This window comes from Candidatus Polarisedimenticolaceae bacterium, assembly GCA_036275915.1.
Classification (GTDB): domain Bacteria; phylum Acidobacteriota; class Polarisedimenticolia; order Polarisedimenticolales; family DASRJG01; genus DASRJG01.
This window is the reverse complement of sequence record DASUCV010000001.1, coordinates 114,981-172,651: the sequence shown is the minus strand read 5'-3', so window position 1 is coordinate 172,651 and position 57,671 is coordinate 114,981. Positions and strand designations below refer to the sequence as shown.

The window sequence follows — 57,671 nt, the reverse complement described above, 5'->3', positions numbered from 1 at the left end:
GACCAGCATCGCCGCACCGGCGGTGTCCGGCGCCGCATCGCTCGAATACCGCTGGCTCCAGACGCACTACCTGTCGGCGATCCCGAGCCCGGCGCTCTCGAAGGCCTATTTGATGGCGCACACGACCTACCTGACCGGCGCCGGCGCCAACGACACGCTGCCCAGCAATTCCCAGGGGACGGGGATGCCCAACCTCGACATGGCTTTCGACACGACGTCGCGCTTCCTGCTCGATCAGTCGGTCATCCTCGACAACAGCGGACAGCAGTGGGTCTTCCACGGCACCGTCGCCGATCCCACGAAGCCGGTGCGCATCGTCATGGCCTACACCGACGCCCCCGGCTCGATCGGGACCAGCCCACAGGTCAACAACCTCGACTTGCAGGCGAACGTCAACGGCACGATCTACAACGGAAACGTCTTCTCCGGGCAGTACAGCGTGACGGGCGGCGCGCCCGATCCCGCCAACAACGTGGAGTCGGTCTTCCTTCCCGCGGGCACGTCCGGACCGGTGACGCTCACCGTGACCGGTTTCAACATCGCGGGTGACGGCGTCCCCGGCACCGGTGACGCGACCGACCAGGACTTCGCGCTCGTCTGCTACAACTGCGCGACCTGCGCGGCGACGATCACCCCCGATCGCAACGCCTACGGCTGCGCCTCGACGATGAACGTCGTGCTCGCCGACAGCGATCTCAAGAACGCCGGCACCCAGACGATCACGGTCAATTCGACGGTGGAGACGACCGCGGAGAACATCACGCTCACCGAGAGCCCGGCGGGGTCCGGAACCTTCGTCGGATCGTTCCCGACGTACGGCGGTGCCCCGGTGCACGGCGACGGGAAGATCTCGGTCGCGAACGGCGGGACGGTGACCTTCAGCTACCTCGACGCCTCGGCCTGCGGAACGCCCAACGTCACGGTGAACAAGGTCGTGCCGATCGATTGCGCCGCGCCGTCGATCTCGAACGTCCAGACCGTCAACATCACCGGCCAGACCGTGTCCGTGACCTGGACGACGAACGAGTCGACCGACGGCAGCGTGACCTATGGGGCGGCGCCGCCGCCTCCGGGAATCGTCACGCCCGTCAACCCCACGCTCACCACGAGCCACAGCATTCCGATCACCGGTCTCTCGCCGTGCTCGACGTACGACTACGCGGTGACCTCGGCGGACGCCGCAGCGAACGCGACCGTCGCCAACAACGCGGGCGGCTTTTATTTCTTCACGACCCTCGACAACGTGCAGCCGAACTACAACTACCCCGGACCGCCCGTCTCGATCCCCGACAACAGCACCACCGGGGCGAGCGCGACCGTCAACGTTCCCGACAACAAGTCGATCCTGGACGTGAACGTCACGATCGGCTCGCTGACGCACACGTACGACAACGACCTGGAAATCCATCTCATCGGGCCGGACAGCACCGACGTCATCCTGTCGAACCGGAACGGGGGAAGCGGCAACAACTACACGAACACCGTCTTCGACGATGCCGCGACGACGGCCATCGCGCTGGGGCTCCCGCCGTTCACCGGCAGCTACAAGCCCGACAACCCGCTCTCCGCTTTCAACGGAAAGAACGCGCTCGGGGCGTGGCGGCTGTTCGTCAGGGACCTCAATGCCGGCGACGTGGGGATGATCAACAACTGGACCCTGAATCTCACCTACCCGCAGACGGCGTGCGCGTCGCACGCGCGGTACAACACGAACACGACGACGATCGACTCGTGCAACACCGGCGGAGGCAACGGCAACGGGGTCTGGGAGCCGGGTGAGCAGGAGACGTTCAAGATCAACGTCGCCAGCGACGGAACGAGCGGAGTCACCGGCGTTTCCGCGGTCCTGACGGCGACGAGTCCCGGAGTGACGATCGTGAGCGGAACGGCGACCTACCCGAACATTCCGGCGGGGACGAACGCGGATTCGAACGCGCCGAATTTCACGGTCAAGCTGTCGTCGAGCCTGACGTGCGGTTCGAGCGTCTCGTTCCTCCTCACCGTCAAGACGAACGAGGGCTCCTGGGTCAGCACCTTCAGCCACACGATCGGGCAAGTGTCGGGAGGCTGCACCATGGTCGCCTGCCCCGCGGCCGAGAAGCCGGTGAACCGCCTCTTCGGCGCGCGCGGGAACACGAACGGCACGACGATCTTCCTCTCGTGGGATGACGCGGGGTGCGCGTCGACCGGCTATCACATGCTCTACGGGAATCTCGCGACCGTCTCGACCTATGCGCTCGGCGGCTCGCTGTGCGCCCTCAACACGGCGGGCTCCTCCACGTGGAGCAACGTCCCCGCCGGCAGTCTCTGGTACGTCGTCGTCTCGGACGACGCGGGTGTGACCGAGGGAAGCTGGGGGCCCGGCGTCGCGGGCGGTGAGCGCAACGGCGGCGCAGCTTCCGGTCAGTGCGGGTTCACCGCGAGGAGCAACACGGCCACCTGTCCCTAGGCCCGTTCACAGTCGACAGTTCACAGCGGCCGCTCCGGAAGGGGCGGCCGTTTTCTTATGCGCCGGGTCGCCGTCAACGTCTTCCGGAAATTCCGGATGCCGATTCTTAGAAAGTCATACGCCGCCGCACTTTTTTTCGAACGGCCTCAGCTCTTCATGAAATTTGGCAGTACTTCCTCTTTGAACTCGGGGTGTCAGCACGATCGAATCCAACGAAGCGTCGCCCGTCAGGGCACGGAAGAAGAGGGGGGTTACCCGTGAGAGCAGTGCGCATAGGTCTCAGCATGATCTTCATGGCCGCGGTGGCGGGGTCGGCGGCGCTCGCCTGTCCGTTCGACGGATATGTCCGCTGCGACGGCAATCACAACGGTCAGCTCGACGGACAGGATCTCGGCGTCGCGGGCATCGTCGTCACGGTGCAGAACGTCGCCGGAACGTGGAGCGATACGGATGTGACCGACGCTAACGGTTACTACTTGATGAGCCTCCAGGACCATCCCGATTGCTACCACGCCACGATCGACACGTCTTCGTTGCCGGCGGGAGGCGCGGTCCTCGTACCCGCCTCGAATACGCTCGACTTCTGCGTCTCCTCCACCGATCAGGAAACCCAAGCGGATTGGCTGATCCAGAGCGACGCATGCCAGGCCGGACAGTGCTGGATGACGGGCGGCGGGACGGTCTACGAGCCGCTGACGAACTCCTACCTCGCGACCAAGGGCACCAAGATCACCTTCGGCGGCAACGTCCATCCGGGTTGCAGTGCGACGGCCGGCGCCGGCGGCGACTGGAACCACGTCGATCGCAGCCGCAAGCTCCACTTCCACGGGACGACGATCCCGAACGTGAGCTGCGGAAACGTGCCCGGCATCCCGCCCGGCTCCACCTCGCCGAAGACGCCGTTCAATTACATCGAATATGACGGCACCGGCTGGGTCCACGGGCTCCAGGGCAACAAGTACAACAACGATCACGTCTTCTTCTACGCGCGCGTCGAAGACCGGAACGAGCCCGGCAGCAACGGCGCCAACGCCGGGGCGCTCATCGACCGCTACTTCCTGCGCGTCTACACGAACCAGTTCGATCCGCTCGGCTCGACGATCATCCTCCTCGACAGCGACAACGGTGGAGGGCTCGAGCGCGACGTGACGCCGATCAACAGCGGCAACCTGCAGATTCACGTGAGCAGCTGCGACAACCCGCCGCTGCAGTAAGAACAGGTCTTTTGCGTCGGAAACGGCCGCTCCGGAAGGGGCGGCCGTTTTCTTTTACGGCGTGAGCTTCGACTTCAGGCGTTCGGCGGCGTCTCTCATCCTGGGGTCGGTTCCCGGCAGCGACAGGAAAGCCTGGATCGCTTCACGCGCCTTTTCCGGATTCCCTTCCGCTGCACACACGTGCGCTTCGATGAATCGCGCAGGCGCGTAGTCCGGGTGCGCCCGCAGCAGCGCGTCGACGTCGCGACGGGCGTCGGGGGTGCGCTTTGCCATGAGCTCGAGCTTGGCGCGATTGAAGAGCGCGTCCGCGTGGTCGGGCTGGACGGCCAGCGCCTTCGAGAAGGCGCTCTCCGCCTCGTCGCGCCGGCCCGTGCGGTCGAGGAAGACGCCGAGCTGGTTCCATCCGTCGGCGAGCTTGGGGTCGGCTTCGAGCGCCGCACGCAGGTGCTTCTCGCCGCCCGCGGCATCGCCGTTCGCGATCTCCGCCGTCCCGAGCGCCGCGATGACGGGAGGGGTCCTGAGGCCGCGCTTGACCGCGACGTTGTACTCCGCGATCGCGCCGGCGAGGTCGCCGCCGGCGGCGAGCACGTTGCCGAGCGCGTAGTGGACGTCTCCCGATGCCGGACGGATCGCGCTCGCGGCGCGATAGGCGGTGGCCGCCGCCTCGTACTGCCGGTCGACGAAGAGGGCGTTGCCGAGGTTCCACTGGTATTCGAAGTTGTCCGGCGATGCCGCGGCGGCGGCGCGAAGCTGTGCGATCGCTCCCTTGGCGTCCTGGGCGAACCGCAGCGATCCCATGAGCGATGCGGCGGCCGGGTTGTCCGGGTCCTTCGCCAGCGCTCGCGTCAAGAGCTGCGACGCGTAGGCGCGATCGCCGCGTCCGACCGCCTGCTGGGCCTGCTGATAGAGGTTGCTCACCGTGATGAGCTTCTTCGGATCAGGCCGATCGCGCCGTGCCAGGCCCGGGGCACCTGCCGACACGTAGCCCAGGCTCGCGATGCGATCGCGCTGCTCCCCCGGCATCATCGCCACGGCGGACGGATCGGCCGGCCCCATCGCCTTCACGGCGTCGATCAGCCTCTCGCCCCATCCGCCGTCGCCCGACGAGGCGAGGTTGGTCGACTCCGCGGGATCGCGCGCGAGGTCGTAACGCTCCGCCTCCGGCGCGTCGATGTACTTCTCGCGCGCCGACCGCAGCGCATGGAGCGGCGCCCAGCCGTACGCACGCTCGCCGTAGAGCGACTCGGCGTAGACCGGAGCGCGCTCGTCCATGCGCCCGCCACCGAGCGCCGGCGCCACGCTCCGTCCCTCGGCGGCGGGGATCGGCGGGGCGCCGAGAAGATCGAGGAGCGTCGGCGTGAGATCGACCCCCGACACGAGGCCGGGATAGCGCGTGCCGGCCTTGATCCGGCCCGCCGCGCGGAGGATGAGCGGGACGTGGAGGGTGCTGTCGTACACGAAGAGGCCGTGCGTGTCCTCGCCGTGCTCGCCGAGGCTCTCGCCGTGGTCCGCGGTGATGGCGATGATCGTGCGGTCCATGAGCCCGCCGGAGCGCAGCATTTCAAAGACACGCCCCAGCTCGGCATCGGCCGAGGCGATCTCGCCGTCGTAAGGGGCGCTCGCGAACCGCTCGCGGAACGGCGGCGGCGGCGTGTACGGCTCGTGCGGATCGTAGAGGTGGATCCAGAGGAAGAACGGCCCGTCCTTCATCCGCTCGATCGAAGCGAGCGCGTCGTTCACCACCTCGGCCGCCGGCCGCTCGACGATCGGCTCGTACAGCACCGACGACTCGCCGCCCGCGATCCGCGGCCGGAGCTTCGGCTGGTCGTAGCTGTCGAACCCCTTGCCGAGGCCGGACACGGACGAGAGGATGTAGGTGCCGACCGACGCGGCGGTCTTGTACCCCTGCCCATGGAGCTGCTCGGCGAGCGTCGTCTCGCGGTCGGGAAGCCGGAAGTCCGCGTTGTCGCGGACGCCGTGGCGCGGCGGGTAGAGCCCGGTCATGAGCGAGGCGTGCGATGGGAGCGTGAGGGGCGCGACGGCGATCGCCTGCTCGAAGAGAGCGCCCTCGGCGGCGATCCGGTCGATGTTCGGCGTCGCGGCGCGCGCATCGCCGTAGCATCCGAGGTGGTCGGCGCGCGTCGTGTCGAGGGTGACGAGGACGAGGTTCGGTTTGCCCGCCGGCGCCTTCCCGGAACCGCCGCAGGCGCACGTGACGAGGGCAAGGACGGCGAGCGCGCGGCGCATGGCCGCCTAGATTAGCGCGCCTCGGACTTCTTGCCGAGCCAGCGATCGAGCCACCCGAGCACCTCCCCGTACCAGACCGAGGCGCTCTTCGCCTTCAGGATCCAGTGGTTCTCGTCCGGAAAAACCACGATCCGCGCCGGGACCCCCTTTGCCGTCAGGACGCCGTACAGCTCGAGACCCTGGGCGTAGGGGACGCGGTAGTCCTTCTCGCCGTGGAGCACGAGGGTCGGCGTCTTGAAGTTCGCCGCGAACCGGTTCGGCGACGACTCCTCGATCTTCGACGGATCGACCCAGGGCTCCGCCCCGTAGTTCTTCGACCGCCCCCACGTGGCGTCCGAGCCGAACTGGCCCAGGAGGTCGTAGGGTCCCGAGTGGACGACGAGCGCCTTGAACCGGTCGGTGTGGCCCAGGATCCAGGCCGTCAGGTAACCGCCGTACGATCCGCCGGCCGCCGCCATGCGGCTCTCGTCGACGCCGCCGTGCCCGAGCACCGCGTCGGTCGCCTTCATGATGTCGGTGAACGGCTTGTCGCCCGGCGCGCCGAGGATCGAGTCGGCGAACGCCTGGCCCGCGCCCGACGAGCCGTGGAAGTTGACGAGCGCGCACACGTAGCCGCGCGCGGCGAAGAGCAGCGGGTTCCAACGGAAGCTCCACCCGTCGTTGAACGCGCCGAACGGTCCTCCGTGAATGAGCTGGACGAGCGGACGGCCGGGCGTCTCCTTCGGGTCGAATCCCGGCGGATACACGACGAACATCTGGACGTCGTCGTTGCCCGCGCCCTTGATCGTGACGTCGCTGACGGTGCCGAGGTCGAACTCGGCGAGCTTCGCGTCGTTGAATTGCGTCACCGAGGCGAGACCGCCGCCATCCGGCTTCGCCCGCCAGATCTCGGGGGGAGCGAGGATCGAGTCCTTCGTGAAGACGAGGAGCCCGCCCTTCTTCGCGACGGCGACGCCTCCGGTCGTGCCGCGGACGACCACGCGCGGCATGCCGCCTGCGACCGGCACGGCGAAGAGCGGCACCTTGCCGTGCTGCTGCGCGTGGAAGTAGACGAGCCCGTCGCCCGCGACCGCCCAGCCTTCCGCCGACGCGTCGAACTTGGGGGCGATCTCGGCCGCTTTCCCCGACCGCCGGTCGAGCCTCATGAGATGCGTGAAATCGGAGTCGATCTCCGGGCGGGTCTGGCGCCCGTAGACGATCGACCGGCCGTCGGCGGTGTAACGGGGACGGAGGTCGTCTCCGGGGTTGTCCTTCGTGATGTCCTGCGGCGAGCCGCCGGGCCGTGTCATGAACAGGTCGTAGTTCAACGTCTGGTAGGGCGGCGCCGTGGCATTCGCCGAGAACACGATCTCCTGGCCGTCGGGAGCGATGTCGTACGCGCCGCCGATCTCCATGAGGCCGAAGTAGCGCGCCGAGCCGGGGGTGAGGTCGATGACCTCGCGCGATTTCAGCTCGACCCGGAAGAGGTGCGGGTACTCGCCGTCGGTCAGGTAGTGGTCCCAGTAACGCCAGAGCCGGCTCTCCGAGACCTTCGCCTTGACCTTGTCCTTCTCGGCCGCGTCGAGCCGCTTCTTCACCGCCGGGAAGTCCGCGTTCAGGTCGGGCCACGTCGAGGCAACGAAGGCGATCGCCTGCCCGTCGGGGAACCACTTCGGGTCGTCGACGCCGACCGGAAGGTCGGTGATGCGCTCGGCATCGCCGCCCCCGAGCGGGAGGATGTAGAGCTGCGGCGGCGCGTCGCCGCGCTTCGACACGAATGCGAGGCGCTTGCCGTCGGGGCTGAACACCGGGCTCCCGTCGGCGCCCTCGTTCCAGGTGAGACGACGGGGAGGCGCGCTCCCGTTCGATGGCACGAGCCACAGATCGGTGTTGATCGTGTTCTTCTCGACGTTGGGGACGCCGACTGAGACGGCGATCCAGGCACCGTCCGGAGAGAGCGCCGGAGCGCCGACGCGAGATAACGTCCACAGGTCGTCGACGGTGAACGACTTCAACGCCAGCAGCAGAGCCGGTCCGATCATGAGCCTCTTACCCCCGTGTCTCTTCCCGCGCCGCCGGTACTTTATACGGAACCCGAAGTTGTGAACCGGTAACCGTGTTCGCGACCAAGAGGGCGGCGTACGGCCCAGGCCGGCGGTAGGATCTGCATCGGTCCGAGGGCCGCACGGCCCGTCCCGCCTCCCGGAAGAGGATTCCATGCTCCGCAATCACCGTCACAGGGCTCGCCTTCGGCTCGTCTTGCCGCTCGCCTTGTTGGGGCTGGCCGGTGCCGCACAGGCCGCCGAGGCATTGCCGCCGCCGGGATCCCCACCCCGATGCGGCGGTCCGGCGGCCGAGGCCGCATCGGCTCCCGCGATGGTCGCGTGCGATTCGGGGGGTGTGGGCGCGACCTCGTGCGAGACGAAGGTGACGATCAGCGTCAGCGGGTTCGGCACCACCTCGAGCTGCGGGATCAGCTGCACCACCGGGTTCTACGCGTGCTGCCAGAACCCCGGAGGCGGCCACGATGCGAAGTGCGTGTGCCTCACCGAGCATCCGGAAGAGCCGTTCACCCCGGTGCGCGCATGGTGAGCGCCGTGGTCCTCGCCCTTGCGGCATTCGCCGCAGATGGGCCGGCGACATTGCTCGCTCCGCCGGAAACGGAGATGCAACAGATGGTCGCCTGCGAATCAGGTGGGATCTTCGCCGACTCGTGCCAGATCTCGTGTCACGTGATCTTCACCTTCTACACGAAGTCTTGCTCCGTGACCTGCCGATCGGGGTTTTTCGCGTGCTGCAACTGCGACGGCGGATGCCAATGCGTGCTCGACCATGAAGAGGTCGATCCGGTGCCGCCGGACCGGCCGTATCCTCTCTGGTGACGCGATGACGAACGGACGTGCCGCTCTCGCCCTGGCGCTCGGTGTCGTCACCTCCATCGCGACCGCGGGGGGGGCTTTGGTGACGACCCCTGACGGATCGCCGGACCCGTCGGTCGTGGTGACGTGCGCCGATCCGCCGTCATCGGCGGTGTCCGACGGATGCCGGCGCGTGCGCTGCGAGTCCCGCCTCTGGCTCGCCGGCGAGGCGCCGGCCGGTTCGCCGTGCGCCCTTCGCCCCGCGGTGCGCCTCACGACCGAGCTTCCCAAGGGCGTGGGCGGCACGCTCCGCGTCACGATCACTCCCGAAGGCGCCAAGGCGCCTGCGTGGCAATCGCCCGGTCCTGTTCCGCCGCTGCCGCCCGGGCGCTACGTCGTCGAGGCGGCTCGCGCCGACGGCTCCTGGCGCTGCCACGCGACGCTATCGTTCCCCAAACCGCGGCCCGAAACGGTGTTCATCCCGTGGCGTGAGCCGAACCGTGTCGAAGGCCGCGTCGTCGACGAAGCCGGAAAGCCGAGAAGAGCGGTTCCCATCCGCGTCGACGCAGCGGAGGGACTCGGGTGGCGCTGTGACGGCAATTCGAAGGACGTCGTGTCCCGCGACGACGGGTCCTTCCGGCTCGCCCTCGACCCGGAGGCCGACGCGATCGTCGTGGCCGGGGGATGGGACGATCCCAGAGGCATCGCCTTCGCGCCGGCCGCTCCGGACATGCGTCTCGTCCCAAAGGCGCCCCATCGGGCGACGGCCCGCGTCCTCGATCAGGAGGGCCGTCCCGTTGCCTGCCGAGCGCTTCTCGACCTCGCCGACGCCGCCGATCGGCGCATCGCGCCCGGGGCTGAAGGGCGCTGCGACGCGGAGGGACGCGTCGTTATGGGGCCGTTCGCTTCCGACTCGGCGGTGATCGACTTGCGTCCCGTCGATGCGCTCCCGACCCGGCTGAACGTCACCGCCTCGTCGGGTACCGCTCTCGTCGATCTCGGCGAAGTCCGCGTCACGCGCGGCGCGACGCTACGGGTCACGGTTCGCGACGATCAGCGTTCCCCGGTCGAGGGAGCGACGGTCGTCGCCGAGAGCCGGGTGGGCCTCATCATCAAGCGCCGAACGAAGACGGCTGCAGACGGCGTCTGCGTCCTCACGGGTCTTCCCTCGTCGGGTCGTGTCGCCTTGTCCGTCGAAGCGCCCGGCTTCGTCCGCAAGAGCCGGACGGGCGTCTCTCCCGGCGGCGACGAGGAGGTCACGCTAGCGCGGGCCCAACCGGTGCGGGGCCGTGTCGTCGGCCCGGCCGGAAACGGCGTCGCGGCGACCGTGAAGGCGTCGTCGGTTCACGGCGAGCCCCTCGACACCGTCAGCAGCGACGGGGACGGATCCTTCTCGCTGAGCTCGTTACCCGACGAGGTCGTGCTCTTGCAAGCCGAGGCTTCCAGCGCGATTTCCGACATCGTGCGGGTCGGCGAACGATCCGGCGAGATCACCCTCGCCCTCCACGATCCCGACGAGATCCAAGGCACCGTCGTCGACTCGAGCGGCGTCCCCATCGCCGGCGCTTCGGTCGTTCTCGTCCGCAACGTGCTCGGCGATCCCCCGGAGGCCGGAGCGATCGCCTCGACCCGGTCGGGAGACGACGGGACGTTCCGGCTCGCCGCCCCCAACAAGGAAGGCGCCATCGTCGTCGCGACCGCTCCGGGCTTTGCTGCCGCGCGGGCCGCACCCTCGATATCGCCCACCGTCGTTACGCTCCAGCCCGAGGCCCGGCTCATGATCAAGACGCGGTCCTCGTCGCCACTCATGGTCGTCGATGCGATCGGCATTCCTCGCGTGCGTCCCGGTCTGGGCCGAAGCGTTCTCGTCGAGCACCTCGCAGCGGGCCGGTGCACGGTCGAGCTCGGTTTCAGCAGGGAAAAACAAGTCGAGCTCGCCGCCGGCACGACCACCGAGGTGGAGTTCGACGCGGGGTCGCGAGTCTCCGGGCGCGTGACCGCCGGCGGCCGGCCGTCGGCGCAGGCGATCGTGGCGATCGCGAGCGGGAGCCAAGGCGCGGCGACGGTCTCGGCGGGCGTGCGCACCGACGTCGGCGGCGCCTACGCCATCGACGACGTCGCGCCGGGGCCCGTCATCGTCAGCGCGGTTTCGGCCGAAGGTCGCGCGGAGCGGCGCATCGAGGTTCCCGAGACCGGAGACGTCGGCGCCGATCTCGAGATCGTCGAGCGCAGACTGCGTGTTCTCGTGCGCGATCGCGTCTCGCGCAAACCGATCGCGGGCGCCGACGTCGAGGCGATGCCGAGCGGAGTACTCGAATTCGGGAGCGCGGGGATGTCCGGCGGCGACCAAGACCTCGGGTGGGAGACGAGCACGTGCAAAGGCGGGTGTCAGAGCACCGTCACCGGCGATGACGGCGTCGCGGTCCTCACGCTCGTAAAGGACGGCGCGCACGACCTCTCGGTTGAGGCGATGGGATTCGCGCTATGGAAGCGCTCCGTCGACGTTGTCCCGGGCACCGCCGATCTCATCGCCGAGCTGGCGCCGGGCGGGCCGCCCACGGTTCGCGTGATCCTCGACACTATGCCCCCCCTGGTTGCCGGTGCTCTTTATTGCATCCAGGAAAGGTCCGTCGCGAGTGGCGAGCCGATCGCGGGTGAGAGTGTCTGCCAGACTTTCAAGCCCGGGCCCGCCGTCATCGCCTTCCGTGCCGACGACGCGGGCTTTGCGCGGACCGCCGTCGACGTTCCGGAGTCCGGCGAGCTCACGGTAACGCTCTCGGTGCCTCGCGCAGGGAGGCTCGTGGTCCCGCTATCCCCGGGCGACCGGAGCGTTCGCATCTTCGACGACCAGGGAGCGACCTGGAACCTTCCCTACGGCCTCGGCTGGCCGCGTTGCGGCCTCGAAGGAGGCAGGGACGCTCCCTCTAACTACGTCTGCCACGAGATGCCGCCCGGGACGTACACCGTCGAGGTCGATGGTCGGAGGCGAACGCCGGTCGTCGTGAGCGGAGGAGACAGCGTGACGGCGAACTGATGTACGAGCACGCGTTCGTGCGAAACCGGACGAACCGAGTCCCTGGTTCCCTTGGCAACCGTCCCTGATCGACGTATAGAGTCGCGAGATTCAGGGGGAGCCTCGGTGAGATTTCGCTCGACGCTTGCCGTCTGCGTGCTTGCGACCGCCGTCGCCGCAGGTCGCGCGCAGGCGGCGCCGAGCGCGCTCACGATGGACCAGCGCGTCGCCGCCCAATCCGCGATCGAGCGGATTTGCTGGGAGCATCGCGAGTGGCCGAAGGAGAACAAGGCGCCACGGCCTCCGTTCTCCGCGGCTATGCCCGCAGCAGCGATCCGCGCAAAGGTCGTCCGCGCGTTGAAGCTGTCTCGCGCGCTCGACGTTGTGTGGGGCAGGCCGGTCTCGGCGGGGCAACTCCAGGCCGAGCTCGACCGGATGGCGGGCAATTCCCGCGACCCCGCGATGCTCCAAGAGATGTTCGCCGCGCTGGGCAACGATCCCGAGCTCATCGCGGAGACGATCGCGCGCCCTGCCCTCGTCGAGCGGCTCGCGCTCCACTGGTACGCGCGCGACGAACGATTCAACGCTGAAAGCAGGCAGCGCGCGGAAGAGTCGGTGGCGAAGCGCCGATCGATCGAGGAGCTGATGCAGCTTGGCGCCACCGTGCAGCTCGATGAGAAGAGTGGCGTGACCGCGCCCGCCCTGAGTCCGATCGTCGAGGAAGACGACGGTTTCGTCGCTCGCGTCGAGACGATCGGCCCGGGCGGGAAGACGGTGGTGGCGACCGTCTCCTGGCCAAAACGCACGCTCGACGCTTGGCTGGCCACGCGCAACGACCTTCAGCCAGTCGACCCTCCCTCGTCCGCGCCGATCGCGCTTCCTTCCGTCCGCGCCGCGTCACCGGATCTCGGCGATCGGTGGGAGCCCATGAAGCTCGATCGGCCGAGGCTTCGCTGGCAGTCGATCGGTGTCTGGACCGGTAGCGAGATGATCGTCTGGGGTTACCACCAGATGGGTCGCACGACCTACGACGTGTCGGGCGACATCTACAACCCCGCGACGGACACATGGCGCCCGGTCTCCACCGTGGGAAGCCCTCGAAGCCTCAGTGGCGAGTCGATGATTTGGACGGGATCCAAGGTGATCGTCTGGGGCGGCGGCGACGAGCACGGAACGACGACGAACACCGGCGCCGCCTACGATCCGGCGACCGACACTTGGACGCCGCTTCCGACGGAGGGTGCGCCGTCGCCGCGACAAGGCCACATCGCCCTGTGGACCGGCGAGGAGATGTTGATCTGGGGACCGTACGCGAGCGGCGCTCGTTACGATCCGGCACGAGGAACTTGGGCCCCGATGACCGAGGAGAACCAGCCCGAGTTCCGCGAGGATGCGCCGGCGGTCTGGAGCGGGAGCGAGATGATCGTCTGGGGCGGGATAGGCTCGTCGCCGTACTACCTCGCCACGGGAGCTCGCTACGATCCGAAAGCGGATCGCTGGACGACGATGACGACGGAAGGAGCGCCCGCGGCGCGCGCCTCTCACACGATCGTCTGGACGGGAAGCGAGGCGATCGTCTACGGGGGTGAGCTCTACCCGAGCTACCCGGCTTCCGGCGGCCGCTACGACCCGGTGCAAGACAAGTGGCGGCCGATGACCACCTACCCGACCCAATACAACCAGAATCCGGTGGGTCACACGGCGGTGTGGACCGGGACCGAGATGCTCGTCTACGGCGGGCTCTTCGACGCAGCCGTCCACCGCTACGATCCGATCACCGACGCCTGGCGGCAATCGACGATCGTGAACGCGCCACAGTTTCGGCGGGGTCAGGTCGTCGTTTGGTCGGGACACGAGTTGATCGTCTGGGGCGGGACCGACTTCGCACTCAACGGGTACGAGCAAGCGCTCGACACGGGAGGACGATACGACCCTTTCGCCGACCGCTGGGTGTCGACCGGCCGCGGCACGAGCCCGCTCGCGAGAGCGGAGCACAGCGCCGTTTGGACCGGCACCGAGATGATCATCTGGGGCGGTCATGTCACGGACGAGGGCCTGGGTCGCGGCACGAACACCGGCGCGCGCTACGTGCCGGCGACGGACACGTGGAGTCCGACGTCACTCGACGGCGCGCCCGATCCCCTCGCGCAACAGGTCGGCTTTTGGACCGGGACCGAGATGCTCGTGTGGCGGCCGACCAACTCTTACCCGCCGGGTTTTCACAATGGCGGGCATTACGACCCGGCCAGGGACGCTTGGACTGCGATGGGAACCGACCGCACGATCCCGCTGCTGGACTACCCCCCGAGCGCGGTTTGGACGGGGCGGGAAATGATCGTCTGGGCCAACATCTCGGGGAGCGAGCTGCCGGGCGGCGGGCGCTACGACCCCGTACTCCGCGTGTGGACCCCGATCAACACGGCGCAAAGCCCGCCCGCCGGTTTTCGCATTCCCGCCGTGTGGACCGGACACGAGATGATCGTCGCCAGCGGTTGCACCTGGGGTGCTTACGACCCGGAGGCCGATGCCTGGCGAGCTCTCTCGACAAACGGTGCGTGGATCGCCTATCAGGGCGTCGTCTGGACCGGAAGCCAGGTCCTCGCGATCGGCTCCATACCCTGCGGGACTTACGGTCCGCCGGGGAACGCGCGGTATGACCCGGTGACCGATACGTGGACCCCGACGGCGACGGACGGAGCGCCACAGGACGGCAACCCAGCCTGGATGGGCCGTCTTCTCGCCGTCCTCCCGCGCTCGGACACCGCCTCGGCACCGGCCCGCCTCTATTCCCCGGCTGAGAACGTCTGGTTCACAAGCTCCGCTCCGAACCCTCTCATGCCGCGGGACGACGCCTCGATGGTCTGGACCGGCTCGAGGCTGTTGGTCTGGGGTGGCTGGGCTCACTCCGACGGCCGGTTCGGCGATGGCGCGGCGTACCTGCCGCCGGCGGCCGATATCGATCACGACGGGGTGCCGGACGACGTCGACAACTGCGTTTTGGTCGCGAATCCCGATCAGGCCGATCTCGACGGCGACGGGCTCGGCGACGCGTGCGACAACTGTCCCACGGTCCCGTTCCCGACGAATTGGGACGCCGATCAGGACGGGATCGATGACGCGTGCGATACCTGCGTCGACGTCGACGGCGATGGATTCGGCGCCGCGGGTGCACCGTCGCAAACCTGCCCGGTCGACAATTGCCCCTTCGTCGCCAATCCGAGCCAGGCGGATTCGGACGGCGACGGGCGCGGCGATGCCTGCGACAACTGCCCCTCGCTCCCGAACGATCAGCGGGACGCCGATTCGGACGGCGTCGGCAACGCTTGCGACAATTGCCCGAGCGTCGTGAATCCGAATCAGGTGGATACCGACGCGGATGGGCTGGGGGATGCTTGCGACAACTGTCCCACAGTCGCGAACCCCGGCCAGGCGAACCAGGATCACGACGGCGCCGGCGACGCGTGCGACGACTGTCCGCTCGTCCCCAACTCGCAAGGATTCGACTACGATCACGACGGTCTCGCGGACGCTTGCGACAACTGTCCCTACGTCGCCAATCCTGGTCAGGAAGATCGCGATCACGATGGGGTGGGGGACGCGTGCGACAACTGCCCGAACCTTCCCGCCAGTCAGCACGACGCCGACTTCGACGGAATCGGCGACGCCTGCGACAACTGCCCGCTCTACTGGAACCCCAGCCAAGCCAACGCCGACGGCGATGGCCGCGGCGACGAGTGCGATAACTGCCCGTCAGTGCCCAACAACCAGTCCGACGTCGACGGCGACGGCGACGGCGACGCCTGCGACGACTGCATCCATGACTACAACCCTGACCAGGCCGACGCCGACGGCGATGGACTCGGCGACGTTTGCGACAACTGCCCGTCCGTCGCCAACGCCGACCAGGCCGATCGCGTGCAGCCGGACGGGATCGGCGACGCCTGTGAGGATTCCGATCAGGACGGCGTCGTCGATGCGCTTGATAACTGCCCGTTCGTAGCGAGCCCCGACCAGACCGACTCGGACGGCGACGGCTTCGGCGACGCCTGTGACGTTTGCCGACACACGCCAAATCCGGCTCAGAGAGAACGCGCGGCGTGTATCGGCGTGAGCTCGAGCGGCGGGACGTGCCTCGACGCGGCGGTCGATCTCGTCGACCCGTCGGAGAGCGGACGCGTCATCGTGCGCAAGGTTACGGCGGGGCCGCCTTCGAGGATCGAGATCGAGCTGCTCCAGACGACGTGCGCCGACGAGACCGACAGTTATTCATTCTCGTTGAATGGCGTGCTCCTCGGTACCGTTCCCGCCGATCGCTCGGACGCCTCCTTCTGCGCTTGCGAGCCGGTACCTCAGCGCATCGTCTTCGACGACGCCGGGACGATCGGTGCGGCGTGGAGCTCGACGGCGCCGAACAGCCTTCACGTGGAGAAGATCGGCGACACGAGCTACTTGAGCTGGATGCGCGTGTCCGGCATCGGGCCGGCACCGCTGTGCTTGCTGGACGTGACCGGGCAGCAGTGCAGCGGTACCAACTTGTGCGTGGCTTACACGAACGTCCTCTCGCAGAGCTTCGTTCTCCCGTTGCTCGGAGGAGTCGTCGAGCTGATCTCCGTGCCGTTCGCGCAGGGTGCCCTTCCTGCGCGCGTGCCGATCGGGTCGCTCGAGCCCGGGGCGTACCAGCTCTGCGTCGAAGGCAATTCCGGAGACGGAAGCGCTCCGCCGATCGATTGCCGCGATTTCAGCCGTAGCATGGAAGAGAACATCGCGATCAACGACGCGGGGTGCGGCCCTCCCGCGGCGAACGCCGGTCCCGACATCGTCGCGGAGTGCGAAGTTCCGTTCACGCTCGACGGCCGCGGCTCGACCGATCCCGATTCGACCCCCGGAACTTCGGACGGCATCGCCCATTACGCTTGGTACCTCGCGTACGGGACGCAAGGGCAGGAGCTGCTCGGCGAGGGACCCGTCCTGACCACCGCCCTCCCCTCCGGCTTCTACCTCGTCACACTGGAGGTCACCGACACGTCGGGAGCCACCGCCACCGACGGGGTCGCCGTCGACGTCTCTGACACGCGTCCGCCCGCAGGCTCGATCCTTTCGCCGCAGGCCGGTGCCTGTTTCGGCCCATCAGCGCTTCCGGTCACCATCACCGACAGCTTCGTCGACGCCTGCGATGGAATGGCAATGAAATCGTACGATCCGCCGCCGGGCCCCTCGTATTTCAGCCACGGCGATCATCACGTCACGCTTCATGCGAGCGATAGCTCGGGTCACAGCGTGAGCGCGAGCGTCGACTTCACGATCGACACTGTTCCGCCGTCGGTCACGATCTTGACGCCCGCGGGCGGCGGCCCGGCACTCCCGATGTCGCTCCCCATCCCGATCGTCTTCCAAAGCAGCGATGCCGACGGCGCTACGGGCGACGTCGTGCACGAGACGATCTCGCTTCAGGAGTGCGTCATCTTCGACGGCGCCACGTACGGCGATCGCGACGGGATCCTCCACGACGAAACGATCTCGGTGACCCGCGCCGACGTTTGCCGCATCGCGACGCTCTGCGGCGTGCACCAGCTCGACAATCCGGAGCTGCGCATAACCGCCACCGATTGCGGAGGGAACGAGGCCGTCGCCTCCGTGCGCATTCCGGGCACGATGGCGCTCGACGTCTCCAACTGTTGGGGCGGCCTTGTCCCGGCGCGACCTCGGACGAAGACGATCAAGAAGTCCGGGTTCTGAGCCCGGAGCTTCCTTACGGCCTCGCGCCACCCGTACTAGACTCCGCCTGTGCCCAGGGTGACGCCCCGATGACCCTGCCGATCGTCATCAGCATGATCTCGACGACGGCGATCGTAACCGGTGTGTTCTTCGCCCTGCTGCAGTTGCGCCTGATGAATCGCCAACGCGCGCGCGAATCGGCCCTGCAGATGCTCCATTCGTTCCGGACCCCGGACTTCCTGGAGGCGATCAACATCGTTTTCGACCTTCCCGAAAACCTCTCGCGGCGCGAGCTGGAGGAGCGCCTCGGAAACAAGATGCAGTGCATCCTCGTCCTCTTCGGGACGTTCGAGAGCCTCGGGATCCTCGTCTACCGCCGCGACATCGACATCGAGATGGTGGAGGATTTCTCCAGCGGCATCCTCATTCTCTCGGGGCGCAAGTTGCGACGTTACATCGACGAGTATCGCAAGACGGGGAACCGCGAGACCTATTACGAATGGTACCAATGGCTGCACGAGCAGGTCGCGCGACGGGAGGCGGCGAACCCATCGGTTCCGGCCTTCGTCGCGCACAAGGATTGGCGGGAGTAGAGCCGCCCAACGCGACTCCGCAGGGCGACAATCATTTTCCCCACCCAATTGACCCGCGACCGAGGTGGCTCTTACCCTGTCGTCACCATTACGGGGACCCCAGGCCATGAAGATGTTCCTGACCGTCGTCATCGCGCTCACCGCGACGACCGTCGCCGGTGCCGCGACTCCCGATGAGCCGTGGCTGGATGCGCCGCCGTTCACTGTCGCCACGGAGACGCTCGTCTCGAAGGTTCGAGCACGTCCGGCACCGGATGCCCCTGCCGAGATCCTCTTGGAGGAGATGTCGTTCCAATTCGACGACGCGGCACGTCTTACGAAGACATACCACGCTCTCTATCGCGTTCTCGATCAGTCCGGTGTCGACGACCGAAGCTGGGTCAACGTGCGTTGGGCACCGTGGTACGAGTCGCGCCCGGAGGTGAAGGCGCGGATCGTCTCCGCCGACGGTGTCGCGCACGACCTCGATGGTGCGACGCTCGGCGACGAGCCGCTGGGTGACGACTCGTCCTCCACCGTCTCCGATCGCAGGGTCCTCACCGGGCCGTTGCCGGCGGTGGAGATCGGGTCGGTCGTCGAGCTCACGTGGACCATCGTCGAGGGCACTCCACCCTTCATCCCATCCCACTTCTACAGCTTCGTCTTCGGCGATTCGATTCCGGTACGGAATACGAAGGTGACGATCGACGCACCGGCCGGCCTCGCCGTCGTGGCTCGAGCGAAGTGTCTGCCGTCGGTGTCCATGGAGAAGAGCGAGCACGAAGGCCGGGTTCTGCAAACGTTCCGCATGGGAGCCCTTCCCAAGCTACCCGACAGGGTACAGTCCCTGCCGTTCGACGTGGACGAGACACCCATCGTCGAGCTGTCGGTGGGCGCTGGATGGCCGCGTATCGCAGGTGACTACTCCGATATCGTGGACAAGCAAATCGGCGGCGGACAGGTCGGTGGCCTCGCGAGCGCGGGCAAGGGGCTTGCGGGGCAGGCGAGGATCGAGGCGATCGTGCGTGCGCTGCACGCGACCGTGCGTTATTCTGGCGTCGAATTCCGCGAATCGACGATCGTGCCCGCGCCGCCCGCGGAGACGTCGAAGCGACGATTCGGTGATTGCAAGGACAAGGCGACGCTCCTCGTCGCTCTGCTGCGGGGCGCCGGACTCCAGGCTCATGTGGCGCTCGTCGCGACGGGGCTCGGCCGCGATCCCGACCCCGATCTTCCCGGGATCGAAGTCTTCGATCATGCGATCGTCGTCGTCGAAGGCACCCCGCGGCTCTGGATCGACGCCACGGCGGACAATTTCCGCGTCGGCGATCTCCCGATCGGCGTTGCCGGACGCCTCGCTCTCGTCGCCTCGAAGTCGACGCCCGGGATGGAGCGGATCCCCGAATCGACCGCAGCGCGCAACCGTATCGAAACCTCGCGGGATCTGTACTTGGGGGAGATCGGGCCCGCGCGGATCGTGGAGACGGTCCGTTCGACCGGCGTCCTGGAGGCGATGGCTCGCGGCCGGAATTGGAGCATCAGCGAGGCCGATTGGAGAAAAAAGACTGAAGCGGACGCCAAGCGCATCTTCAAGGCCAAGGCGCTGGGCGACGCGCACCGAACGCCTCCGAGCGATCTCACGCAACCGTTCGTCGAGACGTACGAAGCTGTCGAGAGCCCGGTTGGACAGACGTTCGCGGACGCATCGAGTCCGCGATTCCCCCAAGCCGACTTCGTCTCTCGACTGAGCGACGAGCTGCCGACGGCGACCGACGCGACGGACAAGGCGGCGAAGCCGCGCACGCAGCCGTTTCACCTGGAAAATCCGTTCGTCGATGTGTGGACAGTCCGCGTGCATCCGCCGCCCGGGTTCGCGCCCGGTGAGCCACCGAAGACCGAGGACACCACCGTGGGCCCCGTCCGGTTCACGCGCCGTTTCCGTCAACTCGACGACGGGGTCCTCGAGTTCCAGGCGACGCTCGACACGGGAGATCGGCTCGTCTGGTCGACGGAAGAGCTGGCGCAGGTCCGCGCGTGGATCGACAAGCTGAAGAAGTCCGACGATGTGCAGATCGTCGTGGAGCAAGTCGGCTACAAGGCGCTCCAACAGGGGCGTATTGGGGACGCGATCGCCGAGTACAGTCGCCTCGCCCAACTTCATCCCAAAGAGGCGTTACATCACAGTCAGCTCGCCACGGCATTCCTCCGAGGCGGCGTCGGGGAAGCGGCACGCAGCGAGGCGCGGCGGGCCGTCACGCTCGAACCCGGATCCGCCACCACGTGGGTGACCTACAGTTTCATCTACTCACACGACCTCATCGGCCGACCGTTCGAGAACGGGGCCGATATCGCCGAGACCGAGCGTGCCGCGCGCAAGGCGATGGAGCTCGATCCGAAAGACGAAACGGCGCGGCGCAATCTGGCGGTCGCTCTCGAGTACGACCCTAAGACGAGTGAGCGATATGGCCGCCGTGCCCGCCTGATGGACGCCATCTCGGTCTGGCAAGGCCTCAAGAAGGATCTCGATACGAAGGCGTACGACCAGTCGCTGCTCGTGGCGTTGGCACGAGCCGACCGTTGGTCCGAGGTCCGCGATCTGGCAAGCGATGCCGACACGGTCGATGATCGCGTCGCCTGGGTCGTAGCGGCGACGGAAATCGGCAGCGGCATCGACGATGCGACCGCGGAGGCCGGCCGACGCACCGGTACCCGAACTGACAAGAACAGCGCGTTGGTGAAGGCATCGACCCTGCTGTTGCAGTTGAGGCGGTATCCCGAGTCGGCGGCTCTGCTGCGAGCGGCCTCGACCGCCGCAGGGGGCGACACCTCGGCGCCGGGGCGCGCCGACGTGATCGCACGATGCAGGCGTCACGAGACGATGGATCTCAGTGGCGACGATGCGGAGTCCTTCCTCAAACGGTTCTTCGTCGAGATCGCTTCCGGAGATGATCCGGTGAAGATCCTCGACTACGTGTCCCCGATGCTCGCGGGTTCAGCCACCGATCCTTCACTCGACGGACTTCGGAACCGCACCGCCGCGATGCGTGGCATGGCCGGGTCGGGAATGACCTCCGACGGCGTCGTCGACGTGGCCTTGGCTCAACTCGAGTGGCACACAGAGGGGAACCCCGACCTCGGGTACAAGATCACGATGCGGCTACAGGTTCCTGGAACGGCGCAATCGATCGACTGGTTCTTGCAGCGCGAGAACGGCGCTCTCAAGATCGTGGGCACGTCACAAGACGTGCAGTCGCTTGGCATCGTCGCGCTGCGTCGGCTCGACATCGGACGCATCGAGGACGCGCGTCAGTGGTTGACCTGGGCGCGCGATGAGTTTCCCGGCGCGCATGCCGACTTCTTGGACGACACGCCATTCGTGGCCGCCTGGAACTCGGAAGGGACGATGGACGCGGCCGCCCTCAAGAGCGCGGCTGCGGCGCTCGGATGCTATCGCGACGGCGAGAATTCCTTGCGCATCCTGACGGAAGCCGCGGGCAGCGCAAGAAGTGACGACGAGAAGTTTCGTCTCGAGTACGGCGTGCAGGAAGCCTATTGGACGCTGGGCCGCCCCACGGACGCCCTCCCGCTTGCGAGGCGTTACTTCGCAGCTCACCCGTCGACGAACGCCTTCGATCGTCTCGGGAGCGGGCTCCTGATCGCGAAGGCGTACGACGAGCTCGCGGCGCTGTGCGTCTCGCGAGAGGCGGATCACGCGATGGAGACCGTCGCTCGGCGGCTCGAGTATCGGATCGCCTACCAACAGCGGCGATGGGAAGAAGCGGATCGAGCGTTGCGACAGCTCGTCGACCAAGGGAAAGGCAATGACAACAACTACAACTCGCTCGCTTGGATCGGGCTCTTCCGGGGTGACGACAGCCCGCGCCTCGTGGACGACGCAGAGCGCGCGGCGCTGCGGACGTCGCGCTCGAGCTCGATCAACCTTCACACGCTGGCCGCCGTGTATGCCGAGGTCGGGCGGTTCGCCGATGCTCAGCAGACGCTCGTCAAGATGATCGCGGCCCGGGCGAGCAAGTCGCTGGAACGGGTCGACTGGCTCGTCATCGGGCGGCTCGCAGAACGATACGGAGCGCGGGACGAAGCGATCGCCGCCTATCGGCGCATCGAGCGTCCCAAGCACGATTGGGATCTCCCCGGATCGACGTTCGAATTGGCCCAAACCTGGCTCGAGCGGCTCTCGCCGCCAGCTCCCGCCGATCGGAACGGGGTTCGTACGGCGCCGCGCAAGGGGCGAGGCTTATAATGCTCCGCTTGCGCACGCTTCTCATGAAAGGGCGAACCCGGGAATGAAGCCTGTCGAGATCAACGAGTTCCTGCAAGCCGACGTCATCGGGCAGCAGGACATCCTGAAGTTCGTCTCCGTCGCGATCTTCAAGCATCTGGCCGGCGAGAAGTACGGCAACCTCCTCATGATCGGGAACTCCGGCACCGGGAAGACCACGATCATGCGGGCGATGGAGCGCCTCTACCAGTCGCACGAGGAGATCCACGAGAACCGGGTCGTCTGCATCATGAACGCGAACCAGTTCGCGACCGACGAGGGGATGGTCGACCCGAACCGCCTCCTCACCCGGCTCGAGGAGCGCGCGCGGGAGATCCTCGGCGAGGGCGCGTCGGCCGAGGAGATCGGCAACTACATGGAGCACGCGACCGTCTGCATCGACGAGATCGACAAGATCTCGTCGATCGTGGGCGGCAAGCCTTACGTCACCGGCATCAACATCCAGCAGGGTCTCCTGACGCTGATCGAAGGCGAGCGCATCCTCTACCCGGTCACGGTCTACAAGGACAAGCAGCTCGAGAAGGCGGCGATCCACGTCGACACCGGGAAGATGCTGTTCCTGTGCGCCGGCGCGTTCGAGACGCTCTACGAGATGGTCTACCGTCGCGTCACGTCGCCGATGTCGCGGGTGAAGCTCCCGACCGAGACCGTCTACGAGAACGGCGAGGTTCAGATCCGCGAGTTCTTCACGCTGCGCCACTGGTTCAAGCAGGAAGACCTCTTCGACTACGGGATGCAGCCGCAGTTCCTGTCGCGCTTCGACAACAACATCATTCTCGAAGACCTTCACGCCGGCATCCTGTCGCGCATCTTCACCGAGCCGCGTGACTCCGTCTTCAACGCGTCGAAGAACTTCTTCAAGAAGTACCAGATCGATCTCGAGGTGACCGAGGGCGCCGTCCGCAAAGTCGCCGACGAAGCATCGAAGTCGAGCCGCATCGGGGCGCGCGCGCTCAAGGCCGTCTGGGGCCGCATCATCAAGCCCTACGAGTTCGACCCGTTCTCCCAGCCCGACGTCAAGAAGAACGGCGAGGGCTACAAGCTCGTGGTGGATGAGACCATCGTCCTCAGAGCGCTGAAGCCTCCCGTCTAAGAGGGGACAGTAACCGAGTTTTTCTTACCTAGTTCGACTCCGCGAGTCGTCTCGGTTTTGGTCCGGCAACCGCTTCAACGCGGCGGTGAGCGCTCGCCGAATTCATTCTCGACGATCATCCTGAAGTCCCGCCCTCCCCGCGGAGAGCCTATGCCGCGCGTTGCCAGGATTGCTTGGGCTGGATGTCCTTACCACGTGACCCACCGTGGCAACCACGGCATCCCCGTCTTTATTGATGACTCAGATCGTGCGGCCTACCTCACGCTCTTGTCTGCGAATTCGCGGCAACACGGGCTGCGCGTGTGGGCGTATTGCCTCATGCCCAATCACGTGCACCTCATCGTGGTCGGCGATCATGAACGATCAATGGCAGGGTGTCTGCGTGAGACGCAACGCGGTCACGCTGTCCGGATTAATAAGCGCATCCAACGAACAGGGCATCTCTGGGGCGATCGCTTCTTCTCGAGTCCCATGGACGACCATCACCTCTGGGCCGCCGTGCGTTACATCGAGCTCAATCCGGTCCGGGCTCGCTTCGTAACACGCGCAGTCGACTTCGCGTGGTCCAGCGCTCAAGCGCATGCCCTCCATCGAGGCCATCCGGTCTTGGATCCGGAGCGCCCTTTCCCGGGTGCGATCGAAGACTGGGAATCATGGCTCGCTGAGGGAGTTTGCGCCGAGGAGCTCGAGAGCATCCGGCGATGCACCGCGAACGGCCGACCGTGTGGTTCCGCGGACTTTGTACACAAGGTCGAGGCCGTCACGGGTCGCGTCCTGGTCGCCACCAAGGGCGGGCGGCCCAGGAGGTCTCAGGCGTCATCGATCCTCGATCGCCGCGGGAGTTAATGGTTATCGATGCAAAGTAGAATGCGCGGATGCAAGACTTCGAGAAGCTAGGTGTCTTCTATCTTGGCCGGCCTGCTGTTGAAGCGGCGTCGGATGCAGGTAAGAAAAACTCGGTTACTGTCCCCTTACTGTACGAGTCCAAAGACCTCACGACGCACGGCGTCATCGTCGGGATGACGGGTAGCGGGAAGACGGGACTCGGCATCGGGGTCATCGAAGAAGCGGCGATCGACGGGATCCCGACGATCGCGATCGATCCGAAGGGCGACCTGGCGAACCTGCTCCTCGCGTTCCCGAATCTCTCTCCGCAAGAGTTCGCCCCTTGGGTCGAGGAGGGGACGTCGGCCGACGACGCCGCCGCGAAGTGGACGAAGGGGCTCGCGAGCTGGGGCGAGGACGCCGCGCGCGTCAAGCGGTACAAGGACGCGGTCGACATGGCGATCTACACGCCGGGAAGCTCGGCGGGATTGCCGCTGTCGATCCTGCGCTCGCTCGCCGCGCCCGGCGACGCGGTGACCGGCGACGACGACGCGTTCCGCGAGAAGATCAACGGGACCGTGTCGGGACTCCTCGCGCTCCTCGGCATCGCGGCCGATCCGCTGCGAAGCCGCGAGCACATCCTGCTCTCGAAGATCGTCGAGACGTCCTGGAAGGCGGGCAAAGATGTCGACCTCGCGGCGCTCATCCAGGCGATCCAGAAGCCGCCGTTCGATCGCGTCGGCGTCGTCGATACCGAGTCGTTCTATCCGGCGAAGGATCGCGGCGAGCTGGCGCTCACGCTCAACAACCTTCTCGCGTCGCCCGGCTTCGAGGCGTGGCTCACCGGCGAGCCGCTCGACATCCAGCGCCTGCTCTGGACCGAAGGCGGCAAGCCCCGCATCTCCGTCCTCTCCATCGCGCACCTCTCCGACGCGGAGCGGATGTTCTTCGTCACGCTCCTCCTGAACGAGCTCGTCGCGTGGATGCGCGGCCAGGCCGGCACGAGCAGCCTCCGCGCGCTCTTCTACATGGACGAGGTGTTCGGCTTCTTCCCGCCGACGGCCGCGCCGCCGGCGAAGGCGCCGATGCTGACGCTCCTCAAGCAGGCGCGCGCGTTCGGGCTCGGGTGCGTGCTCGCGACGCAGAACCCCGTCGATCTCGACTACAAGGGGCTCTCGAACGCGGGGACGTGGTTTCTCGGCCGCCTCCAGACCGAGCGCGACAAGATGCGCGTCATCGAGGGGCTCGAAGGGGCGTCCACCGCGGCAGGAAAGAGCTTCGACCGGCAGAAGATGGAAGCGACGCTTGCGGGCCTCGGCAACCGTGTCTTCCTCATGAACAACGTTCACGAAGACGCGCCGGTGCTGTTCGAGACGCGGTGGACGCTCTCGTATCTCCGCGGACCGCTGACCAAGAAGCAGATCCAGGTGCTGATGGCGCCGGTCAAGGCCCCGCGAGTTTCGGAAGCTGTCCCCTCTGTTTCCACGTCCCGCCCCATGGTTCCCGCAGGCGTGCGCGAGTCGTTCCTGAAGCCGCAGGGCGCGCCCGCCGCGGGCGACAGGCTCGTCTACCGTCCCGCGCTCCTCGGGACCGCGAAGCTGCACTTCGTCGACGCGAAGACGAAGCTCGACACGTGGTCGGACGTCGCGCTCCTCCTCGCGATCGGCGACGGCGACGTGTCGTGGGATTCGGCGGAAGAGCTGGCGCAAAAGCCGGCGCTCGACACGGCGCCGCAGGCCTCGGCATCGTTCGACGCACTTCCGTCCGCCGCCGCTCAGCCGAAGAGCTACGCCGCGTGGTCGAAGGACCTCGCCGAGATGCTCTACCGCGTGAAGACGCTCGATCTCCGCAGCGCTCCCGACTTGAAGCTCACCGGCAAGGTGGGTGAATCGGAGGGCGATTTCAAGGTGCGCGTCCAGCAGGCGATGCGCGAGCGGCGGGACGCGGCGATCGAGGCGCTCCGCGCCAAGTACGGCGCGCGGCTCGAGACGCTGCACAACCAGGAAGCGCGCGCGAACGACCGGGTCGCACGCGAGCAGGCGCAGGCGACGCAGCAGACGGTCCAAACGGCGATCAGCGTCGGTGCGACGGTGCTCGGCGCGCTCTTCGGCCGCAAGACCCTCTCCGCGGCGACGATCGGACGCGCGACGACGGCGGCGCGCGGCGTCGGCCGCACGCTCAAGGAGCGGCAGGACGTCGGCGGCGCGACCGAAGGGGTTGATGCGATCCACGCGAAGGTCACCGAGATGGAGAGCGAGCTGCAATCGGAGATCGACGGCGTGACGGCCGCGAACGACCCGGACAAGGTCGCGATCGAGAACACCTCCGTGAAGCCGCGCAAGTCGGACGTGACGGTGGACGGGATCGCCCTTCTCTGGGTACCGTGGTGGCTTGGCGAGGGCGGGAGCGCACGGCCCGCCCGCTGAGGTGCCGGGTGATCTTCGACGTCCGGACCCGAGACGGCGCCGAGATGCCGAACCTGGGGCTCGGCACGTGGCGCATGGGCGAGAACGAAGCGGCCCGCGCGGACGAGATCCGGGCGCTCTCCTTGGGCCTCGAGCTCGGCATGCGTCTCATCGATACCGCCGAGATGTACGGTCGCGGCGGCGCCGAAGAAGTCGTCGCCGCGGCGGTCGGCAAGGCGCGCGACGAGGTGTTCCTCGTCAGCAAGGTCCTTCCGGAGAACGCGAGCTACAAGGGGACGCTCGACGCGTGCGAGCGGAGCCTGCGACGGCTCGAGACCGACCGCATCGACCTCTACCTCCTCCACTGGCCCGGGCGTCACCCTCTCGACGAGACGCTGCGCGCGTTCGTCGAGCTGAAACGAAAGGGAAAGGTCCTCCACTACGGCCTTTCGAATTTCGATCTCGACGAGATGGCCGGATCGGAGAAGCTGCCGGGAGGTGCCGAGGTCGCGACGAACCAGGTGCTCTACAACGTCCAGCGCCGCGGCATCGAGCGCAAGCTGCTCCCGTGGTGCGCCGATCGAGGGATCGCGATCATGGCGTACTCGCCGTTCGATCAGGGGCGCTTGAGGCCGAACGGGACGCTCCAGGAAGTCGCGGCGCGTCATCGCGCGACGCCGGCGCAGGTCGCGCTCGCCTGGGTCCTGCGTCACGAGAACGTCGTCGCGATCCCGAAAGCCGGAAAGCCGCAGCACGTGCGGGACAACGTCGCCGCCGGCGAGATCGTCCTCACGGAAGAGGATCTCGCCGACATCGACCGCGCGTACCCGGCACCGAAGCGCGACGTCCCGCTCGAGACCGCATGACGCGCCGGAGCTTCGCGGCCGTCCTCGGCCCGCTCGCCGCGCGCTACGAGATCGATCGCTTCGTCGAGAAGAACGGGCCCGATCCGTTCCGTATTCTCGTGAGCTGCGTCATCTCGCTCCGGACGAAGGACGAGGTCACCTATCCCGCGACGGAGCGCCTCTTCGCGAAGGCGTCGACGCCGGCGGCGATGGCCGGGCTCGCCGAGGCGGCGATCGCGCGACTCATCTATCCGGCCGGGTTCTACCGCGTGAAGGCGCGGCAGATCCGCGCGATCGCGCGCATCCTCGAAGAACGGTACGGCGGCCGCGTTCCCGATACGATCGAAGAGCTCCTCGGCCTGCCCGGCGTCGGACGGAAGACCGCGAACCTCACGGTCACGCTCGGGTTCGGCAAGCCCGGCATCTGCGTCGACACCCACGTCCACCGGATCTCGAACCGCCTCGGCTGGGTCGCGACGCGGACTCCCGACGAAACGGAGCGTGCGCTCCGGCTCGTCCTCCCGAGGCGTTTCTGGATCCCGATCAACGAGACGCTCGTCCGGCACGGTCAGGCCGTCTGTAAGCCGGTGTCGCCGCTGTGCTCCGGCTGCGCGGTCTCGCCGCGGTGCGCGCGTGTGGGGGTCGGGATCAGCCGATAGCGCTTGAATCGCGCCGGTCTCCGCGCTCTAATGCCGAGCGCAGCCATGGGTTACGTGATCACGATCGACACCTCGTCCAAGCGGGCCGTCGTTCGCGCCGAAGGGCACAACGATCTCGAGACGAGCCTCGCCGCGATGGACGAGCTGGCCGCACGCGCCGACTTCCTCCCCGGATACGCGATCCTTTGCGACTTCCGGACGAACGATTACACGCCGGGCACCTCCGAATCGAGCAAGCTGGCCGAGGCGTATGCCTCGCGCTTCGGGGGCCGGCCGATGGCGGTCGTCGTCTCGAGCCTCCTGCACTACGGCATCGCGAACATGATCACGACGATCGTGCGCCTGCGTGGGAGCCCGGTCGCTGCGTTCCGCGAGATCGACGAGGCGGAGGCGTGGCTCCGCGAGGCGACGGGACAGAGTCAGGCTTCGAGATGATCTCACGGGCGTGGCAGGCCCTGACGGCGCACCGCGAGTCGTTCCGAGATCTCGATCTCCGGCGTCTCTTCGCGGCGGACCCTTCGCGCTCCGAGCGCTTCTCGATCGAGGCCGAAGGCGTCTTCCTCGATTACTCGAAGAACCTGATCGACGGCGAGACGATGCGCCTCCTCCTCGCCCTCGCGGACGGCGCAGGGCTGAGGAGCCGGATCGACGCGATGTTCCGCGGCGAGAAGATCAACGTCACCGAGAACCGCGCCGTTCTCCACGTCGCGCTGCGCGCGCCGGAGGGCGCGTCGATCGTCGTCGACGGGCGGAACGTCGTTCCGGACGTCCACGCCGTCCTCGACAAGATGGCCGCGTTTGCGGAGCGCGTCCGCAGCGGAGCGTGGAAGGGCCACACCGGCCGGCCGATCAAGCACGTCGTCAACATCGGGATCGGCGGCTCCGACCTCGGCCCGGTCATGGCGTACGAGGCGCTCAAGCACTACAGCCGCCGCGACATCACGTTCGCCTTCGTCTCGAACGTCGACGCGACCGACTTCGCCGAGGCGGTGCGCGGCCTCGACCCGGCCGAGACGCTCTTCCTCGTCGCGTCGAAGACGTTCACGACGCAGGAGACGATGACGAACGCGAGGACCGCGCGCGCGTGGAGCCTCGAGGGGCTCGGCGGCGACGTCGCTGCGGTGGCGAAGCACTTCGTCGCGATCTCGACGAACGCCGCCGAGGTCGCGAAGTTCGGCATCGACACCGCGAACATGTTCGAATTCTGGGACTGGGTCGGCGGCCGCTACTCGATGGACTCGGCGATCGGCCTCTCGACGATGCTCGCGATCGGCCCCGAGCGATTCCAGGACATGCTCGTCGGCTTCCGCGCGATGGACGAGCACTTCAGGACCGTGCCGTTCGAGCGGAACCTGCCGGTCGTCCTCGGCCTCCTCACCGTCTGGTACAACAACTTCTGGGGCGCGCAGTCGCTCGCGATCCTCCCGTACGAACAGTACTTGAAGCGATTCCCGGCCTACCTCCAGCAACTCGCGATGGAGAGCAACGGCAAGCGCGTGACGGTGGAGGGCGCGGAGGTCGCGTGCGACACCTCGCCGGTCCTCTGGGGCGAGCCCGGCACGAACGGCCAGCACTCGTTCTACCAGCTCCTCCACCAGGGCACGCGGACGATCCCGTGCGACTTCATCGCCTTCGCGCGCTCGCTGAACCCAGTCGGCCGCCACCACGACCTCCTCTTCGCCAACGTGCTCGCTCAGTCGGAAGCGCTCGCCTTCGGGAAGACGGCGGACGAGGTGCGCGCCGAGGGCACGAAAGAGGCGCTCGTCCCGCACCGCACCTTCCCCGGCAACCGCCCCTCGAACACGATCCTCATGGAGACGCTGACGCCGCAGGCGCTCGGCAAGCTCGTCGCGCTCTACGAGCACAGCGTCTTCACCCAGGGGACGATCTGGGGGATCGACTCGTTCGACCAGTGGGGGGTCGAGCTGGGCAAGGTCTTGGCACAGAGGATCGTCCCCGAGCTCGAGAGCGAAGCGCCTGGGAAGCTCGCCCACGATCCCTCGACGAACGCCCTCATCCGCCGCTACCGTGCGATGAACGGCCGCACGGCGTAGGAGCCCCCATGCAGCTCGGAATGATCGGTCTCGGACGGATGGGAGCGAACATGGTCCGCCGCCTCATCCGCGGCGGTCACGAGTGCGTCGTCTACAACCGCACCCCCGATCCTGTGAAGGCGCTTGCGAAGGAAGGCGCCGTCGGCGCCGACTCGCTCGCGGATCTCGTGAAGAAGCTCGAGGCGCCGCGCGCGATCTGGCTCATGGTTCCCGCGGCCGCGGTCGAGGGCTCGATCGGCGATCTGGCGCCGCTCCTGTCGAAGAACGACATCCTCATCGACGGCGGCAACTCGTATTACATCGACGATGTCCGCCGCGGCGAGGCGCTCGCGCAGAAGGGGATCGAGTACGTCGACGTCGGCACGAGCGGCGGCGTGTGGGGGCTCGACCGCGGCTACTGCATGATGATCGGCGGTCCGAAGGAAGCGGTGCGTAGGCTCGACCCGGTCTTCGCGACGCTGGCACCGGGGCGCGGTGCGATCCCGCGTACAGCCGGGCGGGAGGGCGCCGGCGGCACGTCGGAGCTGGGCTACCTCCACTGCGGCCCCTCGGGCGCGGGCCACTTCGTCAAGATGGTCCACAACGGCATCGAGTACGGGATCATGGCGGCGTACGCCGAGGGGCTCGGCATCCTCCACTCCGCCGACATCGGGAAGGGCACGCACGCTGTCGATGCCGAGACGACGCCGCTCCGCGATCCGGAGCACTACAAGTACGACTTCAACCTCGCCGACATCACCGAGGTATGGCGCCGCGGCAGCGTCATCGCGTCGTGGCTGCTCGATCTCACGGCGTCGGCGTTCATCGACGACCCCGCGCTCGCCAAGTTCGCCGGGCGCGTCTCCGATTCGGGCGAGGGCCGGTGGACGATCAAGGCGGCGATCGACGAGGGGGTGCCCGCGCCGGTCTTGACCGCCGCGCTCTTCGCGCGCTTCTCGTCGCGCGGCGAAGCCGAGTTCCAGAACAAGGTCCTCTCCGCGATGCGCTTCGGCTTCGGTGGCCATCTCGAGAAACCCGCCGGCAAGTGATCAAGCTCGCCGTCGCGACGCCGCGCGATGCCGCACGCCTCGCGCGCCTGCACATCGCCGTCGCGCGCGACCTCACGACGAAGCACGGCCGCGGACACTGGTCGCATGAGCCGACCGAGGCGCGCGTCCTCCGCGCGATGACGATGGCGCGGATCATCGTCGCCAAGGACGGCCGCTCGGTCGTCGGGACGTTTCACCTCGGTACGCGCAAGCCCTGGGCGATCGATCCGGCGTTCTTCACCGCGGTGAAGCGGCCTCTCTACTTGACCGACATGGCGGTCGACCCGATGCGCCAGAGCGAAGGGATCGGACGCGCGCTCATGGAAAAGGCGGCACAGGTCGCGCGCGCGTGGCCCGCGGAGGCGATCCGTCTCGACGCGTATTCGGGGCCGGCAGGCGCCGGCGGCTTCTACAAGAAGTGCGGGCTCGCCGAGCGAGGCCGCGTCGTCTATCGCGGTGTGCCGCTGATCTACTTCGAGCGGGTGGTCGCCGTCAGTTCAGCCGAAACGTCCAGTCGATCCCGATGACGCGGTCGTCCTTCATGACGAAGCGCATCGTGTCGTTCGGCTGATCGTCCCCGTCCTGCTGCAGCGCGTAGACGATCTGGTCCTGGTCTTCGTAGGCCGGACCGCCGAGCTCGCGCAGGACCGTGCCGCGGTCGGAGCCGACGCCGACGGGGGTGTCGAGACCGGGGAGGTCCTTCGTCGTCGTCACGCCGAGGAGCGCGACGGTGTGCGACGAGGGCGATTCGAAGAGCCGGACGCGGAGGTCGGCCCAGTCGAGGGTGACGACGCGATCGACGCTGCCGTCCTCCTTCTTCGGGCTCATGTCGGTGCCGACACTGCTCGGCTGGCCGAGGCGGGCTTCGATCTTCGCGCGCTCGGTGCCGACGACCTTCTGCGGAGCCAGCAAGAGGAGCTTGGCGGCGACGAGAAGCTCGAACATCACAGTACCTCCGGGGACGCGACCGGCTGTCCCCTCATGAAACGATCGGGCGAGAGCGGCGTCGCGTCAAGGGTCGTCGCGGTGCCGGATGTGATGATTTCGGCCAGAAGGTGGCCCAGGGCGGGGGAATGCATGACCCCGTGACCCGACGATCCGTTGACGAGATAGAAGTTCGGGCATTCCGGGGCGGCGCCGAGGAGGGCATGGCGGTCGGGGGAGATCTCGTAGAGACCCGCCCACGCGCGGTCGTGATCGACCGGAATGTCTCGGACCGCCGGGATGCGCGTGTCCTTCATCTTCTCGACCTCGTGGGTCCAGCTCCGGTCGACCGAGATGTCGAAGCTGCCCTCGCGGTCGGAGGGTGCGGGGCAGCCCATGAGCACCCCGCCGTCGCGCTCGCGGAAGTGGAAGCCGTCGCCGCACCACAGGGTCATCGGCGCCGCCTTGGGAACGATCGTCGTCGGGACCGTCGGCACGAGATGGCGCCGGAGCGGCGTCACGGGAACGTCGAGGTGGGCGAGGCGCGCGACGCGGCCGGCCCACGCGCCTGCGGCGTTGACGACGGCGCCGCACGCAACCGTTCCGCTCGCCGTGACGACCTTATCGATCTTTCCGTCGGCGCCGATCTCGAACCCGATGACGCTCTCGCCCCAGTGCACGCGCACGCCGCGTTGCATGGCGGCGCTCAGGTAGCCTTCGAGGATCGCTCGCGGACGGATGAATCCGTCGGTCGGGCAGTAGGCGCCGCCGATGATCCCTTCGCGGCGGATCGCCGGCTGGAGCCGCGAGGCCTCCTCGGCAGAGACCATCACGGCTTCCGCGAGGCCTTCCGCGTGCTGAACCTTCTGCCCGGCGATCAACGCATGCATCTCGGTCTCGTTCTCCGCGAGCCACAGATAGCCGGCCGGTAGGTAGCCGGGATCGGCACCGACCTCGTCCTTGAACGCTCGCAACTTCGTTCTGGCAAGAAGTGACAAGCGTACGTTGATCGCGGTGGCGAACTGCGCGCGGTAGCCGCCGGTCGCGGCGCCGGTGCTGCCCGAGGCCGGCGCCGGACTCTCGTCCAGGATCAGGACGTCGGTCGTTCCGCGCGCGGCGAGATGGAACGCGACCGAGGCGCCGATGACACCGCCGCCGACGATCACGATCTGAGCGCCGCGGTCTATGCGGCGATCCCCCAGGTCCGGACCATCCACGCGACGTCGAAGGCGGTGTCCTTCAGGGCGTCGTAACGCCCCGACGAGCCGCCGTGCCCCGCACCGAAGTTCACGCGAAGAGCGACCTGCGGCGCGCCGTCGTTCAGGGCGCGCAGGCGGGCGACGTACTTCGCCGGCTCCCAGTACATGACCTGGCTGTCGTGCATCGAGGTCTTGACGAGCATCGCGGGGTACGGCCGGCGCGCGAGGTTCGTGTAGGGGCAGTACGCCCGCATAATCGCGTAGTGCGCGGGCTCCGCGGGGTTGCCCCACTCCTCGAACTCGCCGACGGTGAGCGGGAGCGAGGGGTCGAGCATCGTATTGATGACGTCGACGAACGGGACCTTGAGAATCGCGCCCCCGGCGAGATCGGGGCGCGCATTGAGGACCGCGCCGATCAGCAGACCGCCCGCGGAGGCGCCTTCGACGATCGTCCGCTCTCTCGCGCCGTAGCCGCGCGCGATCAGCTCGTCGGCCCCCGCGATGAAGTCGGCGAAGCTCGAGGTCTTCGACGCCATGCGGCCGGCATCGTGCCACGGCTGCCCGAGCTCGCCGCCGCCGCGCACGTGGACGAGCGCGCAGACGACCCCGCGGTCGAGGAGCGACAGGCGGTTCGACGAGAACATGACCGGGAGCGGATAGCCGTAAGCGCCGTACCCGACGATGTGGAGCGGCGCCGTGCCGTTCCGCGGCGTGTCCTTGCGGTAGACGATCGAGATCGGCACGCGCGTCCCGTCGCCGGAGACCGCGTGCCGCCGCTCGGTCGCGTAACGGTCGGGGTCGAAGCTCCCGAGGACTTCCATCTTCTTGAGGAGCGTGCGCTCGCGGGTCTCGAGGTCGTACTCGAAGACCGACGGCGGTGTGGTGAGCGACTGATAGCGGAAGCGGAACCGCGTCGTCTCGTACTCGGCGTTGATGTCGGGAAAGGTCGTGTAGGTCGGCTCGGGGAAGGCGACCGCGTGCGACGTGCCGGTGGCCAGATTGCGAAGCACGTAGCGCTCGAGACCGTCCTCGCGCTCGTAGACGACGAGCCAGCCGCGGAACGGCTCGACCGCGGCCACGTGCACCTCGGGGCGGTGCGCGATCACCTCACGCCACGCCTCGGGCCGGACGTCGTCGGGAGGACACTGGACGACACGGAAGTTGCGGCCGCGGTCGTTGATGCGGATCCAGAACACGTCGTCACCGTGCTCGATCTCGTACTCGATGTCGGTCGCGCGCGGGAGCGCCAAGGTCCAATCGCCCGACGGATCGTCGGCCCTGAGGAACCGGACCTCGCTCGCCGTGTGGCTGTCGACGTCGAGGAAGAGGTAGGACTGGCTCCGCGAGCGGCGGACGGTGAACGAGAAGCGCTCGTCGTTCTCCTCGAAGAGGAGGGTGCTCGCCTTCGTCCGCCGGTCGAGGCGCCAGAGACGGTAGGGTCGCTTGGCGTCGTCGTCGGTGACGTAGAACAGCGTCTCTCCGCCGGTAGCCCACGCGACCGAGCTGACGCGGGGGATCGTCTCGGCGTCGTCCTCGCTCCGGCGCAGGTCGCGGAGACGGAGGGTGTACTCGCGCGAGCCGGCGGTGTCGACCGAGTAGGCGAGCCAATCGCCGTCGTCACTGACCGAGAACGAGTCGACCGCGAAGTAGGCGTGATCGCGGGCGAGGGAGTTCAGGTCGAGGATGACCTCCTCGGCCGACGAGAGAGAGCCGAGCTTCCGCGCGAGGATCGGGTACTGCCGGCCTTCTTCGGTGCGGGCGTAGTACCAGTACCTTCCCTTGCGGTAGGGGACCGAGAGATCGGTCTCCTTGATTCGGCCGAGCATCTCGCGGTAGAGGCGCTCCTGGAGGTCGCCCGTTCCTGCGACGATCCCTTCGGCGTACGCGTTCTCCGCGGCCAGGTAGGCGGTGACCTCGGGATCGTCCTTCTGGCGGAGCCAGAAGTAGTCGTCGACGACCGTCTCTCCGTGGCGCGTCGATTCCCGCGGAATTTTCGGGGCGACCGGCGGTGTCATGCGCCCATTCTAGGGGACGGCAACCCGTCGCACGAGCGTGCGACGGGTTGCACCTCAGCAACGAAAAAGCGACTTACTTGGGATTGCCGTCCGGATCGAGGTATTTCACCTCGCCGTACTTCAGGTCCTTGATCCCCGCCTCGATCTTGGCGCGGTCGCCGACGACGACCCACACCATCTTGTCCGGGTTCAGCGTCTTCTGCGCGTTCCCGATCAAGTCCGATGTCTTGAGCGCGCGGACCTTGTTCGGGAAGGTCGTGTAGTAGTCGTCCGGAAGCCCGTAGTTGACCATGTCGGCGATCGAGCCGGAGACGGCGTCCTGCGTTTCCCACTGGCCGGGGAGGGTCTTCGTGAGACCGTCCTGCGCCATCTCGAGCTCGCCGGCGGTGATGGGCTTGCCGCCGACGATTCCCTTGAGCTGCGCCATGACCTCGACCATCGACTCCTTGGTCTTGTCGGTCTGCACCGGCGCGTACCCGATGAACGGCCGCTGGCCGCGGGCGTCGGGAACGAAGCTGTAGGATCCGTACGACCAGTGCTTGTCCTCGCGCAGATCCATGTTGATGCGCGACACGAACGAGCCGCCGAGGACCTGGTTCATCGTCTTGAAGGTGATCTCGTCCGGGTTCGCCGTGGGTGCGACGACCTGCCCGGCGATGATGACCGACTGCGCGGCGCCCGGCTTGTCGAGGATGTAGACCGTCGAGGTGTTCTTCGCGGCGACCTGCGACACCTTCTTCACGGGGACCGTGCCCTTCGCCCAGTCCTTGAAGAGCGCCTCGAGCTTCGGCTTGATCTCGGCCATCGTCGTGTTGCCGACGACGATCATCGTGGCGTTGTTCGGCTTGAACCACGTCTGGTGGAACTTGATCAGGTCGTCGCGGGTGAGCTTCGCGACGGTGTCCTCGTAGCCCGAGCCCGAGAACGGAAGGGCGTAGGGGTGGCCGTTGCCGTAGAGGAGCTTCGGCAAGACGCGGAGGGCCATCCCGACCGGCTGCGACTTCTCGCGCTGGATGCGCGCGATCTGCTGCTTCTGGAGGCGCTTGAAATCGGTTTCGGGGAACGACGGGTGGAGCACGATGTCCGCGAAGAGATCGAGCGACTTGTCGAGGTTCGCGTTCAACGCCGAAAGCGAGACGGTCGAGTTGTCGAGGTTGGATCCGGTCCCGATGTTCGCGCCCAGGCGCTGCGCCTCGTCGGAGATCTGGAGCGACGACCGCGTCTTCGTTCCCTCGTCGAGCATCGCCATCGCGAGGCTCGCGGTGCCCGGCGTCGCCGTGGCGTCCGACGCCGTGCCGGCGTCCAGGATCAGGTCGAAGTCGGTCACGGGGATCGCCTCGCGACGCGCCACGAGGAGCTTCATGCCGTTCGAAAGGGTCGTCTTCTCCACCGCGGGGAACACGACCGCCGGCGCCGCGCCGCCCTCGGGCATCTTCTTGCGGTCCGCGCCGGTCGCGGCCGCTTTCAGCTCGGAGGGGTACGGGTCGATCTGGAGGATGTAGACGCCGTCCGACAGCCACTTCTGCGCCGCTTCCTTGACCTGCGCCGGCGTGGCGTTCTTCACGATGTCGAGATTGATCTTGTAGCGGTCGGGGTCGCCGCCGTAGATGTAGCCGGCCGCGAGCACGTCGGACTTCCCGCCGAAGCCACCGATCCGCTCGATCCCGCGGATGAACCCGGCGAACGTCTCGGTCTTCGTGCGCTCGAGCTCGTCGGCCGTCGGGCCGTCCTTCAAGAACTTCGCCAGCTCCTCGTCCATCGCTGCTTCGACCTTCGCGGGGTCGCCGTCCTTCTTGACGTCGGCCTGGAGGGTGAAGAGGCTCGCGATCTCGCGCGAGTCGGTGTAGGCGATGGCGGAGGTCGCCGTCTGATCGTCGTAGACGAGGCGCTTGTAGAGGCGCGAGGTCTTACCGGAGGAGAGCACGTTCGCCGCCAGGTCGAGGAGCACGCGGTCCCTCGTCTCCTGGCCGGGCACGTTCCACATCTTCATGATCCGCGTCTGCGGCACGCGATCCTGCGCCGACGCGCGCGCGCTGCCGGTGCGCTTCGCGACCCACTGGTCGGACCGTCCGATCGGAGGCCCCGGCGGGATGTCGCCGAAGTAGTGCTTCACCTTGTCGACCGCGTCCTTCGCGGTCACGTCGCCGGCGATGACGAGGATCGCGTTGTTCGGGCCGTAATAGGTCTTGAACCACTCCTTCACGTCGTCGAGCTTCGCGGCGTCGAGATCTTCCATCGAGCCGATGACCGTCCAGTTGTAAGGGTGGCCGACGGGGAAGCACGCCTTCGCGATCAGCTCCTCGGAGAGCGAGTAGGGCTCGTTGTCGCCCTGGCGCTTTTCGTTCTGCACGACGCCGCGCTGCTCGTCGAGGCGCGGCTGGTCGATGACGCCCACGAGGTGGCCCATGCGATCGGACTCGAGCCAGAGGATCGTGTCGAGCGCAGATTTCGGCACGTTCTGGAAGTAGTTCGTCCGGTCGTTGTTCGTCGTGCCGTTGAGATCGGTCGCGCCGAGCTTCTCCGTCGCCTTGAAGTAGTCGTCGTTGAAGTTCTCGCTGCCGTTGAACATCAGGTGCTCGAAGAGGTGCGCGAAGCCGGTGCGGCCGGGCTTCTCGTTCTTCGACCCGACGTGGTACCAGACGTTGACCGCGACGATCGGTGCCTTGTGGTCCTCGTGGACGAGCACCGTCAGGCCGTTGTCGAGGACGAACTTCTGATACGGAATGTTCGGGACCGAAAGCTCGGCGGCGAGGGCCGGTACGACCGTCATGGCCGCCAGAGCGAGGGCGGCGAGGGCTTTCTTCGTCGTCACAGTGCGGTTCTCCTAGAAGAGTGGGCTCGATCTCGACCTTCTTACGCGGCCGGCTCCATGCAGTTTCATTGCCGGAGCGGCCCGGCACCTTATCAGATCCGCCTCCGTCGCGATAAGATCCGCGGATGCCGCTGCGGTCGATCCTTTCGGAGTCGTTCGGTCCGCTCGAGGTCCAGGTCCTCGAGGCGGTCTGGGCCGAGGCCGCACCTGCGACCGTCCGTTCGATCCGCGACGCCTTCCCGCGGCTCGCTTACACGACGCTCATGACGACCCTCGACCGGCTGCACAGGAAGGGCGTTCTCGATCGGGTCAAGGCCGGACGCGCCTTCGCGTACACCGCCCGCCTCACGCGTCACGAGACGGAGCTGCGCCTCGCGTCGGAGAGCATCGCTGGAATTCTCGGAGGTCACACTCCTGCCTCGATGGCCCCCCTCCTCTCCTGCTTCGTCGATGCGGTGAGCGACCGTGATCGCAAGCTGCTCGACGATCTCGAGAAGGTCGTTCGAGCGAAGCGCGCCGCCCTGCGCGGGGAGGGCCGCTCGTGAGCTACCTCGGGATGGGCATCGTCTTCGCGGCGATCGCTTTCGTGCTCGCGAACGTCGTGCTGACGCTTGCGGTCGTCGGCGCTTGGCCGGCCCTGAGACATCGCGTTCATCGGCCCGGCGCTCTGTTCCTCCTTCGGATGATCCCGGCGCTCGGCGCGACGATGGCCGCGGCAGGCCTCGCGCTTCCCGCGTACTTTTCGTTCGAGCCGCTCAAGAGCGGCGAGAAGGCGAGTGCGGCTCTTCTCGCGTTCGTCGTACTGTCCGCCGTCATCGTGGCCGCCGGCGTTGTCCGTGCCTCGGGGAGCTGGCTGACGACACGGAGGCTGGAGCGCTCGTGGCGGCTGGTCGCCGAGCCCGGAACGATCGGCGGCGTGGCCGTCCATCGTGTTCCGACCGCCCTGCCATTCGCCGCCCTCGTCGGCATCGTGCGGCCGCGCCTGTACGTCTCCGCGACCCTTCTGGACGTGCTCAGCGACGATCAGCGCGCCGCCGTCCTCGCACACGAAGCCGGGCACGGGCGAGCGTTCGACAACGTGAAGCGCGGCCTTGCGCGCTTCGCGCCGGACCTGTTGGTTCTCACGGTCACGGGCCGGGCGATCGACGACGCGTGGTCGGCCGCGGCCGAGGAGTCGGCCGACGACCACGCTGCCGTCGCCAACGGCCGCCTTGCCGTTGCAGCCGCTCTTCTTGCCGCCTCGCGGATGGCCCCCGTCCGCTTGGCCACGGTCGGCAACTTCTGCGACGCCGGCACGATCGCGCATCGGGTCGAGCGTCTTCTCGAGGAGCCGCAAGCCCGCTCGACCGGTAAGGTCGCGGGGCTCCTCTCGATCTCGGTCTTGGCCGTCGCCGGCGCGGCTGCCGTCGCGTCGCTGCCCCTCGTGTACGCCGCGACGGAATCGATCATCCGTCGCCTGCAATAAGAGGGGACAGCTTCCGAAACTCTTGAACGCGAGTTTCGGAAGCTGTCCCCTCTTGCTCAATTACGACGTCTGGTAGTAGTACGCGGGCTCTCCTACCCTGTGCCGTCTTTTCGCCCGGGGGAGCCTTCATGCGCCACGCCTTCGCTTTGATCACGCTCGCAAGCGTGACCACGCTCCGCGCCGCCGATACCGACAAGCCCGTGACGAGCCCCGCCGCCGAAGAGCGGGTGGAAGTCACCGCGACCAAGTACGAGGAAGATCCCGACAAGGTCGCGCAGTCGATCACCGTGATCAGCGGCCAGGAGCTCCGCGATCGCGGGGCGACCGATCTCCGCACGGCGCTCGCGCTCGTCGCGGGTGTGGACGTCGCGCCCAGTGGCGACGGCGGTCCGGCCTCCGCGATCCCCGAGATGTGGGGCCTTCGCGAGGCGGATGCGTACCTGCTCCTCGTCGACGGCATTCCGTGGGGCGGCGTGTTCAACCCCCAGATCAGCACACTCTCGTTCGAGGACGTCGAGCGGATCGAGATCATGCGCGGCGCCGCGCCGGTCATGTACGGGATCACGTCGTTCGTCGGCGTCATCCAAGTGATCCACTACGCGCCGGGACATGGGATCGCGCCGAACGTGCGCGCCGCGGCGGGGTCGTACGGGAGCGGCGCGATCGCCGTCTCGCTCGACCTTCCGAAGTGGGCCGGGTTCGACTCGCGCCTGACCGTCGATGCCGAGCAGCGGCAGTACAAGGATCCCCGCACGGATTACACGCGCGGCCACCTCTTGTGGCGCAATCAAACCGCGCTGAGCGGCGGCGGCGAGGTCCATTTCGGTCTCGACGGCAACTTCGTCGACCAGTCCCCCGCGAGCCCGGTGCCGCTCGACGATGCGACGCTGTCGCTGTCCCAGAACATCCCGCTCGATGCGAACTACCACCCGAGCGACGCCGAGGTGAATCCGCAGCGCATCACCGCGATGGGCGGCTTCACGATGCCGAAGTCGTACGGCGTCTGGAGCGGGACCCTCTCGTACGCGCACACGGAACAAGACATCATCCGCGGCTTCGTCGTCGACGCGACCGGGCCGAGCTTCGACGCGACGGGCGAGCGCTCGTCGACGACGCTCGACGAGGTGTACCTCGACGGCCACGTCGAGCTGACCGGCGTCAAGAACACGCAGATCGTCGCCGGAGCCGACTATCAGTACGGGAAGGGCAAGCTCCACGGAGGCGAGCTGAACTACACGATCGCGTCCGACGGCTCGAACCCACCGTTCGCCGCGTACCTCCCCCTCGACACCGATGCCCACATCGACGACACGCGGAGCTTCGGCGGACTCTACGGCTACGCGGCGTGGTCGCCGAGCTTCCGGTGGCGCTTCGAAGGCGGCCTCCGCCTCAACATCACCGACGAGAGCCGCGGCGCCTCGATCGCCGACTTCCCGGCGGGGACGTTCGATTCCGGCTCGGACACCGCGAGCAAGGTCAAGCCGGGCGGCATGGTCGGAGTGACCTTCACGGCCTGGCAGAAACAGGCGGACAACTTCCGCGTCTACGCCGACTACCGGAACACGTTCAAGCCCGCTGCCGTCGAGCTCGGTCTCGACGCCGACGCCGAGATCCTGAAGCCCGAGGAAGGCCAGAGCGTCGAGCTCGGAGCGCACGCCAGCCTTCTCGAGGGCCGGCTCGATATCGACGCGTCGATCTTCGACATGGAGCTCAAGGACGTCGTCCTCCCCGTCGAGGGAGGCGCGCCCGGCGCTCTCGAGAACGAGGCCGAGATCGAGCTCAAGGGCGCGGAGGTCGAGGCGCGCTGGCGTCTCTGGCACGACCTGCTCGTGCGCGGCGCCGCGAGCTACCACTCGGCGAAGTTCAAGGAGTCCGAAGAAGCCGACCTCGTCGGCAACCGGCAAGAGATGACTCCCGAGTGGCTCGCCGGCACCGGGATCCTCTACGCGCCCGCGAAGGGATTCCTCGCGCACGCCGACGTCGCGTTCACCGGCTCGCGCTGGCTCGATCGCGACAACACCGCGCTTGCCCAGCAGTTCACGACGTGGGGGATGGGGATCGGCTGGCGGGGCGACCGCTGGACTGTGCGCCTCGACGGCACGAACTTGAACGACCGCCGCGACCCGGTCGCCGAGAGCGAAGAGGGGCCGGACTCGTACTATCGCCTGACCGCGCGCCGGATCTGGGGCTCATTCGCCTGGACGTTCTGAGGCGTCACCACAGCCACGCCGCGCCGCGGACGCCGCTGGAGTCGCCGTGGCGCGGCGGCACGAGCTTCGTGTCGACGCGGTCGGAGAAGATCCAGCGGCTCCACAGGCGCGGGACGTTGTCGTAGAGCTCCGTCACGTTCGAGACGCCGCCGCCGAGGACGATGACGTCGGGATCGAGCAGGTTGATCACCGATGCGAGACCGCGCGCGAGACGATCGTCGTACTGCGCCCCGCCGTCTCTCGCGCGCGCGGGACCCGAGAGAAACGTCTCGACGCATCCGTTCTTCCCGCACCAGCAGGCAGGTCCCGGACGCTCGTCGTCGCGCATCCACGGCAGCGGGTTGTGTCCCCACTCGCCTGCGATCGCATTGGCGCCGGCGATCGCCTTACCGTCGATGACGACGCCGCCACCGACGCCCGTCCCGAGAATCACGCCGAAGACGACCTGGGCTCCGGCCGCAGCGCCGCCTTTCGCCTCCGAGAGGGCGAAGCAGTTCGCGTCGTTCGCAAGGCGCACCGGGCGCCGGAGCGTGCGCTCGACATCGGCCTGCAGAGCGCGTCCGTTGAGCCACGTCGAGTTCGCGTTCTTCACGACGCCGGCGGCGGGCGAGATCGTCCCGGGAATTCCCATGCCGACGGTGCAACTCCGAGAAGGATCCAGCTCCTCGACCAACCGCGCGATCGCCGCGAGCGTGCCGTCGTAGTCATCGCGCGGCGTGGGGACGCGCTTTCGCTCGAAGATCGTGCCGTCCCCGTCGAGAACGGCGCCTTCGATCTTCGTACCGCCGAGGTCGATGCCGAGCCGCCGGGCGCGCATGCGCGGATGCTAACGCTTCATTGCCGTGGTAGTCTCAGCGGTCTTATTCGACGAGGGAGCCTCATGAGACGATTCGTGCCCGTCACCCTGCTCGCGTTCGCCTTGCTCGCCACCCTGCGCATCATCGCCGCCGAAGCGCCCGCGCCCGCCGCTGCCGCCGCGTCGGGGCCCGGCGAGATCAAATTCACCACGCACAATACCGTTTACAACTGCGAGGGCAGCTTCCAGTCGTGGAAGCTCACGAAGGTCGACATCCCCGGCGGCGATCTCACGAAGGGCACCGTCGCCTTCGAGATCGACCTCGCGTCGGTCAACGAGAAGACGGCGAAGCTCGCCGCGCACCTGCGTACTGCCGACTTCTTCGATGTCGCCACGTTCCCGAAGGCGACGGTCGTCATCCACGACGCGAAGCCGGCGGGCGACAAGAAATACAACGCGACCGCCGACGTCGATCTTCACGGCATGAAGGGCACGACCCCGGTCGCGTTCGAGGTCGTCTCGTCGTCGCCGCTCACGATCAAGGGCACGGCGACCCTCAGCCGCTCGTCGTTCAAGGTCGGCCAGCCCTACGACGCCAGCGACAAGTACTCGCCGCAGAACGAAGTCGCGGTCGAGATCAACGCCAAGCTGCAGTAGCAAGGGAATCAGAGGGGACAGCTTCCGAAACTCCGAAGCACGAGTTTCGGAAGCTGTCCCCTCTTCTCTTACTGTCCCCGCAATCTCAGCCGCGCGTCGAAGAGCATCGTGTCGTTCGCGGGCGAAGGGCCGTCGGGGCCCTTCAAGCCGAACGGGTCGGCAATGCGCAAGCGAAACGTCGCGTGGACCTCGAGGCGCGGCGTGCCGTCCTCGGCGATGACCGGCTCGACCTGAGCGTTGACGGTCAGCGGGACGGCGTTTCCCAGCATCTCGAAGCGCCCGGTGCCGGTGAAGGGGACCGGCGCGCCGAACTTCATCGGAGCGGTCGAGGGCGGCAGCGGGTCGAGCGTGAACGTCGCCGACGGGAACTCGACGATCTTGAGCATCTTGTCCTTGACCTCGGCGTCCAAGGTCTTGTTCCCCATCGTCACCGAGCCGGTCGTCGCGATAAGCGTGCCCGTCGCGCCGGCGAGCGTGCCGCCCTTCCCCAGCGTGATCGTCCCGCTGACGACGCGCACCTCGCCGTTGTAAGTGTCGAGCGGCGGAGCGAAGCGGAAGCCGAGGCGCGGCGGGTCTTCGGGGGCGGCGTCCTCGATCGTCCACTTCGTGCCGAGGGCGACGCGACGCGCAACGGCTCCGTCCGCCTCGGCGGCCGCCTTCGGCAGCGCGAGCCCCAGTCCTTCCCATGTCGGCTTCGGAACCTTTTCGCCGACCGGATCGAACGCGTCGCCCACACGCGAGCCGACGACGAGCTGCGCGACCTCGTCCTCGAGCATCTTCCCGGCGTCGCGGAAGACGTCCTCGAAGCTGTTGTAGTCGCCCGACAGCGGCTCGTCGAATCGTTGATACACCGGCTCGACGCAGTTGAACACCGAGTAGATCGCGGTCGAGACGAAGAGCTTGCCCGACGGATCGCGGTACGGGTGGAAATCCATGTAGAAGGCGCGATCCGAAGGGCCCGCGTCGACTCTTGCCGTGTAGTGGAAGCGCGTGAAGCCGGCGAGCACCGCGCGCCGCGCGCGGTCGAGGAAGGCGTTCTCGTCGTAGCGCGGCGGCAGCGTGCCGGTGAGCGACGTGACCTTGATCGGCGCGATGACGACCGACCGGCCACGGCGCCAGACGGCGGTGTTGTCGTAGTGGACGGGCTCGCCCTCGAGCGGAGCGGAGCGCACGGTGCGGAGGAATTGCGCGAAGCGATCGACGTCGGAGTAGCGGCCCTTGAAGATCGAGCGACCCGCCGCGTCCTGGTAGACGAGGAGCGGGGTGACGTGAACGTCGGCGGGAGCGCCCGCCGAGGCCGGCTTGATCTCGAGCGCGAGGCCGCGCTGCTCGGCGAGGGCGCGGAGGCGGGGGAGCGTGACCGACTCGAATTCTCGCGCCGCGAGCGAGCCGTCCTGCGTGAAGACGACGATCGTGCCGCTGGGCGGCGCCGCGGCCAGCGCCGCCGCCAGGAGAGCCGCGGCGATCAAGGGAAGACGCCGAGCTCCAGGTAGGACCGGCCCACCTTCTCGATCGAGCAGATGAACGACGCCGTGCGGAAGTCGGTCACCTTCTTGTTGTTCTTCATGATCGTCGAGATCTCTTGGTACCCGGTCGCCATCGTCTCCTCGAGGCCGGAGCGGACGAGGTCTTCCTCGTCGAGGCCGCGCAGCAGGCCCTCCCGGACCGAGTCGGGGAAGCGGACCTTCATGAGGTCTTCCGTGGCGCTGACGATCTGCTGGCGTTGGTGGGCGTCGGCGCGCTTCTGGAGGAGGCCGTAGCGCATGTGGGAGATGTTCTTCGCCCACTCGAAGTAGGAGACGGTGACGCCGCCGGAGTTCAGGTAGATGTCGGCGAGGATGAGGATGTCCTTCTTGAGGAGGATCTTCTCGGCTTCCGTCGTCGTGGGGCCGTTCGCGGCCTCGGCGACGATGCGCGCCTTGACCTTGTCGGCGTTGGCGCCGGTGAGCTGGTTCTCGAGCGCCGCCGGCACGACGATGTCGACGTCGAGGAAGAGGACGTCGACGCCCTTCTCGAGCGTCTTCGTCGCACCGGGGAAGCCTTTGACGGTGCGCTTCTCGTGGAACCATTCCGAGAGCTTCGTGATGTCGAGCCCCTTCATGTTCACGATGCCGCCGTCGTACTCGCCGATCGCGACGACCTTGCATCCGTCTTCCTCGTGGAGGATCTTCGCGACGTGGAAGCCGACGTTGCCGAAGCCCTGCACGGCGACGGTCTTCCCTTCGAGCGTCCCCTTGAGGCCGGTCTTCTTCATCGCCGCCGGATCGCGGAACGCCTCGCGGAGACCGAAGACGACGCCGCGGCCGGTCGCCTCACGGCGCCCGCGGACGCCGCCCTGCGTGAGTGGTTTACCGGTGACGCACGCCCAGTTGTCGATGCCGCCGGGGTGGAAGGCGTCGTAGGTGTCGGCGATCCACGCCATCTCGCGCTCGCCCGTGCCGTAATCCGGCGCAGGGACGTTGATGCCGGGGCCGATGAAGTTCTTGGCGATGAGCTCCGCCGTGTAGCGGCGCGTGATCTTCTCGAGCTGCTCCGGCGTGTAGTCGCGCGGGCGGAGCTTGATGCCGCCCTTCGAGCCGCCGAACGGCACGTTGCCGATCGCGCACTTGTAGGTCATGAGCGCAGCGAGCGCCATGATCTCGTGCTGGTCGACCATGCGGCTGTAGCGGATCCCGCCCTTGAGCGGCTTCCGGTGATGGCTGTGCTCGGCGCGCCAGGCCTCGAAGATGACGTACTTGTCGTCGATCTTCACCGGGAACTGCATGTAGAAGACGTTGTTGCAGGCCTTGATCTGATCGAGCAGGCCCGACGGAAGCTTCACGTGCTGAGCGGCCTTGTCGAACTGCCGCGACACGATGTTGTTGAGGTTCAGGTCTTCCTGGGCTTGCGGGCGTTTGGTCGCCAAGGGGATTCCTCCAGCCGGAAAGACGGGATTCTAGGGAGAAGCGTGGTAAAGGTCAAAGGCGCGGACGGCAGCGGTCATGCGCCGGCCGGATCCTTGTCGCGGACGTAGCGAAGCGCTCCCGAAGGGCATCGTTCGATAGCGGCGGCCACCTCGTCGACGCTCGCCGACTCCGGCCGGACCCAGTGCTGCCGCCGGATGTCGAACACCGCGGGGAGGGTGCGAAGGCAGACGCCGGAGTGCTTGCAGACGTCGGGATCGAACGTCACCGTGATGCCGGGCGCGGAGTAGCTCTGACGCCGCTTCATGGATGCTGGTAGGTCCCGATGAGCTTCGCGGTGCCCACCACGTGCCCCTCCATCGCCGTGAGGAGCTTCGCACGTGTCGGATGACCGAGATCGGGGAGGACGATGTCGAGCGCGTAGAGGGTGTGGACGTAGCGATGCCGGCCGACCGGAGGGCACGGGCCGCGCCAGCCGGGCTTGTTCCAGTCGTTGTTTCCTTCGCGCGTGCCGTCGGGGAGCTTCCCGCCCTCGGGAAGACCCTGGGCGTCGGCCGGCAGGTCGTAGAGCACCCAGTGCACCCAGGTCATCTTCGGCGCCTTCGGATCGGGGGCGTCGGGGTCGGCGACGACGAGCGCCAGGCTCTTCGTCCCCGCAGGGACTCCGCCCCACTGGAGCGCCGGCGAGACGTCGTCGCCGTCGCAGGTGTGGCGCGACGGAATGGACCCATTCTCTTGAAATGCGGGCGAGGTCAGCGTCATGGAAGCGACCTCCTTGGGGCCGGCCAGGAACAGGGCCAAGAGGGCGAGGAGGCGGAGCATCGAATCCTCCGGCGTCACTATAATGCGCGCTCGCATCCCATTCTGAACCCAACTCGGCGAGGAGGCCGACATGTCGCGCGCACCCGACGCCCAGCTTTCGCGCACCGCCGCCAACACGATCCGCTTCCTCGCGGTCGATGCGGTCGAGAAGGCGAAGTCCGGCCACCCCGGGTTGCCGATGGGGGCGGCGGACGTCGCCTTCGTCCTCTGGAGCCGGTTCCTCCGCTACGACCCCACCGCCCCCGACTGGCCCGACCGCGACCGCTTCGTGCTCTCGGCGGGCCACGGCTGCATGCTGCTCTACGGGCTCCTCCATCTCGCAGGTTACGACCTGCCGATGAGCGAGCTGCAGCAGTTCCGGCAGTGGGGGAGCAAGACTCCGGGCCACCCCGAGTTCGGCCACACCGTCGGCGTCGAGGCGACGACGGGGCCGCTCGGCCAGGGGATCTCGAACGCCGTCGGCATGGCGCTCGCCGGAAAGATGGCCGCGACGCGCTTCAACGACGCGACCTTCCAGCCGGTGGCGCACCGGATCTTCGTGCTCGCGAGCGACGGCGACATGATGGAGGGGATCTCGGGCGAGGCGTCCTCGCTCGCCGGGCACCTCGGCCTCGGGAACCTGATCGTGCTCTACGACGACAACGGGATCTCGATCGAGGGGAAGACCGCGCTCTCGTTCTCGGAGGACGTGCCCGCGCGCTACGCGGCGTACGGCTGGCACGTCCAGAAGATCGACGGGCACGATCACGGCGCGATCGCGAAGGCGATCGACGCGGCGATCGCGGAGCGAGCGCGGCCGTCGTTCATCGCGTGCCGCACCCACATCGCCTACGGCGCGCCGCGGAAGCAAGACTCCGCCGAAGCGCACGGGTCGCCGCTCGGCGCCGAAGAGGTGAAGGCGGCGAAGGAGAATCTCGGCTGGCCCCTCGAGCCCGCGTTCCTCGTGCCCGACGAGGTGCGCGAGTTCTTCCGTGCGCGCGCGCAGGAAGGCGCCGCCCTCCGCACCGGGTGGGAAGCCAGGTTCGACGAGTGGGCCGAGAGCCGTCCGGTTCAAGCGGCCGACTGGAAGGCGGTGTGGGAGCGGACGGTGCCGGCCGACGTCGTCGCGCAGCTCCTCGCCTCGGCGCCCGACGGCGACGCCGCGACCCGTGAGCACGGGCGGGCGGTCATCCAGCAGGCGGCGGCGATCGTTCCCGCGCTCATCGGAGGATCGGCGGACCTGGCGCCGTCGACGCTGACGCTCATCAAAGATGCGGAATCGGTGGGGCCGGGACATTTCGAGGGCCGCAACTTCCACTTCGGCATCCGCGAGCACGCGATGGGAGCGATCGTCAACGGGATCCTCTACCACGGCGCGTTCCGGCCGTTCGGTGCGACGTTCCTCGTCTTCTCCGATTACATGAGGCCGGTCTTCCGGCTCGCCGCCCTCTCGCGCATCCCCGCGATCCATGTCTTCACGCACGACTCGATCTTCGTCGGCGAGGACGGGCCGACGCACGAGCCGATCGAGCACGTCTCGTCGCTCCGGCTCATCCCGTTCCTCCACGTGTGGCGCCCGGCGGACGGCCTCGAGACGGCCCTCGCCTGGGGGATGGCGCTCGAGCGCCAGGACGGTCCGAGCGTCATCCTTCTATCGCGTCAGAAGCTTCCCAAGATCGCGCGGCGCGCCGGGCTCGGCGAAGCCGACTTCCGCCGCGGCGGCTACCTCGTCGCCGGCGACGGCAACCCGCACGCCGTGGTCGCCGCGACCGGATCCGAGCTCCATCTCGCGATGGGGGCGCGCGAGGCGCTCGCGAAGCGGGGGATGCGACTCAACGTCGTCTCGCTGCCGTGCGTCGAGATCTTCCACGAGCAGGACGCGCGCTACCGGAGCGAGCTGTTCCCCGAAGGGCTTCCCGTCGCAACGATCGAGGCCGGACGCACCGATCCCTGGCTCGGCCTCACCGGTCCGAAGGGACTTCGGATCGGGATCGATCGTTACGGCGCCTCGGCGCCGGCGGCGGTCAACGGGGAGAAGTTCGGATTCACCGTTCCGGCGGTGACCGACAAGATCGCGACGTGGCTGGGGACGCGTTGAGCTTGCATCTGCGCGGGCACACCCCCGCGTCGCTGCTCTCGGCCCGGCCCGATCTCGTCATCGACGAGACCCTCGCGCGGCGGATCATCGAGCGCGTCACCGGCCAAGGGCGCTCGGACCTCGACGGGATCCGCGGCCTTCCGAAGGCGTCGGCGCGTGCGCTCGCCGCGGAGGCGCGCCTCGACGGTCTCACCGTCGTCGACCGGCGCGCGAGCGCGGTCGATCCGTTCGTCAAGTATCTGTTCCGCGCCGGCGACGGTGCGCTCGTCGAGACCGTGCGGATCCCGCTCGAGAAGCCGCGCTTCTCCGTCTGCGTGTCGTCGCAGGCCGGATGCGGGCTCGGCTGCGCGTTCTGCGAGACCGGCCGCCTCGGCCTGACCCGCTCGCTCGAAGCGTGGGAGATCGTCGAGCAGGTCGTCGCCGTGAAGCGAGAGGCGCCGGCCGATCGTCCGGTCACCGGCGTCGTCTTCCAGGGGCAGGGGGAGCCGCTCCAGAACTACGACGCGGTCATGCAGGCGGCGGCCGTGATGCGGGATCCGAACGGCCTGCGCATCCGCGGCGAGTCGATCACGATCTCGACGGTCGGGCTCGTTCCCGCGATCGAGCGGTTCGCCGACGATGGACACGTCTACCGGCTCATCCTGTCCCTCACCTCCGCGATCGACGCGAAGCGGCGTTCCCTCGTGCCGATCGCGGCGACGTGGCCGGTCGCCGAGCTCGCGCGGGCGATGGGACGTCTCGCGGACCTCCGCGGCGGCCCGGTCCACCTCGGCTGGGTGCTGATGGCCGGCGTCAACACCGGCGACGATGAGGCCGACGCGATCGTCCGCGCGTTCGAAGGCCGGCCCGTCCGTCTCCACGCGATCGACGTGAACGATCCGTCGGGGCGGTTCACGCCCCCGGACGACGTCGAGCGCGGGCGGTTCTTCGAGGCTCTCCGCGCGCGCGGCATCGCCTTCGTGCGGCGATACTCCGGCGGCCCCGACATCCACGCCGCGTGCGGCATGCTCGCCTCGACGGCGCAGGGCGGCCGTCCCGCATGACGAAGCGGGCCCCCGGCCTTCTCGAGATGACGGCGCCGCTCATCGTGTCGTTCTGGATGAGGGTGCTCTTCACGTTCGTCGACACGTATTACGCGTCGCGCCTGCCGAATTCCGACGCCGCCGTCGCGGCGATCGGTCTGTCGTTCCCGTTCGAGCTGATCATGATCGCGGTGTGGGTCGGCCTCTCCACCGGGCTCACGTCGAACTTCTCCCGCGCGATGGGCGCTCACCAGGAGACGAAGCTCCGGCAGTACCTGAGCAAGACGTGGACGCTCGTCCTCGTGTGCATACCGGTCTTCTGCCTGATCGGCGCGGGGTGCTGGGTCTTCGCCGGGCGGCTGTCGCCGGGCCCCGAGGTCGCCCACGAGTTTGCGATTTACGGCTCCGTCCTTGTCGCCGGCAGCGGATTCACGCTCTTCTGGTCGGTAATCCCCGACTCGATCGTCAAGGCGCACGGCGACACGAAGGCCACGATGTGGGCGGGCATCTGGTCGAACGTCATCAACGTCGCGCTCAACACGATCTTCACGTTCTGGTTCCATTGGGGCATCTTCGGGATCGCGTTCTCCACTGTCGTGGGCCGCTTCGGCGGCCTCGTCTACGCGCTTCGCAAGGCGGCGCGCCACGAGGCGGAGCGGAAAGCGCGCCACGAGCCGGAGGTCCCCGGGGAAGACCCCAGCCCTTACCGCTCGCTCTTCGCGCTCGCCCTTCCCTCGGCGATGGCCTACCTGCTCATGGCCTCGGAAACCGGCGTCGTCAACTGGCTGCTCAAGACGACCGAGCACGGGAAGGAAGCGCTCGCCGCGTACGCGATCTACTACCGGGTCTTCCAGTTCATCGTCACGCCCGCGATCGCGGCGTCGGTGGCGATGCTGCCGTTCGCCGGACGGCGCTTCGGCGAGAGGGACGTGGCCGGCGTCACAAGCGGCCTCAAGCAAGCTCACCTCGCCGGCGCGATCTACGTCGTGATCACGGCACCGATCGTGTGGCTCACGGCTCCTCCGCTCGCTCACCACCTCACCACCTCGCCGGTCACCGTGTCCTACCTCGTCCCGGCGCTCAGGCTCATCCCGCTCATTGCGCTCGTCGCGATGCCGTTCTTCCTGTGCCGCCCCGTCTTCGAGGGGATGGGCCGGGGACGTCCCGGCCTGGCGATGTCGTTGCTGCGGTATCTGCTCCTGGCGGCGCCGGCGGCCTGGGCGGGCCGGACGCTGGCTCCCGGGCTCGGGCTTTCGCCGGTCATGGGGCTCGTCGTCGGCCTCGGCGCTGCCACGGCGGTCAGCTCGATCATCTTCCTCTCGTGGACGCGGCGCGCGCTCGTCCACGCCCGGGAAACCCTGCAGAACGCATAATGGACGGCGGAGGGGGGATGTCCGCGATTCCGAGGCTCGATCTCGTCCTGGCCGCGATGCTCGTGCTGCTCGCCCCGGTCGCGATCGTCCTGGGCCGCCGGGGCGGACGGTTCCGCGGTCTGACCGGGTGGCTCTGGGCGTGGACGCAGTTTTCCGTCCTCGTCGTCGCTCTCTCCCGCGCCATGCCGGCGATCTCGTTCCCGCTCCTCGGCATCGTGATGTTCGTCGCACTCAAGCAGTACTACTTCCTGACGCCGCTCCGGCCGCAGGATCGGTGGGCGATCTTCCTGACGTACGCCTCGGTGCCGCTCGCGCTGTGGCCCGCGTGGGCCGGATCATTCACGCTCCTCTCCGGTGCCACCGTCGTCGGCCTCTTCCTCTTGATTCCCGTCCTCCTCTCGATCTCGCCGCGGCAGCCGGGCCTCCTCGACTCGCTCGGGCGCGTGCTCCTCGGCGAGTTCGTCTTCGTCTTCTGCGCGGCGCATCTTGGCCTCATGACGCAGCTTCCGCGCGGCTGCCTCGAGCTGTTCGCGATCGTTGCGCTCCCCGCCGATCTCACGCAGCGCCTCGTCGGCCGCATGAGGCCCGGAGCCGAGCGTGTGAGGCCGCTCCTCGGCCTGATCGTGAGCGCCGCGATCGCCGCAGCGGCGGGTTACCTCCTCGCGGCGGACGCCGGGATCATCGGGATCCACGGCGCCGGGGCCGGCTGCCTCGCGGCGCTCGGCACCGCCGCCGGATCGCTCGTCTGCGACGCGGTCGCGCAGGACCTCGACCGGTCGCCCGGCGACGCGCTCCTGGGCCGCGCGGCATTCCTCGACAGGACGCTCCCGCTCATCTACGCCGCCCCGGCGTTCTATCATTACGTCAGAACGATCACGTCGTGAACCGGCTCGCCCGTGTGCTCCGCCTCGCGGGAATGTACGCATTCCAGCTCGGCTTCATCCGCCCGATGCTCAAGTGGTTCTGGGGGGCGCGGTACCGCCGCCTGCACCATGTCCCCGAGGGGCCGTGCATCGTCGTCGCGAACCACAACTCCCACATCGACGCCGCCGTCCTCATGTCGATCTTCCCGCTCCGCCGCCTCCCTCATGTGCACCCGGTCGCGGCGGCCGACTACTTCGGCCAGAACGCGATCCGGCGCGGCGCGGCGATGGTCGGGATGAACGCGATGGCGATCGAGCGGACGGCGGCCCCCGGGCGCGACGTGCTCTCGCCGATGATCGATGCGCTGCAGGAAGGCGAGTCGCTCATCTTCTTCCCCGAGGGGAGCCGCGGCGAGCCGGGAGTCGTTGCGGCGTTCCGGCCGGGGATCGGAAAGATCGTCAAGAGCGTGCCGGGTGTCCTCGTCGTCCCGGTGTTCCTCTCGGGCGCGGAGCGCAGCCTGCCGCGCGGCGAGGCGGTGCCGCTCCCGCTCGGCATCGACGTCGTGATCGGGAAACCGCGCACCTACTCGCACCTGCTCGACGCCCGCGATATCGCCGAGGCGCTCCGCGCCGATGTGCTCTCGCTCGCGCCTCCGCCGCCGCCGGTCCCCGGACCGCGCCCGTTACCGCCGATCCGCGTCGCCTGCTGCGGGATCGACGGCGAGGACGGTCGCCCGCTCTTCGAGACGCTCACCGCTCGGCTCGGCGAGAGCGGCCGCGCGATTGGCATCGCCGAGTCGCTCGTCGAGGCGGAAGGCGGCGCCGTCCGCGCCTCCGAAGGTATCGCGACCGCGCGAAGCCGCACGTGGCCGAAGGCGCTCGCTTGGGCGTTCCGCACCGGTGGTCTCTACCGCGGCAACAAGTTCGCCGAGATGATCGAGCGCGCCCGTGTCGACGAGGCGCTCGCCGACGGCCGCACCGCGCGCTTCGTCGTCAGCCTCGGGAGCCCGCTCGTCGATCTCCTCGCCTGGGCGGAGGCCGACTTCTACAGCGGTCAGTTCGACGAGCGCGGCCTCCAGGAGATCCTCCTCCAGCTCTCGGGCCAGAGGCGCATCCCGGTGACTCAATGGCTCCGCTTCATCCGCAAGGCGCCGGAGGTGTGGCTCCTCAACGTCTTCGACCTCGCGCACCCGCCGATCCCCGACGTTCTCGTCCTCGTCGAGCGGGACCCGGCCTCGGCGATGGAGCGCCTGCGCATGAGGGGGCGCGCGCTCGAGCCCTGGCAGAACGAAGCCTTTCTGGGGCGCCTGCAAGAGGCCTACCGCCAGGTCGCGTCGGTCCTCCGCAAGCGGCGGGTCGAGATCGTCGAGATCCAGGCCGCCGATCTCGATGCCGCGAGCGCCGCAGAGCAGGTCGAGACGATCGCCCGCCGCCTCGCGGTGAAGGCGGTCTCCTCGTCGACGACTTGACGAAACGCCCCGCTGCGTCAAACTTGACAGTGCGAGTGCGCCGCGCGGGGCGTGAAGGAGCGCTGCGATGACCGGTCCGCAGACATTTTCCAAGCTCTCGTCGGAATCGCTCGACGAGCACGGTCACATCCATTTCCACCTGGATCAGCTCGAGCGCGCCGTCGAAACCTTGGGCGCAGCACCGGCCGATCCCGAGGTCGTGCGGACGATCGCGGTCCGCATCGACAGCTTCAAGGAGCGGCTCGAGGAGCACTTCGCCACCGAAGAAGACGGCGGTCTGCTCCAGGGCGTTCAAGAGGCGCTGCCCCAGGCCGAGAGCGACGTCAAGCGCATCCGCGCCCAGCACGCCCGGATGCTCGAGGCGATCGAGCGGGTCCGCGGCCTCGCGCGCCGCGCCGACGCCGCCGAGACCGCGACGCTCCGCACCGAGCTGTCGCGCCTCATCGGCATGATCCGCGAGCACGAGCAAGAGGAAGACGCGCTCGTGCGGCGGGCGCTGAAACAAAGTCAATAGCCCTTAGCCTTATCATCGCGGCGTGCTCAACGCCGCGTTCGTGCTGCTGGTCCTCGTCTCCGTCCTCGCCGCGGCAGCAAGCGGCCGCATGGAAGCGCTCTCCACCGGCATCCTCGATGACGCCGGCCGCTCGGTTCAGCTCGCGCTCGGTCTCATCGGTGCTCTCTCGTTCTTCCTCGGGCTGATGCGGGTCGTGCAGGACGGCGGCGCCTTGCGCCTCCTCGCGCGCGCCGCCGCGCCTGTGATGCGTCGGCTCTTCCGCGGAGTTCCCGCCGATCATCCCGCGATGAGCGCGATGCTTCTCAGCATCGCGAGCAACATCCTCGGCCTCGGCAGCGCGGCGACGCCGTTCGGGATCCGCGCGATGCAGGAGCTCGACACCCTCAACCCCCGGAAAGGGGTCGCCACGAACGCGATGGTGACCTTCCTCTCGATCAATACGGCGGGGTTCGCGATCTTGCCGACGACGGTGCTGGCGCTCCGGGCGTCGGCGGGCTCGAAGGCCCCCGGTTCGATCCTCGCCGCGACGTGGTTTGCATCGGGGTGCGCCACGATCGTCGGAATCGCTTCGGCGATCCTGCTGTCCCGGCTCCCGTGGTTCAAGGCGACCGATCCCGGAGTGATGCCTCCGTCCATGGTTTCCTCTGAGGCCGTCGACGCGCCGCCTCAGACGAGACCGGCGGTCTCGCGTTTCATCCCTTGGATCGCGGGCGGTTACATCGTCATCCTCATCGGGGTTCTCATCCGAGCCGCATCGACGATGCCCGCGGGAGAACTCGCGCGCACGATCATGTCGTACTGGACGCTGCCGCTCCTCGTCGCGCTCATCGTGCTCTTCGGGTGGGCGCGCGGGGTCAAGGTCTACGAGGTGTTCCTCGAGGGGGCGAAGGAGGGGTTCCAGGTCGCGCTCAGGATCATCCCGTATCTCCTGGCGATCGTCGTTGCGGTGGGGATGTTCCGCGCGTCGGGGTGCCTCGACGTCGTCGTGCAGGTGCTGTCGCCGTTGACGTCACCGCTGGGCCTCCCGGCCGAGGCGGTGCCGCTCGCCGTCCTTCGCCCGCTCTCGGGGTCCGGTGCCTACGGGGTCATGAGCGAGATCGTGACGACGCACGGTCCCGACTCCTATCTCGGCATCCTCGCGAGCACGATGCAGGGGAGCACCGACACGACGTTCTACATCCTGTCCGTCTACTTCGGGGCGGTGGGGATCAAGAAGACCCGGCATGCGGTCTTGGCCGGGCTTCTGACCGACGCCGCCGGCATCGCGGCCGCGGTCTTCATCTGCCGCCTGGTGTGGCATGGTTGACGATCCGAGGGCGACGGTGCTAACGTCGGCCGTTGCGATGAAGAGATTTCAACCCATGGATCGCCTTGCACCGGGCCTGCCTCCAAAGCGTGGGGCGGGTCACAGGGCCAAGACCGCATGAGGGCGCTCGGTTCACGAGCGCCCTTCGTGTATTAGGGCGTTTTTCGACGGAGGGGACGCCATGTCGGAAGCGAGGAATCAGCTCTCGAGCTTGCTCAAGATCCAGCGGCTCGCCCTCGAGATCCAGGCGGCCCGCGCGGTCGTCGACGGGGCCCCGGCCCGCATCGAAGAAGCCGAGGCCCGGTTCCGCGAGCGTAACGCCGAATACGTGGCGACCAAGGAGCGCTACGACGCCATCGAGGCCGACCGGCAGGCCCGCCAGGCCGAGCTCGCCACCCTCGAGGAGTCGCGCCAGCACTATCAGGACTCGCTCATGCAGGTGAAGAACCAGCGCGAGTACGCCGCGGCTCTCAAGGAGATCGACGCGGTCAAGGCGAAGATCGGCGAGCACGAGGACGCCATCCTCAAGAGCATGGACGAGGTCGACGCCCTCAAGACGGACCTCGCCGCCCGCTCCGAGCACATCGAGTCCGAGCGCGCGATCGTCCAGGGTGAGCATGCGACGGTCGAGGCGGCGGTCAAGGAAGCGCACGCGCAGATCGAGCGCGCCACCGCCGAGCGCCTCGAGCTCGAGGCCGCGCTGCCGCCGGCTCTCGTCGCGAACGTCCGCCGGGTCGAGGAAGGACGCAAGGGGCTCTTCCTCGTCAAAGCCGAGCACGAATCGTGCTCCGCCTGCCACGTGCGCCTCAGGCCGCAGGTCTACCAGGAGATCAAGCAGGCCACGAAGCTCCACATCTGCGGCAACTGCCGCCGCTACCTCTACTCCGAGGCCGCGATGAACGGCACGTCTCCGTCCACCCCGTCGCCCGCGATGGAGGCGTTGAATGGCGGAGCGGCTTAGGGCGGGGATCGACGGCGGCTCGCGCGGGAATCCCGGCCCAGCGGCCTGGGGGGTCGTCGTGCTCGACGCCGACGACAAGCCCGTCGAAGGGTTCGCCGGCGCGATCGGCCGCGCGACGAACAACGTCGCCGAGTACACCGCGCTGGTCGAGGCCTTGGGCCTCGCCGCGGAGCGCGGCGCCACCGAGGTCGAGCTGCTCGCCGACTCGGAGCTCGTCGTCAAGCAGGTGCGCGGCGAGTACAAGGTCCGCCACCCGGACCTCGTTCCTCTCCATGCCGAGGCGATGCGCCGCATCGGCCGGTTTCCCAACTTCCGGATCCGTCACGTCCCGCGGGAAAAGAACAAGGCCGCGGACAAGCTCGTCAACCGCGCGCTGAACATGGTCGCCTCGGGCGACGGCACGGCCCCCGTCAGGCTCCACGAGAGGTTCGAGGACTGAGTCCGCTCGCCCGCCGCCTCCAGGAGGTCCGCTACCGGATCGCCGCCGCGTGCGCGCGGTCGGGCCGCGACCCGTCCGGGGTGACGCTCGTCGCCGTCTCGAAGACCGTCCCCGCGGAAACGGTCGCCGAGGCGCTCGCGGCCGGCCAGACGCTCTTTGGCGAGAACCGCGTGCAGGAGGCGGTCGACAAGATCGCCCGCGTGGGGAGCGGCGCGCGCTGGCACCTCGTCGGCCACCTTCAGAAGAACAAGGCGCGGCACGCGGCCGGCACGTTCGAGCTGATCCACGGCGTCGACGACGCCGCGCTCGCCGGCGAGCTCGACCGGCGCGCCGCCGAGCGCGGGCTCGTCCAGCCGGTGCTCGTCCAGGTCAACCTTGCCGGCGAGGCGACCAAGCACGGCGCCGGCGAGGACGCGGTGTGGCCGGTCCTGGACGCTGCCGCGTCGCTCGCGCATCTCGACGTCCGCGGCCTCATGACGATCCCTCCGCCCGTCGAGGATCCCGAGGCGTCGCGGCCGTGGTTCCGGCGCCTCGCTTCGCTCCGCGACCGCGCGCGCGAGAGGATCGGGCGGCCGCTCCCCGACCTCT

General features: G+C 67.9%; 41 protein-coding genes and 3 pseudogenes (2 of these 44 cut by a window edge). 33 read left to right on the top strand and 11 right to left on the bottom strand.

Annotated elements, in window-relative coordinates; genetic code table 11:
* A protein-coding gene (locus VFV19_00745) for a S8 family serine peptidase (GenBank protein ID HEX4822817.1) crosses the window boundary here: on the top strand, window positions 1-2,449 show its 3' portion. The gene continues 1,748 nt to the left of window position 1, outside the view; only the last 2,449 of its 4,197 coding nucleotides appear in the window; its start codon lies beyond the left edge, outside the window; it ends in the stop codon at window positions 2,447-2,449.
* A 257-nt stretch (window positions 2,450-2,706) separates the two neighbouring features.
* Entirely contained in the window at window positions 2,707-3,663 is a 957-nt protein-coding gene (locus tag VFV19_00740) for an SdrD B-like domain-containing protein (GenBank protein ID HEX4822816.1), read from the top strand.
* A gap of 54 nt (window positions 3,664-3,717) precedes the next feature.
* Here the strand turns inward: VFV19_00740 and VFV19_00735 are convergent, their stop codons facing one another.
* The gene (locus tag VFV19_00735; GenBank protein ID HEX4822815.1) at window positions 3,718-5,910 is read right to left on the bottom strand and encodes a sulfatase-like hydrolase/transferase; all 2,193 of its coding nucleotides are present in this window, start codon (window positions 5,908-5,910) and stop codon (window positions 3,718-3,720) included.
* Window positions 5,911-5,921: 11 nt separating this feature from the next.
* Entirely contained in the window at window positions 5,922-7,931 is a 2,010-nt protein-coding gene (locus tag VFV19_00730; protein ID HEX4822814.1) for a S9 family peptidase, read from the bottom strand.
* 175 nt (window positions 7,932-8,106) lie between these two features.
* Between VFV19_00730 and VFV19_00725 the strand changes: the two genes are divergently transcribed.
* The 17 genes and pseudogenes from VFV19_00725 (at window position 8,107) to VFV19_00645 (ending at window position 31,783) form a co-directional block, all read left to right on the top strand.
* Window positions 8,107-8,481 carry a hypothetical protein gene (locus tag VFV19_00725; GenBank protein HEX4822813.1) on the top strand — a complete coding sequence of 125 codons (375 nt, stop codon included), beginning with the start codon at window positions 8,107-8,109 and terminating at the stop codon, window positions 8,479-8,481.
* The gene (locus tag VFV19_00720; GenBank protein ID HEX4822812.1) at window positions 8,478-8,771 is read left to right on the top strand and encodes a hypothetical protein; all 294 of its coding nucleotides are present in this window, start codon (window positions 8,478-8,480) and stop codon (window positions 8,769-8,771) included. The genes VFV19_00725 and VFV19_00720 overlap by 4 nt, the downstream gene beginning before the upstream one ends.
* Before the next feature lie 4 nt (window positions 8,772-8,775).
* The gene (locus VFV19_00715) at window positions 8,776-11,781 is read left to right on the top strand and encodes a carboxypeptidase-like regulatory domain-containing protein (protein ID HEX4822811.1); all 3,006 of its coding nucleotides are present in this window, start codon (window positions 8,776-8,778) and stop codon (window positions 11,779-11,781) included.
* A 2,931-nt stretch (window positions 11,782-14,712) separates the two neighbouring features.
* Window positions 14,713-14,832, top strand: a pseudogene (locus tag VFV19_00710) (thrombospondin type 3 repeat-containing protein).
* Window positions 14,833-14,868: 36 nt separating this feature from the next.
* Window positions 14,869-15,183, top strand: a pseudogene (locus VFV19_00705) (thrombospondin type 3 repeat-containing protein).
* 24 nt (window positions 15,184-15,207) lie between these two features.
* Window positions 15,208-15,513: pseudogene (locus tag VFV19_00700) on the top strand (thrombospondin type 3 repeat-containing protein).
* A complete protein-coding gene (locus VFV19_00695) occupies window positions 15,514-17,496 on the top strand; it encodes a thrombospondin type 3 repeat-containing protein (GenBank protein ID HEX4822810.1) in 1,983 nt (660 codons plus the stop codon). It begins immediately after the preceding pseudogene.
* Window positions 17,497-17,564: 68 nt separating this feature from the next.
* On the top strand, window positions 17,565-18,068 hold the full coding sequence (locus VFV19_00690) for a hypothetical protein (protein ID HEX4822809.1): 504 nt from the start codon (window positions 17,565-17,567) through the stop codon (window positions 18,066-18,068).
* 106 nt (window positions 18,069-18,174) lie between these two features.
* The gene (locus VFV19_00685) at window positions 18,175-22,308 is read left to right on the top strand and encodes a DUF3857 domain-containing protein (protein ID HEX4822808.1); all 4,134 of its coding nucleotides are present in this window, start codon (window positions 18,175-18,177) and stop codon (window positions 22,306-22,308) included.
* A gap of 43 nt (window positions 22,309-22,351) precedes the next feature.
* Window positions 22,352-23,440 carry an AAA family ATPase gene (locus VFV19_00680; protein HEX4822807.1) on the top strand — a complete coding sequence of 363 codons (1,089 nt, stop codon included), beginning with the start codon at window positions 22,352-22,354 and terminating at the stop codon, window positions 23,438-23,440.
* A gap of 1,019 nt (window positions 23,441-24,459) precedes the next feature.
* Window positions 24,460-26,691, top strand: coding sequence for a hypothetical protein (locus VFV19_00675; protein ID HEX4822806.1), 2,232 nt, complete (start codon window positions 24,460-24,462; stop codon window positions 26,689-26,691).
* Between the two features lie 8 nt (window positions 26,692-26,699).
* Window positions 26,700-27,536 carry an aldo/keto reductase gene (locus tag VFV19_00670; protein ID HEX4822805.1) on the top strand — a complete coding sequence of 279 codons (837 nt, stop codon included), beginning with the start codon at window positions 26,700-26,702 and terminating at the stop codon, window positions 27,534-27,536.
* On the top strand, window positions 27,533-28,174 hold the full coding sequence (nth, locus tag VFV19_00665; protein ID HEX4822804.1) for an endonuclease III: 642 nt from the start codon (window positions 27,533-27,535) through the stop codon (window positions 28,172-28,174). Before VFV19_00670 ends, nth begins: the two co-directional genes overlap by 4 nt.
* 45 nt (window positions 28,175-28,219) lie before the next feature.
* Complete coding sequence (locus VFV19_00660) at window positions 28,220-28,609, top strand: hypothetical protein (protein HEX4822803.1); 390 nt, start codon at window positions 28,220-28,222, stop codon at window positions 28,607-28,609.
* Window positions 28,606-30,228 carry a glucose-6-phosphate isomerase gene (gene pgi / locus VFV19_00655; GenBank protein ID HEX4822802.1) on the top strand — a complete coding sequence of 541 codons (1,623 nt, stop codon included), beginning with the start codon at window positions 28,606-28,608 and terminating at the stop codon, window positions 30,226-30,228. Before VFV19_00660 ends, pgi begins: the two co-directional genes overlap by 4 nt.
* 8 nt (window positions 30,229-30,236) lie before the next feature.
* Window positions 30,237-31,256, top strand: a complete 1,020-nt coding sequence (gnd, locus tag VFV19_00650) for a decarboxylating 6-phosphogluconate dehydrogenase (protein ID HEX4822801.1) — start codon at window positions 30,237-30,239, stop codon at window positions 31,254-31,256.
* The gene (locus VFV19_00645; protein ID HEX4822800.1) at window positions 31,253-31,783 is read left to right on the top strand and encodes a GNAT family N-acetyltransferase; all 531 of its coding nucleotides are present in this window, start codon (window positions 31,253-31,255) and stop codon (window positions 31,781-31,783) included. The genes gnd and VFV19_00645 overlap by 4 nt, the downstream gene beginning before the upstream one ends.
* On the opposite strand, the gene VFV19_00640 is transcribed toward VFV19_00645, so the two are convergent.
* The 4 genes from VFV19_00640 to VFV19_00625 all read right to left on the bottom strand — a co-directional run bounded on the left by VFV19_00640 (window position 31,749) and on the right by VFV19_00625 (window position 38,206).
* Window positions 31,749-32,201: a hypothetical protein gene (locus VFV19_00640; protein HEX4822799.1), complete on the bottom strand. Its 453-nt coding sequence runs from the start codon at window positions 32,199-32,201 to the stop codon at window positions 31,749-31,751. The genes VFV19_00645 and VFV19_00640 overlap by 35 nt on opposite strands.
* Window positions 32,201-33,346 (bottom strand): FAD-dependent oxidoreductase, encoded by a 1,146-nt coding sequence (locus VFV19_00635; protein HEX4822798.1) that lies wholly within the window; start codon window positions 33,344-33,346, stop codon window positions 32,201-32,203. Before VFV19_00635 ends, VFV19_00640 begins: the two co-directional genes overlap by 1 nt.
* Before the next feature lie 17 nt (window positions 33,347-33,363).
* A complete protein-coding gene (locus VFV19_00630) occupies window positions 33,364-35,394 on the bottom strand; it encodes a S9 family peptidase (protein ID HEX4822797.1) in 2,031 nt (676 codons plus the stop codon).
* 73 nt (window positions 35,395-35,467) lie between these two features.
* Window positions 35,468-38,206: a pitrilysin family protein gene (locus VFV19_00625; protein ID HEX4822796.1), complete on the bottom strand. Its 2,739-nt coding sequence runs from the start codon at window positions 38,204-38,206 to the stop codon at window positions 35,468-35,470.
* Window positions 38,207-38,331: 125 nt separating this feature from the next.
* Between VFV19_00625 and VFV19_00620 the strand changes: the two genes are divergently transcribed.
* The 3 genes from VFV19_00620 (at window position 38,332) to VFV19_00610 (ending at window position 41,881) form a co-directional block, all read left to right on the top strand.
* Entirely contained in the window at window positions 38,332-38,751 is a 420-nt protein-coding gene (locus VFV19_00620) for a BlaI/MecI/CopY family transcriptional regulator (protein ID HEX4822795.1), read from the top strand.
* Window positions 38,748-39,671 (top strand): M48 family metalloprotease, encoded by a 924-nt coding sequence (locus VFV19_00615; GenBank protein HEX4822794.1) that lies wholly within the window; start codon window positions 38,748-38,750, stop codon window positions 39,669-39,671. Before VFV19_00620 ends, VFV19_00615 begins: the two co-directional genes overlap by 4 nt.
* Before the next feature lie 128 nt (window positions 39,672-39,799).
* Window positions 39,800-41,881: a TonB-dependent receptor plug domain-containing protein gene (locus VFV19_00610; GenBank protein HEX4822793.1), complete on the top strand. Its 2,082-nt coding sequence runs from the start codon at window positions 39,800-39,802 to the stop codon at window positions 41,879-41,881.
* A gap of 4 nt (window positions 41,882-41,885) precedes the next feature.
* Here the strand turns inward: VFV19_00610 and VFV19_00605 are convergent, their stop codons facing one another.
* Entirely contained in the window at window positions 41,886-42,698 is an 813-nt protein-coding gene (locus VFV19_00605; GenBank protein HEX4822792.1) for an ROK family protein, read from the bottom strand.
* 63 nt (window positions 42,699-42,761) lie between these two features.
* Between VFV19_00605 and VFV19_00600 the strand changes: the two genes are divergently transcribed.
* Window positions 42,762-43,334 (top strand): YceI family protein, encoded by a 573-nt coding sequence (locus tag VFV19_00600; protein ID HEX4822791.1) that lies wholly within the window; start codon window positions 42,762-42,764, stop codon window positions 43,332-43,334.
* 68 nt (window positions 43,335-43,402) lie between these two features.
* Here VFV19_00600 and VFV19_00595 read toward each other — a convergent pair whose 3' ends face one another.
* The 4 genes from VFV19_00595 to VFV19_00580 form a co-directional block, all read right to left on the bottom strand.
* The gene (locus VFV19_00595) at window positions 43,403-44,803 is read right to left on the bottom strand and encodes a YceI family protein (protein HEX4822790.1); all 1,401 of its coding nucleotides are present in this window, start codon (window positions 44,801-44,803) and stop codon (window positions 43,403-43,405) included.
* Complete coding sequence (locus VFV19_00590) at window positions 44,800-46,239, bottom strand: Glu/Leu/Phe/Val dehydrogenase (protein HEX4822789.1); 1,440 nt, start codon at window positions 46,237-46,239, stop codon at window positions 44,800-44,802. Before VFV19_00590 ends, VFV19_00595 begins: the two co-directional genes overlap by 4 nt.
* A gap of 74 nt (window positions 46,240-46,313) precedes the next feature.
* Entirely contained in the window at window positions 46,314-46,544 is a 231-nt protein-coding gene (locus VFV19_00585; GenBank protein ID HEX4822788.1) for a (4Fe-4S)-binding protein, read from the bottom strand.
* Window positions 46,541-47,059 (bottom strand): YbhB/YbcL family Raf kinase inhibitor-like protein, encoded by a 519-nt coding sequence (locus tag VFV19_00580; GenBank protein HEX4822787.1) that lies wholly within the window; start codon window positions 47,057-47,059, stop codon window positions 46,541-46,543. Before VFV19_00580 ends, VFV19_00585 begins: the two co-directional genes overlap by 4 nt.
* 70 nt (window positions 47,060-47,129) lie before the next feature.
* Between VFV19_00580 and tkt the strand changes: the two genes are divergently transcribed.
* The 10 genes from tkt to VFV19_00530 form a co-directional block, all read left to right on the top strand.
* Window positions 47,130-49,136, top strand: a complete 2,007-nt coding sequence (gene tkt / locus VFV19_00575) for a transketolase (protein HEX4822786.1) — start codon at window positions 47,130-47,132, stop codon at window positions 49,134-49,136.
* Window positions 49,133-50,179 (top strand): radical SAM protein, encoded by a 1,047-nt coding sequence (locus tag VFV19_00570; GenBank protein ID HEX4822785.1) that lies wholly within the window; start codon window positions 49,133-49,135, stop codon window positions 50,177-50,179. Before tkt ends, VFV19_00570 begins: the two co-directional genes overlap by 4 nt.
* Window positions 50,176-51,531, top strand: a complete 1,356-nt coding sequence (locus VFV19_00565) for an MATE family efflux transporter (protein HEX4822784.1) — start codon at window positions 50,176-50,178, stop codon at window positions 51,529-51,531. Before VFV19_00570 ends, VFV19_00565 begins: the two co-directional genes overlap by 4 nt.
* A gap of 17 nt (window positions 51,532-51,548) precedes the next feature.
* Complete coding sequence (locus VFV19_00560; GenBank protein HEX4822783.1) at window positions 51,549-52,415, top strand: hypothetical protein; 867 nt, start codon at window positions 51,549-51,551, stop codon at window positions 52,413-52,415.
* Window positions 52,412-53,863, top strand: coding sequence for a lysophospholipid acyltransferase family protein (locus tag VFV19_00555; protein HEX4822782.1), 1,452 nt, complete (start codon window positions 52,412-52,414; stop codon window positions 53,861-53,863). Before VFV19_00560 ends, VFV19_00555 begins: the two co-directional genes overlap by 4 nt.
* 67 nt (window positions 53,864-53,930) lie before the next feature.
* Entirely contained in the window at window positions 53,931-54,377 is a 447-nt protein-coding gene (locus VFV19_00550; GenBank protein ID HEX4822781.1) for a hemerythrin domain-containing protein, read from the top strand.
* Between the two features lie 22 nt (window positions 54,378-54,399).
* Window positions 54,400-55,683, top strand: coding sequence for a nucleoside recognition domain-containing protein (locus tag VFV19_00545; protein ID HEX4822780.1), 1,284 nt, complete (start codon window positions 54,400-54,402; stop codon window positions 55,681-55,683).
* A gap of 181 nt (window positions 55,684-55,864) precedes the next feature.
* Window positions 55,865-56,644 carry a C4-type zinc ribbon domain-containing protein gene (locus VFV19_00540; GenBank protein ID HEX4822779.1) on the top strand — a complete coding sequence of 260 codons (780 nt, stop codon included), beginning with the start codon at window positions 55,865-55,867 and terminating at the stop codon, window positions 56,642-56,644.
* The gene (locus VFV19_00535) at window positions 56,628-57,083 is read left to right on the top strand and encodes a ribonuclease HI family protein (GenBank protein HEX4822778.1); all 456 of its coding nucleotides are present in this window, start codon (window positions 56,628-56,630) and stop codon (window positions 57,081-57,083) included. The genes VFV19_00540 and VFV19_00535 overlap by 17 nt, the downstream gene beginning before the upstream one ends.
* Window positions 57,080-57,671, top strand: the 5' portion of a protein-coding gene (locus VFV19_00530) for a YggS family pyridoxal phosphate-dependent enzyme (protein ID HEX4822777.1). Its footprint extends 95 nt past the window's final position; 592 of the gene's 687 nt are visible here — the first part of the coding sequence; the start codon lies at window positions 57,080-57,082; the stop codon falls past the right edge of the window. Before VFV19_00535 ends, VFV19_00530 begins: the two co-directional genes overlap by 4 nt.

Coding starts and splice junctions, on each gene's coding strand:
- VFV19_00735 (HEX4822815.1), bottom strand. CDS start 5,910: ATGCGCCGCGCGCTCGCCGTCCTTGCCCTCGTCACGTGCGCCTGCGGC.
- VFV19_00730 (HEX4822814.1), bottom strand. CDS start 7,931: ATGATCGGACCGGCTCTGCTGCTGGCGTTGAAGTCGTTCACCGTCGAC.
- VFV19_00725 (HEX4822813.1), top strand. CDS start 8,107: ATGCTCCGCAATCACCGTCACAGGGCTCGCCTTCGGCTCGTCTTGCCG.
- VFV19_00715 (HEX4822811.1), top strand. CDS start 8,776: ATGACGAACGGACGTGCCGCTCTCGCCCTGGCGCTCGGTGTCGTCACC.
- VFV19_00690 (HEX4822809.1), top strand. CDS start 17,565: ATGACCCTGCCGATCGTCATCAGCATGATCTCGACGACGGCGATCGTA.
- VFV19_00685 (HEX4822808.1), top strand. CDS start 18,175: ATGAAGATGTTCCTGACCGTCGTCATCGCGCTCACCGCGACGACCGTC.
- VFV19_00680 (HEX4822807.1), top strand. CDS start 22,352: ATGAAGCCTGTCGAGATCAACGAGTTCCTGCAAGCCGACGTCATCGGG.
- VFV19_00675 (HEX4822806.1), top strand. CDS start 24,460: ATGACGGGTAGCGGGAAGACGGGACTCGGCATCGGGGTCATCGAAGAA.
- nth (HEX4822804.1), top strand. CDS start 27,533: ATGACGCGCCGGAGCTTCGCGGCCGTCCTCGGCCCGCTCGCCGCGCGC.
- VFV19_00660 (HEX4822803.1), top strand. CDS start 28,220: ATGGGTTACGTGATCACGATCGACACCTCGTCCAAGCGGGCCGTCGTT.
- pgi (HEX4822802.1), top strand. CDS start 28,606: ATGATCTCACGGGCGTGGCAGGCCCTGACGGCGCACCGCGAGTCGTTC.
- gnd (HEX4822801.1), top strand. CDS start 30,237: ATGCAGCTCGGAATGATCGGTCTCGGACGGATGGGAGCGAACATGGTC.
- VFV19_00640 (HEX4822799.1), bottom strand. CDS start 32,201: ATGTTCGAGCTTCTCGTCGCCGCCAAGCTCCTCTTGCTGGCTCCGCAG.
- VFV19_00630 (HEX4822797.1), bottom strand. CDS start 35,394: ATGACACCGCCGGTCGCCCCGAAAATTCCGCGGGAATCGACGCGCCAC.
- VFV19_00620 (HEX4822795.1), top strand. CDS start 38,332: ATGCCGCTGCGGTCGATCCTTTCGGAGTCGTTCGGTCCGCTCGAGGTC.
- VFV19_00610 (HEX4822793.1), top strand. CDS start 39,800: ATGCGCCACGCCTTCGCTTTGATCACGCTCGCAAGCGTGACCACGCTC.
- VFV19_00605 (HEX4822792.1), bottom strand. CDS start 42,698: ATGCGCGCCCGGCGGCTCGGCATCGACCTCGGCGGTACGAAGATCGAA.
- VFV19_00600 (HEX4822791.1), top strand. CDS start 42,762: ATGAGACGATTCGTGCCCGTCACCCTGCTCGCGTTCGCCTTGCTCGCC.
- VFV19_00585 (HEX4822788.1), bottom strand. CDS start 46,544: ATGAAGCGGCGTCAGAGCTACTCCGCGCCCGGCATCACGGTGACGTTC.
- VFV19_00580 (HEX4822787.1), bottom strand. CDS start 47,059: ATGCTCCGCCTCCTCGCCCTCTTGGCCCTGTTCCTGGCCGGCCCCAAG.
- tkt (HEX4822786.1), top strand. CDS start 47,130: ATGTCGCGCGCACCCGACGCCCAGCTTTCGCGCACCGCCGCCAACACG.
- VFV19_00565 (HEX4822784.1), top strand. CDS start 50,176: ATGACGAAGCGGGCCCCCGGCCTTCTCGAGATGACGGCGCCGCTCATC.
- VFV19_00560 (HEX4822783.1), top strand. CDS start 51,549: ATGTCCGCGATTCCGAGGCTCGATCTCGTCCTGGCCGCGATGCTCGTG.
- VFV19_00550 (HEX4822781.1), top strand. CDS start 53,931: ATGACCGGTCCGCAGACATTTTCCAAGCTCTCGTCGGAATCGCTCGAC.
- VFV19_00540 (HEX4822779.1), top strand. CDS start 55,865: ATGTCGGAAGCGAGGAATCAGCTCTCGAGCTTGCTCAAGATCCAGCGG.
- VFV19_00535 (HEX4822778.1), top strand. CDS start 56,628: ATGGCGGAGCGGCTTAGGGCGGGGATCGACGGCGGCTCGCGCGGGAAT.